The following is a 56304-nucleotide window of genomic DNA, read 5'->3' on the forward strand; positions in this document are numbered from 1 at the left end:
TCGTTGTAATTGCATTGTCGAATGTGGTTAGTCTTCTTCCAGATATAAAAGTGAGTTCGGTCTCTATTTTTTCGTATAAGGAGCTAGCTAAATCGGAAAACGATAAATCTTTGGTAAGGTCGAATAGCAGTGTGAGTACATTTAGAGTGCCGAACATGCCTGATAGAAAGTCAGAACCCCAAAAATATTTTTGCCACCACGGGTCTGTCAGTACGTCTTCAACATATTTTTTATACAGTTGTAGCAGTTGGTTTTGCCTTTCATCCTCAAAATAATTTAAGGCTATCAGGAGCGGAATCATTGCAGACGATAGACCGAAGTGAAAGCCCCCTAGGTGCGTACCCTTATGTGTCAGTTTTTTAACTACTCTACTGTGGCAATGATTGAGTAGTTCGGTTACCAGGGTTTTATCTATGGCGCTACTATGACTGGCCGCCACTACGCAGCCATAAAGAATACCGGACAACCCGTAATAGAAATCATCTCCTAGCTCCGAGAATTCCATATAGCCACCAGGTGATGAGTGAAAACCTAGCCAGAGTCCGTTACTCGAAATTTCGGTACGTAACATTTCATTGATCAAGCATGCGTTGATTTTCGATGACGCTCTGATTTTGTTAATAATTTCGTCAATATTCGAATAGCGGGCGTCTTTCACGTCGTCGTGTTGTTTGAAGGAGTGGTCCGTGAGTTTATTTCCGTGCTCATACATATTTTTCATTGCTAAGAGGGTATTTGAAGTTAGTTTTTCTTCAAATGCAATTCTGTTTTTGTCCAAGGTTTTTATGTATTGGATGCTGTTATCTATTCCGTTTATATAATCATTGCTATCGAGGTGCCCTGAACCGCTGTAACTGGGTTCGTAGAACTCAAGAATACCGGCTTGTCCTCGAGCAAAAGGTATGTCCAGATCCAAGCAGGCTGAGACCTCCGCGTCAAGAAAACCTATCGCGGGGGCTGTGTCGTTATTAAGGATGTTTTCCAGAAAGGCCGTTCGTTTGTCAGTGCAGCGCATTAAGGTTGCATGCAGGGAACATTGAATTGCGTAGTGATATGTCGCGGTCGGTCTGGGAATGTACCTGTTTTGTCGACCTCTAAAAGATTTAATCTTTTCAAAAATTAGTGTTTGTTCATTGGTCAATATAAGAAATAGTGCATTTAGGCCCTCAATAATTTCTTTTTCGTAATCCCACGGCTGTGCGGGTTTCCCATTAAGATACAAAACGTTCTGATTTGGATAGATTTTAACTCCGTCCATTCCAAACTGGCTGTGACCTGTTTCGTCTTCTAAGTGCTGATACAGGTTTAGGCTGACATATTGCTCTGATAATCCACCCAACGCGCTCAAGTCTACACCGATGCCATCGGTGCCTTTCCAAGTCCAATTCGGAAGAATACTTGTTTGTGTCACATTCCATCGGACTTCTCTCGGGATTGTCTCAATGTTTAATGTGCTATAAAAAATTGTCTCCAGATCAATTGGTATAGGGCTTGCTCCATGTGCAATCAGATTGTCAGATGTAATGTCAGCAGCCATAAAAGCAGTGCAATAACCTAATAAAAACCCTGCCCTTTTAAAGTATTGCCGTACATCTTCTTCAGTTTCTGCCTGCTTTTGAGGTGTATGCTCTGACCATCCATGTTCTTTTTTCACCAAGTAAACTGGTATTTTCCATCCGCAAAAAACAGTGTCGGCGGCTCTGCTCAAAGACAGTAGAAGACCGGATGCCTCCGCTTCAAGTTTAAGATTTCTTGGTTTATAAACTAGTTTTATGGAGTTAAAGGAAAGCGTGCAGACGGTCCTCGATCCATAATGCGTTTCGCCAGCCGAGACATCAATTGCGGAAAGATTGACGTCAGCTCCAATATTGAATACTTCGTTAATCTCCTGCCTGTCATCTATCAAGTCAGTAATAAGCTGTAACGTAAATTCGACAAAATTTTGTGATATTTTGGTGAGGACTCGATCTAGCTCCGGATAGGCTTTAATAATCTCGGTGAGATAGTTTTTATTTTCGCTAACTAACTTGAAGTAAAGGGAAGTTTCCATCTCTTGGCCGATGATGGATTTTTCAAATATTTGTTTTTCAGTGATTAGAACATTATTAGCTGCGTTGGTAATTCTCGCTGCTAGGTTGGTTGCGAAGCCACTGATAATAACTGACTGAGTTTTCAGGGTGTTTCCGGATGCTTTTGGAAGTTTCTTTTCGATATGATAAATATAGTAAGACAGGTATGGCCATACCGGGCAGTCAGTGGTAAGGCTTCGGTTGGAGTTCAAGGGTTCAGTTAAAAACTCAATCGGCGTTTTCAATGTAAAATTCCTAAAGAAAGTAAGAGGGGCGGCACGTATTGACCGCCCCTGACTCATAACTACATGTAAGTCGCGTAGCAGCATCCCTGCCAACATTGTGAACAGCAACTAGTGCATGGGCGCGAGCCACTGCTGGCTGCACTCAAGTTGCTGAATGCTTGAATTGCCAACGTTGAAATAGGTGCGCTTGAATTTAAAATGCGTGCCCGTGTACTACGGATTGCTAAGAAGTCGATTTCCATAACTTTTCCTCATAAATTTATGTTTAGCCTAAAGGCATTGGTTGCTAATGAAGTGTTACGTTTTAATGCTAGCTGTGACTCAAATAACTTCAATTCAGAAGTGTCTTGAAGTTCTGCATGATTAAATTCGAACCAATGTAGGAAATAAGCTGCAGGTTTGTACGATGATTCTCTTGGTGTTTTTAATTCATTGTTATTGTTGAAAGTTTTCTGGATGTGCTTGCACCAAACACCACTCTCGCCTATTTCATTTTTTTCGCAGTAATTGCCTTCCCTCTGAAGTAAATCCCCGGCAAGCTCGGTCTACCTCTATTCACGGAACGGGCGGGAGGCTTCAGATGGTGCAGTTGTGTTCGATCGACCAGGCAGTGGACGACGTGCTCGCACGGTTGCCGGTGCATATCCACATGGGCTTGCCGCTGGGGCTGGGCAAGCCCAATCATTTCGTCAACGCGCTGTACCGGCGCATCAAGGACCTGCCCGAACGGCAACTGACGATCTACACCGCGCTCTGCCTGGGGCGGCCGAGCCTGGGCGACGGTCTGCAGAAGCGCTTCATCGAGCCCTTCGTCGAGCGTGTCTTCGGTGATTACCCCGAATTCGATTTCCTCGCCGATCTGCAACGCGACAGCCTGCCCGCCAATATCCGCATCGAGCAGTTCTTCATGCAGCCGGGCAGCCTGCTCAACAGCGCGCCGGCCCAGCAGGATTACGTCAGCAGCAACTACAGCCACGCCGCCCGCGACATCAATGCCGCCGGGCTGAATCTGGTGGCGCAGTTGCTCGCCAGCAGTAGCGAACATCCTGATCGTCTAAGCCTGAGTTGCAACCCGGACATCACCCTCGACCTGTTGCCGATGATCGCCAAACGCCGTGAGGCTGGGGAGACGATTCTGCTGGTCGGGCAGGTGCACACCGATCTGCCGTACATGCCTGGCGATGCCGAGGTCGACATCGACACTTTCGACCTGCTGATCGACGCGAAGGACAGCAGCACGCTGTTTTCCACACCGAACATGCCGGTCGGTTTTCAGGATCATTTCATCGGTCTGCACGCCAGTACGCTGGTGCGCGACGGCGGTACGTTGCAGATCGGCATCGGCTCGATGGGCGATGCGCTGACTGCAGCATTGCTCGCGCGTCAGGCCGATAATGGCGGTTATCAAGCGTTGCTCAACGACATAAACCTCAGCCAGTGGGCGCAGTTGATCGAGCGCGAGGGTGGCACCGGACCGTTCGCCAAAGGCCTGTACGGTTGCAGCGAAATGTTCGTCAACGGCCTGCTGGTGCTGGCGGACGCCGGGATCATCCGGCGCAAGGTCTACCCCGACGTGCAGACGCAGGAACAGGCCAATGCCGGCACTCTCGATGAAGCGGCGCAAATCGATGGCATCTCGGTGCACGGCGGTTTCTTCCTCGGCCCGCGCAGTTTTTACGAGCGCCTGCGCGAGCTGCCGCAGAGCAAGCGCCTCGAATTCAACATGACCCGCATCAGCTACATCAACGAGCTGTACGGTCAGGAGGAACTCAAGCGCCTGCAAAGGCTTGATGCGCGGTTCATCAACACCGTGTTCACCATGACTCTGCTAGGCGCGGGCGTGGCCGATCAACTGGAAGACGGGCGGGTGCTCAGCGGCGTTGGCGGGCAGTACAACTTCGTCGCCCAGGGCCACGCGCTGCACGATGCGCGCTCGATTCTGATTCTGCGCAGCTGGCGTGAGTCCGGTGGCGATGTCAGTTCCAACATCGTCTGGGAATATGGCCATTGCACGATTCCACGGCATCTGCGCGATATCGTGGTCACCGAATACGGCATTGCTGATTTGCGCGGCAAGACCGACGCGGCGGTCATTGAGGCGTTGCTCAATATCAGCGACTCACGCTTCCAGCCGGGGCTGATCGAGCAGGCGCAGAAGGTTGGTAAATTGCCGAAGGGTTTCCGCATCGATCCGCGATTTGCCGAGAACACGCCGCAACGTTTGCAGGCAATTGCAGAGAAGCATCCGCATCTGTTTCCGGAGTATCCGCTGGGCTGTGATTTCACAGTGATAGAGAGGGATTTGCTGCGGGCGCTGAACTGGCTGAAGAGCAAGTTCAAGCTGACCGAGATTCTGGAGCTGGGCAAAGCAGCGCTGGATGCACCGGAGGCTTCGTTGTATCCAGAGCATCTGGAGCGGATGCAGCTCACGAACCCGGAAGGCCTGAAGGAAGACCTTTTCCAGCGCCTGCTCCTTACCGGCCTGAAGGCCACCGCGCAATAACTGCCTGGCCCAAAACAACTGTAGGAGTGAGCCTGCTCGCGATGGCGGTGTATCAGCTGACGAAAATATCAGCTGATACACCGCCATCGCGAGCAGGCTCACTCCTACAGGGGGGCTGCGGTGAGGCTGGATTATTCGATGAAGGTAACGACGCCATCCTTCAGCGATTTCACGCGAGCCAGCGATTCAACGCGATAACCCTGCGAGTCCAGCTCGGCACGGCCGCCCTGGAACGACTTCTCGATGACGATGCCCAGACCGGCCACGGTCGCGCCAGCCTGTTTGATGATCGAGATCAGCGCTTGCGACGCCTTACCGTTGGCCAGGAAGTCGTCGATGATCAGCACGCGGTCGCTGCTGGTCAGGTGACGCGGGGAGATGGCGACGGTGCTTTCGGTCTGCTTGGTGAAAGAGTAAACAGTCGCCGACAGCAGGTTTTCGGTCAGGGTCAGGGACTGGTGCTTGCGGGCGAAGATCACCGGCACGCCGAGGTTCAGACCGGTCATGATCGCCGGGGCAATGCCCGAAGCTTCGATGGTGACGATTTTGGTGATGCCCGAATCCTTGAACAGCGTGGCGAATTCGTCGCCGATCAGCTTCATCAGGGCCGGGTCGATCTGGTGGTTCAGGAAGGCGTCGACCTTCAGGACCTGGTCGGAAAGCACAATGCCTTGTTCGCGGATTTTCTGCTGCAATGCTTCCATGAAGCTGTCCTCATTTGGCGCTTTGAGCGCCGAAGGTCTAGTAAAAAGTGGTCAATTCTAGCGCTTTAACATCGCGCGTATATCGGCCAATGCGTTGTTGCCGCGCACGGCTTTGACTTCGGTCGGTGTGTCGTCGTTGCCTTCCCACGCCAGATCGTCCGGCGGCAGCTCATCGAGGAAGCGGCTGGGCGCGCAATCGATGATCTCGCCGTACTGTTTGCGCTTGGCAGCGAAGGTGAAGGCCAGGGTCTGACGGGCGCGGGTGATGCCCACGTAGGCCAGGCGGCGTTCTTCTTCGATGGTGTCGGCTTCGATGCTGGAACGGTGCGGGAGGATTTCCTCTTCCATGCCCATGATGAACACGTAGGGGAATTCCAGACCCTTGGACGCATGCAGCGTCATCATCTGCACGCCTTCGGCGCCGTCCTCTTCTTCCTGCTGACGCTCGAGCATGTCGCGCAGGACCAGTTTGCCAATGGCGTCTTCGACGGTCATCTCGCCTTCTTCGTCCTTCTCGAGCGTGTTTTTCAACGCCTCGATCAGGAACCAGACGTTGCTCATCCGGTAGTCGGCAGCCTTGTCGCTGGAGCTGTTGGTGCGCAGCCAGTTCTCGTAGTCGATGTCCATGACCATGCTGCGCAGCGCCGAGATCGGGTCTTCGCCGGCGCACTGCTCGCGGACCTTGTCCATGAAGCGCTTGAAGCGCGCCAGACGATCGGTGAAGCGGCTGTCGAGGTGTTCGCCAAGGCCGATTTCGTCGGTGGCGGCGTACATCGAGATCTTGCGTTCGGTGGCGTAGTTGCCGAGTTTTTCCAGGGTGGTCGAGCCGATTTCACGGCGCGGCACGTTGATCACCCGCAGGAAGGCGTTGTCGTCGTCCGGGTTCACGATCAGGCGGAAGTAGGCCATCAGGTCCTTCACTTCCTGACGGCCGAAGAAACTGTTGCCACCGCTCAGACGGTACGGCACCTGGTGGTGCTGTAGCTTCAGCTCGATCAGCTTGGCCTGGTAGTTGCCGCGATAAAGGATCGCGAAATCGCTGTATGGGCGGTCCGTGCGCAAGTGCAGGCTGAGAATTTCCATGGCCACGCGCTCGGCTTCGGCGTCTTCGTTGCGGCAGCGGATCACGCGGATCTCGTCACCGTGGCCCATCTCACTCCACAGCTGCTTTTCGAATTCGTGCGGGTTGTTCGAGATCAGCACGTTGGCGCAGCGCAGGATGCGGCTGGTGGAGCGGTAGTTCTGCTCCAGCATCACCACTTTCAGCGACGGATAGTCGTCCTTGAGCAACATCAGGTTTTCCGGCCGTGCGCCGCGCCAGGCGTAGATCGACTGGTCGTCGTCGCCCACCACGGTGAACTGGTTGCGCTTGCCGATCAGCATTTTCACCAGCAGGTACTGGCTGGCGTTGGTGTCCTGGTATTCGTCGACCAGCAGGTAGCGCACCTTGTTCTGCCACTTTTCGAGAATGTCGGCGTGCTCTTCGAAGAGCTTTACCGGCAGCAGGATCAGGTCGTCGAAGTCCACCGCGTTGAACGCCTTGAGCGTGCGCTGGTAGTGGGTGTAGACGATCGCGGCAGTCTGTTCTTTCGGATTGCGCGCGTTCTCCAGCGCTTGCGGCGGCAGGATCAGGTCGTTTTTCCAGGCGCCGATCATGTTCTTGATCTCGTCGACGCCGTCGTCGCCTGCGTATTCCTTCTGCATGATGTCGGTCATCAGGGCTTTGACGTCGGTCTCGTCGAAGATCGAGAAACCGGGTTTGTAGCCCAGCCGCGCGTGTTCCTTGCGGATGATGTTCAGGCCCAGGTTGTGGAAGGTGCAAACCGTCAGGCCGCGACCTTCGCCGGCACGCAGCAGGGTGCCGACCCGCTCCTTCATCTCGCGCGCGGCCTTGTTGGTAAAGGTCATGGCGACGATGTACTGGGCGCGGATGCCGCAGTTCTGGATCAGGTGCGCGATCTTGCGCGTGATCACGCTGGTCTTGCCGGAGCCAGCACCGGCGAGCACCAATAGAGGGCCGCCGACGTAGTTCACGGCTTCTTGCTGCCGGGGATTGAGTCGGGACATACGAAAATTCGGGAGTCGTTGACGAAATGGGCCGGCATTTTAACAGGCTCAGAGAATTGTGCTGCTCTGTCCGACTTGTGACGCACCACGCGATTCAAATTTGCCGGTTTTGTTACTTTCGCGGAGGATGCGCGGAGATTTTGCGACTAATGTTCTCATTCGTGACACAAAATAACGTTTTGATAACCGTTGTCATTTGGTCATTGAACTGCGCAACGGCATAATGCCCCGCCCACACCATTGCAGAGTCTAGGGAGCTAGCTTGTCTACGCCTGTCGAACCCTTGCGTTTGCTGCTACTGGCCGAAGAGCCAGCGTGGACAGCGTTATTGCGTGAGTGTCTGGCTCCGATGGGGAGCGCGGCGGTGCTGATCAGCGCGCCGAGCTGGGAGTCGGTCAGCAGTTTGTTCGAAGACAACCGCCATGCGGTGCTGTTGACCCTTCCGGCGTTGCAGCCGGCGCCCGGTCGTTGCAGCCTGCCGACGGTATTGCTGCTGGAACACGAACCCGAGACCGCGCCCGTTGGCGTCAGTGACTGGCTGGTGTTCGACGCGCTCGATGCCGGCATGCTGCGGCGTTGCCTGCGCCATGTGCGCGAACGCGGCGTTCTCGAAAACACCCTGCAACGTCTTGCCGAACAGGACCCGCTGACCGGTATCGCCAACCGTCAGGGCTTCCAGACCTTGCTCACCGCGCGCCTTGCCGAAGGCGATGGTCGTGGCCTGGCGCTCGGGCATCTCGACCTCGATAATTTCCGTCACGCCAACGACGCCCTCGGCCATCAGGCCGGCGACCGCTTGATTCTGCAAGTCGTCTCGCGGCTGAAAAGCCAGCTGGAGGCCGGCGATCAACTGGCGCGCCTCGGCAGCGATGAGTTTGCCCTGCTGATCGACACCCGCCGCGCACCGCAACGCGCCGAGTGGATGGCCGAACGCATCACCGAAGCCTTGGCCGAACCTTATTGGGTCGACGGCGAAAGCCTGTTGATCGGTTCGAGCCTTGGTATTGCCCATGCCCGCGCACAGGGTGGCGCCGACCCGCTGATGTGGCACGCGCACATCGCCATGCAGCAAGCGAAAAGCACCCAGGGCTGCACCTTCCATATCTTCAACGAACGCATCAATCGCAACGCACGGAGCATGGCCGACCTCGAAAGCGAGCTGCGCCGGGCCTTGCGTCGCGATGAGCTGGAGCTGCATTACCAGCCACGGCTGAATCTCGAAGACGGCCAGATCGTCGGCCTCGAAGCCTTGGTGCGCTGGCGTCACAGTGAGCGTGGCTTGCTGCCGCCAAGCGAATTCGTGCCGCTGGCAGAGCAGAGTGGCTTGATTGTGCCGCTGGGCTACTGGGTGATTTCCCGTGCGCTGCGCGACATGCAGGCCCTGCGCGAGCACGGTTTACCGGCGCTGCACATGGCGATCAACCTGTCCTTCCGTCAGTTTCAGGACAGCCAATTGCTGCCGACCCTCAGCCGTCTGATTGCCGAGCGCGGTGTCGAGGCGCAGTGGCTGGAATTCGAGCTGACCGAGACAGCGGTGATGCGCCGCAGCGATCTGGTCAAACAGACCATGGACGCCCTCGGCCGTCTTGGCGTGCGCTTTTCGCTGGATGACTTCGGCACCGGATTCTCATCGTTCGTGCACCTCAACAGCCTGCCGATCACTCTGCTGAAGATCGACAAGAGCTTCGTCGGCGGCATGGAACAGCGCGAAGAAAACCGCAAACTGGTGCACGCGATGATCAATCTTGCGCACAACCTGCATCTGGAGGTGGTGGCGGAGGGGGTGGAAACGCCGGAGCAGCTCGAATTGCTGCGCGGGTTTGGCTGCGATCAGGTGCAAGGCTATCTGATCAGCAAGCCGCTGCCGTTGGCGGAGCTAGTGGCGTACCTGACCTTCGGATCGAGTCAGCACCCAGCACTGGAAGTCGTGAGCTAACTCCATAACTCAATTTGGAACAACATTGTGGCGAGGGGATTTATCCCCGATCGGCTGCGAAGCAGTCGCAAAACCTTAGCACTGGGAACATCTTATAAACCCCAGCTGCCGGTTTTGGGGCGGCTTCGCCACCCATCGGGGATAAATCCCCTCGCCACAAAGGCTCACTCCTACAAGGGATCTCAGTCAGGCTGCGCGACCGTGTAGTGACTTGAGGATGCAGGTTCACGCCGAATCATCCGCTTCATCTTCCACTCAAACGCCAGCGTCAAACTCACCGCCGCGCACGCCAACCCCAACGCTAATCCCCACCACACCCCCGTCGGCCCCCAGTTCAGGTGGAACGCCATCCACCACGCCGCCGGCGCACCGATCAGCCAATAGCAACCGAGCCCGACCAAGAACGTGGTCTTGGCATCCTTGAGCCCACGGATGCAGCCCATGGCAATCGTCTGCGTGCCGTCGAACAACTCGAACCACGCCGCCACCGCCAGCAGGCTCACCGCCAGGCGAATCACTTCGGCAAACGCCGGATCATTGTGATCAAGGAACAACCCGACCAATTGATTCGGCAACAGCCAGAACACCATGGCAAAACCCAGCATGACCACCGCGCCGAAGGCGATCCCGACCCGGCCGGACATCCGCGCAACGTTCAATTGTCCGGCACCGTAATGCTGGCCGATGCGCATGGTGATCGCGTACGACATGCCCGCTGGCACCATGAACGCCACCGAAACGATCTGCAGGGCAATCTGGTGCGCACCCATTTGCGTACTGCCCATGGTGCCCATGCACAGCGCCGCGAAGGCGAACAAACCGACTTCCACCGCGTAGGTGCCACCAATCGGCAGGCCGAGGCGCCACAACTCTTTCAAGTATTGGGGATTTGGCCGCGACAGGCCGGTACGCAATGGATAAGCGTCGTAGGCCGGATGCCGACGGATATGCCAGGCCAGCGCGAGCGCCATGCAGTTGGCGACAATCGCCGTGACCAGACCGATGCCCATCAGGCCCAGTTTCGGCAGGCCGAACATACCGGTGATCAATGCGTAATTGAGCAGGAAATTGGCCACCGTGCCGCCAAGGCTGATGACCATCACCGGGGTCGCCCGGCCAATCGCACTGGTGAAGCCACGCAGGGCCATGAAGCTCAGATAGCCCGGCAGGGCGAAGGGCAGGGCGATCAGGAATTGTCCGGCTGCGGTAACGTTAGTTTCGGTCTGGCCGAACAGCAGCAACAGCGGTTTCAGATTCCACAGCAGCAACCCGGCACCCAGCGCCATCAGCCACGCCAGCCACAATCCGGCCTGAGTCAGGCGTGCCGCGCCAATGATGTCGCCGGCGCCCTGACGGATCGCCACCAACGTGCCGACCGCCGCAATCACGCCGATACAGAAAATCGACACGAACGAATAGCTCGCCGCGCCCAGCCCGCCGCCGGCCAGGGCTTCGGGGCTGATGCGCGCCATCATCAGGGTGTCGGTCAGCACCATCAACATGTGCGCCAACTGTGAAGCGATCAACGGCCCCGATAGCCGCAGGATGGCCCAGAGTTCGGTACGCACAGGATGCTGCATGGTCATCACCACTCATCAATAGAGGGAACAAGGGACCGTCGATTCTCGGCGCTTGGAGGGGATTGCACAAAGGGATAAAAAGGATGGGTTGCATGATTAAAACTCATCCTGAGAAGATGCCGACAGATTGGCCGTATCCCGTAACAGGAGCTTTGTTCATGTCCCGTCGACTTCCTCCGTTGTATGCCCTGCGCGCATTTGAAGCGGCGGCGCGGCATAGCTCGTTCACACGCGCCGCCGAAGAGTTGTCGATCACTCAAAGTGCGGTCAGTCGGCATATTCGTACGCTTGAGGAACATTTCGCCTGCCGGCTGTTTCACCGCAGCGGGCGCAATCTGCAACTGACCGAATCGGCGCGGATGCTGTTGCCGGGCATCCGTGACGGGTTCACCGCTTTGGAGCGCGCTTGCAATACCTTGCGTGCCGAGGACGACATCCTGCGCATGAAAGCGCCGTCGACCCTGACCATGCGCTGGTTGCTGGCGCGGCTCAGTCGCTTCCGTCATTTGCAGCCGGGCAACGAAGTGCAATTGACCAGCGCGTGGATGGACGTGGATTCGGTGGACTTCAACAATGAGCCGTTCGATTGTGCGGTGCTTCTGAGCGACGGACATTTCCCGCCAGACTGGGAGGCCAGCCAGCTGTTTCCCGAGGAGCTGATTCCGGTCGGTGCGCCGAACCTGCTGAACGATCAGCCCTGGGACGTGGCGCGACTGGCCAGCGCCGAGTTGCTGCACCCGACACCGGATCGCCGCGACTGGCGCAGTTGGCTGGAGCACATGGGGCTGTCTGATCAGGTCTCGCTCAAGGGCGGGCAGGTGTTCGATACCCTGGAGTTGGGCATGATCGCGGCGGCTCGTGGGTACGGCGTGTCGATGGGCGATTTGCTGATGGTCGCCGAGGATGTGGCGCAGGGACGCTTGAGTCTGCCGTGGCCGACCGCCGTCGCCAGCGGCCTGAATTATTACCTCGTGTGGCCAAAAACCCGTCCGGGAGGTGAACGTTTGCGCCGCCTCAGCGACTTCCTGCAAGGCGAAGTCCGCGCCATGGCGCTGCCGGCTGTAACACGCTTGAGCTGAAACGTTAGAGCCGCCACAATGCCGGCCTTGTGCCATAACCCTACTGATCGCTCAAGTATTCGGTTCTACCGCCGAATACGTGCATGTGGAACCGTCGTGCCGGTCTCCACGATTCACCCCCATTAGAAAATTATCCGAGCTGCGATCAAGGAGGATCGGCAAGTTCGGCCAGGAGCTGTCCATGTCTCAACCTCGCGCTCGGATCGCCTCGCAGCTGGGCCTCGCGCTCGCCGTGATACTGGCGATTGTCATCAGCGGCAGTACGGTGTTCGCCCTGCGTTCGCTGGATACCGCCAACCTCGCCACCCGTGAAGAGCACTTGGCCAGTGAGGCGCGGCTGCTGGCCGACCAACTGAGCACCTTTCACGGCACGCTGCGTGAAAGCACCCAGCGTCTGAGCGGGTTGTTCGAGAAGCGCTTCAGCGCAGGTCTGAGCATTCACCCGAGTGAGCCGGTGACCGTTGCCGGCACCCAGACCCCGGGCCTGCACCTGGGCGGCGAAGTGCTGAACAACAACTTCAAGGAAGTTGACGAGTTCAAGCAGATGACGGCCGGCGTCGCCACGCTGTTCGTGCGCAGCGGCGAAGACTTCGTGCGGGTCAGCACCTCGCTGACCAAACAGGATGGCACTCGCGCTATCGGCACCTTGCTCGATCACGCGCACCCGGCTTACGCGAAGTTGATGGCGGGGCAGGGTTATGTCGGCCGCGCCTTGTTGTTCGATCGCTCCTACATGACTCAATACACCCCGGTGCGCGATGGCAGCGGCAAGGTGATTGCGGTGCTGTTCGTCGGTTTCGACTACACCGACGCGCAGAACATTCAGTTCGACAATCTCAAGCGTTTCCGCATCGGCCAGAGCGGGTCGCTGGCGTTGCTCGACGAGCAGAATAAATGGCTGGTGGCGCCGGCGGGTGTGCAGGCCCCGGAACAAGCCGTACCGGTGATCAAGGGCTTGGCTGCGAAACCGGGCAAGGGTGAGTTCTGGAGCGATACCTCGGAAGACTTCTACAGCATCGCCGTACCATTTGACGGCGGCCCGTGGTCGGTAGTGGCGAGCATGCCGAAAGCCGAGATTCGTGCGGTGACCTGGAGCGTCGGTACGCAATTGGCGATCGGCAGCCTGTTGGCGATGTTGCTGGCGGTGGGTTCGGTGGTGTGGCTGCTGCGCAGCAAACTCGCGCCGTTGAGCGATCTGGTACGGCAGGCCGAAGCTTTGGGTGCCGGTGATCTGAGCGTGCGTCTGAACGTGTCGAGCAATGATGAGATCGGTCAGCTGTCCCGCGCGTTCAACCAGATGAGCCAGGCGCTGTCGACCATGGTCGAGCACATTCGTCGCTCTTCGGAAGAGGTCAACAGCCGTGCGCAGGCACTGTCCGGTTTGTCCGGCGGCGCCTACGAAGGCATGGAGCAACAGTCCGGTGAAATCACCAGCATGGCCGGCGCGGTGGAAGAGTTCAGTGCTACCTCGCTGAACATTGCCGACAACATGGGCGCCACCCAGCGCCTGGCGCAGGAAAACGCTCAGCAGACGCAGATCGGTCGTACCTCGATGGACGAGGCGTCTTCCTCTCTGGAGCAAATCGCCGGCGCGCTGAACACCACCGCCACCGTGATCAACACATTGGGTCAGCGTTCCCAGGAAATCGGCGGCATCGTCAGCGTGATCACCTCGATCGCCGAACAAACCAATCTGCTCGCGCTCAACGCCGCGATCGAAGCGGCCCGTGCCGGTGAACAAGGTCGCGGCTTTGCGGTAGTGGCGGATGAAGTGCGTAATCTGGCATCGCGCACCCGTCAGGCGACCGATGAAATCTCCGGCATGATTCACAGTATCCAGCAGGAAACCGGCAACGCGATCAGCACCATGGAGCAGGGCAATCTGCTGATGCAGGAAGGCCTGTCGCGTAACGCCAATGTCGCGTCGGCGCTGGCGCGCATTGATGAACAGAGCCGTTCGGCGGGGCAGCAGTTTGCCGCAATCACCACGGCGACTCAGGAGCAGAGCAGTACCGCGACGTTGCTGAGCAGCAATTTGCAGAGCATTGCGCTGGCCAACAGTGAGCAGCGAGAAGTGGTTTCCAACCTGGCGGTCACCGCCAGGGAACTGGAGAAGCTGGCCGCCGATCTGCGCTCCGAGGTTGATCGTTTCCGCTGATACGGCGTGCCGGTTATTGGTACGCGGAGAGGTCTTCGCTGGAGTCGACCTCTCCCCACTCCCCTGAATAGGCAACGGCCTGGATCGCTACCCGACCGGCGTCGATGACGCGCTGCAGGGTATTGGTCATGTGCATCTTGTCGCACTGGCTTGAGGTTAACTCATCCCGTAGCCGCACGACTTCTGCCCAACCTGCGGGCGTGAAGCGCAGCAACCCCATGTACTGGCCTTCGACTTCCCCCACTGATTGCGGTTTGTTGCCGATTTCGGCCAGCGTGTTGTCGCTATTGAGCCGGAATGTTTCAGCATCCAGCAGTGGATCGCCAAAACGCTGGGTCCACAGTTCCAGCCAGTTGGGGTCGTAGGTGACGGCCAGCAACGCTTCGCTGGTCATCAACGACCTGACGGCGTCCGGGCTGTAAAAAATATCCGAATAACTGACGATGCACGGCTGGCCTTCAAGCCAGGCTTCGGCGCAGGCCAGTGATGACACCATGTTGGTGTCTGCCCAGCGAGGGTTATGAAATTCGGTCAGGCCGCGGTCGGCCAGTAATTCGCGTTTGTAGCCGGTGACCACCGCGATTTCACTGATACCCGCTGCACGCAACGACTCCAGTTGCCATTCGAGCAGCGGCTTGCCACGCAACTCCACCAGGCATTTTGGGCAATCATCCGTGAGGCTTTTCATGCGGCTGCCACGTCCGGCAGCCAGGATAATGGCTTTCACGACACATCGGTCCCTTGAGTTGTTTGAGTGGAATCGGTTTCGCCGAACAGCTGGCGAATGCGCTGAATATCGTGGGATGCAAAGTCCGTCTCGCGCTCCGGGTGCCACATCCAGCCTTCCCAAAGGCGAGACAGGTGCCGGATCGCTTCGATTTCGCCGTCCTCACTGCGCGCCAGAACTTCAAAGTCCTGCGGACAACTGGCCAGAGACTGGCTGTGATAGCTGTTGACCTCGGCGACGATCTCCCCGGACAGGCGATGCCGGGTGCGCACGTGCCCGCTGACCGCTTTCAGTTCGCTACCTGCCCAATGCCCCAGCATCTGCATGCCGCGGCAGATGCCCAGCACTGGCAGATTGCGCGAGCGTGCGTGATCGAGCAGGCGTGTCTCCGTGAGATCGCGGGCCAGGCACTGGCCGATGTCATTGCCACCGGACAACAGCAATGCCTGAGGCGATACAGCGGCCAGCCAGTGTTCGAGGCCGGCATCGAACAATCCGTTGGGCACCGGCAGGGGGATGAACCCCGCTGCCAGCAGAAAGTCGATCAGGCGTTGATCCAGGGCATCGCGGCTTTCGCCGCGCTCCGGATGCAGGTCCACTCTCTGACTGACAGCGACCCGCTTCATGTCATCATCTCCACCCTGCGGCCCGGGCAGTCCAGATGCAGGATATCTGCTGTCGACCAGCGCCGGTAAAGCACTTCTCCAGCGCCAATGACGGCCGGCAGGCCGAGTTCACCGGCGCGAATCGCCATGTGCGAATTGGCTCCGCCCCACGCGGTAATCAGCCCGGCAATCGGATAAGCGAACAACCAGTCGAAACCGGGGTCCGCGTTGGGAATGCAGACAATCGCCCCGGCCAGCTTTTCCCGGTCATCGCATTGCACCACGGGTGCCGTCACACGTTTTTGCGTGATGAAGTTGGGCGCCGTTTCCGGCCACTCGAAGCTCCAGACATCTTCCGGACAGGTGATGACGGGTGGCAGGGACACCTTCAGTGTTTCTGCGTAGCGCGCCTTGCCTTGTTCGATGCTGCGCAGCAGCACGTCTTTTGGGTCGGCAGCGGCAACGTGCAGTTCCTGGAAGGCGCTGATATCGCAATAAGCCAGTTCTTCGCGGTCGATGCCGTACTCGGCGCCGACTTGCGCGATCAGCGCGAGGGCATCCGACAGGTTGCGGGTGAAATGAAACTTGGCCAGTTCGCGCAGCTCGATGCCGTTTTGCAGGAAGTCCAGCAGCCCTACCGGATCCGGTTGCAGGCCATGGGCCTCGAGCAGTTTCACGATCTCGCGCATCTGTGGCAGCGTCAGCGAAAACGGTTGCAGTGGCTCGGGGGCTGCTGGTCGCTGGTCCCAGTCGAAGTAGAGTTCCGGTGCTTCATCGTAACGTGGCGACAGAATGTCGTAGGTGCCGGGGCGCAGGTGCCCGTAGCGTGCGAGGAAAGTTGTCTTGTCGAGTGTCGCCCGATCACGCGCCAACTGACCGCTGACGGTTGAGACTCCGGCCATGAACGCATCGTAGTCGGCTTGCGAGAAAACACCCACGCTGACCAGTGACCTGAGCATCTGCACCGCAACGAAACCCGCACGGGCCAGGCCGGCGAAGGGCAGGGTGCCGTAGCGTTTTGCGTCTTCCAGCAGCCAGTAGATGCGCTCCAGCGGATCGGCGTTGGAGGCCAGCAGCTCTTCGCGGCGGGCATTGAGCACATCGAGTTTGTTGGCGTCGCTGCGCCACAAACCATCCTTGGGATGCACGATGCGGTTAGTCAGTTTGCGCAGACTGGAACTGATGGCCTCCAGTTCGTGCGCGGAAAAGCCTGCACTGGCCAGGCGCTCCAGTTGTTGCGACAGGTCCAGGGTGTAGCAGGAGAAAACGATCTCGAACTCCACCTTGTCGTGCAGGGTCGGCTCTGCCAGCAACCGATCAATGTAGTAGTCGACCAGTCGCCCGGCCAGTCCCTCGTCGAGGTCTGCCGGAATGAACGAGTTGAACGACAGGCGCACATCGATATATGGCAAACCGAAAAAGTGCGGCATCAGCGGGAAGCTGCGCAAGTTGCGGTAGCCATAGTTGTGACGCTGGTAAGCCCAGATGGAGTCGGTCACCAGATCGCGATACAGCGACAGCGCCAGCGGTTTGGGGCGGATACCGATGATCTCTGCCGGGTTCCAGTCGGGCATCACGCCGTAGACCGTGCGCTGGCCGATCAGGAATGGATGCGGGCGCATGCCGCGAGCGATTTTCTGCTCGATACTTTGCAGGCGGGCAGCCTGCGCGGCTTCGGACTCTGCCCGGGCAGGCAGAATCAACGGCCGGGCCTGCAACAGCCACAAGGTCTCGCCTTCGGCTTCGCACGTCACCGCGAACTCGCAGTCGACGGGGCCACCGCCGAACAGCTCCAGCAGCTCCTCAAGCAAAGCAATGATCGGCGAGAGGGCTGCGGGCGGTGAAACGGGGCTGTGCGCCGCCTGCTGCCACAACCGTCCACCCATGCCGCCGGTGACCGATGCGGTGTCGTCACCTTCCGACCAGTTCACCACACGGTACGGCGCGCAGGTATTCGGGTCGTGGGAAAACGCCACGCCGGAACGGATCACGTTGCCGAGCATGGGTTGAATCAGCACCTCGTCGCTCAGATGCGTCTCGCCATAACTGGCGATGACCTGCTCAACCGCCGACTCAAGCCCTGCTTCTTCGACATTCGGCACCGAGAGAAAGGCGCCGGCGAAAGAAGCCTCGGCGCTGTCCTCGCGGCCACAGCTGGAGCGCACGATCCAGGAGGGGGCAGGCAGCCGCCCGCGGAGATCCTGAATGCAGGCGCGCCGATCCGCGTGCCACTGCTCCACGGTAAACGCGAGCAGCGGCGCAATGCGTGCCGACGCGAGCCGCCCTTGCAGGCGCGACAAGGTGCCGGCCTTGGTAGAGAAATGCAGGGCCATCAGGCGTTATCTCAGCTGAGCGACCCAGATATTCGTCGAGTACGGGATCTCGATCGACGGCGTCTGCAGGCTTTGCAGGTAATCGTCGATGGCGCTGATGACTTCGTGAAATTTCGCGCCCGCCTGACGTTCCAGCGTGGCGTGGGAGCGCCAGGCTTCCAGGCACTCTGCGATGGATTGCTCGTGGATGACCCGCGCATCCAGATGCACGACCGGGCCGAACAGCTCGCTGGCGTCGATCACGGCAGTCTGGTCTTCACGACGGGTGCCGTAGCCATAGCCGGCGACGCGCTCTTTGATGATGGCTTCGATTCGCGCCTGAATCGGATCTTCCAGATTGCGGTGGTTCCACATGCAGGCAAACCAGCCGCGCGGTTTGAGAATGCGCGCGGTTTCCTTGAGTGCCTGCTGACGGTCGCAGACATTGAAGGAGCTGCCGAACGTGACCATGTCGAATGCCTGCGCCGCTTGCCCGGTCACTTCACCGGTGCCTTCGTGCCATTTGACATTGGCCAGCGCGGCGGTGCGCTTGATGCCGTTGGCGCGCATTGCATCGTTGGGTTCTACCGCGGTGACATCCAGGCCACGGGCGGCCAGCATCAGCGTCAAGTGTGCAACACCCGCGCCGACGTCGCAGAACTTGTCGCCTTGCTCGGCGCCAGCGATCGAGAGCATGGCGTCAATGGCGGCATCGGCGTAGTCAGGGCGCTTCAAATAGGCATCGGCCAGAGTGGTGTAGTCCCATTCGGTTTTCATACTCAGTTCCTTCCATAAATTTTATTGATCAAATCTTCTGCCAGGGTTTGCCTGGAGCGCTGCGGGTCGAACTCTACAAGCCAGTCTGCCGCTTGCGGTTCATCAATGGTCAGATCAAGCCCGGCAACGTTGTGCAGTTCCCCGGCATCGTATCGACGGTAGATCCCCTTCGGGTCGCGGCGACGCAATTCCTCGACCGGGACCTTCAAATAAACTTCGAAATAGCCGGGCAGGTGGGCGCGGTTCCATGCATGGACTTCGCGAAACAGCGAAATCGTTGCAATCACCACGGTCTGGCCTTGCGCGGCAATCATTCGGCACAGGTGGGCATATTGCATCGCCAGCGCCAGTCGTCCGTCACGGCCATGGTTCTGTGAGTTGGCGGCGGCTGCGCCGAATACTTCGCGCAACTCATCGCCATCGAGCATGACCACCAATCGTCCTTCAGTACGCAGTCTGGCAACGAGTTCACGGGCCAGCGTTGACTTGCCCGCACCTGAAAGGCCCGTAATCCAGATTACCTGTCCATCAGCATCACATTTCATAGTGTTCTGACTCGTGTTCGATTCGAGTGTATCGGCAGGCTGTTTCCTCGCATGAGGGCTGGCGTGCTTTATTTTAATGTTTGTCCCGCTCGTTAATGTCGCCGAAAGAGTCAATCGAGAGTGGGCAATACTTCGACTCGTGCCGGTATTCAATCAGGTCGTGGAACACTTCCTGAGGCAGGGGCAAGTCGCTGTATTGTGCCTGGTAGAACTTGTTGTATATGTAATAACTGTCTTCTCGTGCCAGCAGGCTGAACCCTAGCGCCATGTCTCTGAGCTCATTGCTGCTTCTGGCAATTGGCAACAGGTTATCCATTTGCTTTAGCCAGGCGTCGACCGTGAGATTGTTTTCTTCGGTAAAGGGCACGTAATAAATCGGCAGCTTGCAGGTATTGAGCATGAACGAAACACCACCGGTAGATGCATCGGTGATGACCGTGTCGCATTGTGCGTAGAAAGCCGTGCTGCTGGTGCCGGCCTTGTCGATGGTTATCCAGTCATAGGCAGACAGTTCTTCGCACAGGGCCTTTACGGTCGGATGGGAAAGTTCGGCCATGTACGGACGCAGGATGAATTTTGCGTGGGGAATTTGCGATTTGACTGCATTGATGACGGTCTGCAGGTTTTCATACAGTGTCGCCCCGTTCGGGCAGATACCCAGTTGGGTCGGCAGAAGTCCTACGACATAGTCGTCGGAAGTTTTTTTCGAAGACGGTGATGATTCAAAAATGCCCGGAATCTTCACGGGCAGCGTAGCCACCGGGCTGGTTTTGCGCATGTCCGAACGCAACGCCAGTCCATCGATCAGCATTGTTTTCAGAGCCTTTCTGTCGCGACGGTATGCCTGCATTCCGGCCGTAATCAAATCAAAGCCCGACCGGGAAGAAGCGATGATCGCATCCCAGTAAGAAGTCAGCTCTGCGTAGTAATACTTGTCTTTGGTCGGCATGCCGACATTGCCGTGGCTGATGAAGATGCCAAAATTTGAATCGTCCAGCAGGCGCCCGGCATAGGCATCATTTGAAATGACAACCTGCGATTTCAGGCTTGCAATGAAGTCATTGCCAACCTGCTTTACCGGGAAATCGAGGACGGCTTCGACTTCCTCTCGGCTTAAGCCGGTACGATCAGTATTGAGTACGACACAGTTATACTTTTCTCGAAGCGAATTGAGCGCGGGGATCAGATACTCGAGATATGTTTTGCCACCATCCACCACGTTGCTGAGCAAGTAAACGTTTTTCATTATGAAGTTGCGCTTTTAAAGTTTGTTTAAATAAGGTCGATGTCAAGCCGGGTAATAATGCTGGGCAAGGACTTTGTAGTTGTCTGGATTTAAATTGACGACCAGGTAAACGCATGCAAGCCAAGTTTGGCTTGAGTAATGACTACACTGGTTGATTGACGGCTTTGCCCGATAAGCAATAGATATCTTCTCCATGATGTCCAGCCTCCATTTTCACGCTGAAAAATGCTCTATGTCTTGACGATGGACGGATAACTAATAAAAAGAGCGTCGCCGTTATATCACATCTCGGTCTATGGCCATCGACACGGATGTTTATTTTTTGCCCCGCCCATTTGCGAGTAGCGCTGTCATTCTCACTGTGTTGCCGGCCGATATTGCAACGCCTCTGCCAAGTGCTCGCGCCGGACGTTTTCTTCCTGCCCCAGATCGGCCAACGTCCTGGCGACCTTGAGAAGTCGGTGCGCCGAGCGCAGCGACAAGGTCAGTCGTTCACAGGCTGATTCCAGCCAGGTCTCGTCGGTTGTGGATAACTTGCAGTGGCGACGCAGCCCCGGCAGATCAAGAAACGCATTGGCACATCCCTGACGTTTCTGTTGTCGCTCGCGGGCCTGGGCTACCAGCGCGGCGGCACTGGCGCTGTCTTCCCCTGGCTGGACCGCAGGGTTCAGCGCCGTTGCCTCCCGCGCCACCGTCAGGTGTAAGTCGATCCGGTCCAAGAGGGGGCCCGACAGCTTGTTGCGATAACGCTGAACCATGTCCGGCGTGCACGAACACTTGCCACTTGGTTCACCGAGATATCCACAGGGACACGGGTTCATCGCTGCCACCAATTGAAAGCGCGCTGGAAAGCGCACGCGGTCCTTGGCTCGTGCAATCACGATGTGGCCGGACTCCAGCGGTTCGCGCAGCACCTCCAGCACCTTGCGATCAAACTCCGGCAGCTCATCGAGAAACAGCACGCCGTGGTGGGCCAGGGTGATTTCGCCGGGTTGCGGTTTCGAACTGCCGCCGACCAGTGCCGGGCCTGATGCCGAGTGGTGTGGCTGGCGAAAAGGACGTTGCGGCCAATGGGTCAACGGCACGCCGCTGGCGACGGATTGAATGGCGGCCACCTCCAGTGCTTCGCATTCGGACAATGGCGGGAGCAGTCCCGGCAATCGACTGGCCAACAATGTCTTGCCCGTTCCCGGCGGCCCGCTGAACAACAGGTTGTGCGCGCCCGCCGCCGCGATCAGCAGCGCACGTTTGGCTGCCATTTGCCCCTGCACTTCGTTGAGATCGGGATAGGGTCTGGCGGCATGAATCAAGCCGTCCGATACATAAGGCTCGACGGGCGTGTGCCCGTTGAAATGTGCCACCGCTTCCAGCAGATGATCCACCGCGTACACCTTCAAACCCGAGGCCAGACACGCTTCCTCGGCATTCGCCCGCGGCACCACCAGCGCACGACCCGCCTTGCGCGCCGCTAATGCCGCGGGCAACACGCCACGCACCGCTCGTACGGCGCCGGACAGCGCCAACTCACCCAGACATTCCACATCATCCAGCGTCAGACACGGCACCTGCACACTCGCCGACAGAATCCCCAAGGCAATCGCCAGATCAAACCGTCCGCCATCCTTGGGCAGATCCGCCGGCGCCAGATTCAAGGTGATCCGCCGCGCCGGAAACTGCAGCCCGGAATTGATGATCGCGCTGCGCACCCGATCCTTGCTCTCCTTCACCGCCGCCTCGGGCAGGCCGACCATGGTCAGCGACGGCAGACCGTTGGCCAGGTGAACTTCGACGGTGACGGCGGGGGCTTCCACGCCAATCTGGGCGCGACTGTGGACGATGGAGAGGGACATGGTCGTTCCTTGAGCTGAATCGGGGAGCCGCTTCCTGCGGGTTTTTTAAGGGTAGTTGGGAGAGCGAATCCAGGCGACACGGATCCGAGGGCAAACCTTCACTGGATGTTGCCAAGGTGCCCTTCCACGTTCAGTAGAGGCGCCACATTAGTTTTCTTCTTCGGGATTTCTTACTTGGCTTCCTCCCCCGGCCAACCAACCATCCGGTTCGAGTTCTTTACCGTACTTGGCTGCTACCTCAATAAAACGACGCTGATTGGCTGAAATACCTCCGGCTAACCGAAGTGCTTCAGCGTGATATCCAACAATCTCTTCTAGCTTTTTCCTTCTCTTTTTGTCTTTCATTGAGGCCTCGTTTTTCGGGTGACAAATGCTTCGCTGGTCACCGTAGTACAAGGAGGAAAGGTCGCGTAATCAGGCGCAGACGCTGATTTTTGTAGGGCCATGCCCTAATAGTTGTAGGACGTCGGCGAAAGGGTTTCGACGGTCTTGTATCGCGGAGTCGGATGCTCCAGTTTGGTCGTTCAATGCAGCCTCTGGAGGCGAAAAATGGACCGCAATGGTATGCGCCCGATTCATCCGGGCGAGGTTCTGAATAAGGAATTCATGGAGCCGTTGGGCATGACTGTCATGGATCTGGCCATGCCCACGAAATGGCCCGAAAGTGAGATCGAAAAGCTTGTGAAATGCCAGCTGAGGATCTGCGCTGACTTGGCAATCAGACTTGCCATTCATCTCAACACCACGCCTGAGTTCTGGATGAATCTTCAGTCGACTTACGATTTGCGCAGGGCTCAGCTCCGGCATGCGGTCTTATAGCGATTGCAGCATCCGCGAAGCCCTTTTCCACCATGGCCCCGTCATTGGGCGCTTCGACTCTTCCCGTTCCACCATCATCAACGGCACATCCTGCAACCGAATCCACGGCTGGTTATTCCAGTGCAACAAACTCAACGTCATGTCCGGCCAACTGAGCAGGCTCAGGTGTGGACGTTCGTTTGTGGTGGGGTGTTGGGCGTCGCGCAGGGTGGGGATGACCTGGTGGGTGAGCCATTCGCGTAGCGCTCGGTATTCGGGGCAGTAGTGGTAGACGAGGAGGGCGTAGATGCCGGATTCGCTGATCAGCAGGGTGTTTTCGATTTGATTGTGGATCAGGGTTTTGCGGGTCTGGTATTGGTCGGGATCGAGTTTTCGCAGCATGCGTTCGTTGAGGTAGATATGCAGCAGGCGGCTCAGGTCTCGGGCGCAGAACCAGGGTTGGTTCTGGATGAGGAGGGCGTGGAGGGGGAGTTTGTGGCGGGTGAAGATGTAAGGTTTTAGATAAGTCTCTTCTTGATTCATTGAGCAGTTCCTCTTGCTTAAGGGGCTGCCCTCAATCGTCGCCAAACGATTGGGTGGCAGTTGTACGCGGGTTGGCGAACCGGAGCAAAAGGAACCCGGCAGACCCGAAGGTCTCCCACGCACAACCGCCATGAAACGATGTGGCGGTAAATGTAGCCGCCATCATGGTTGTCGTGCGCCTTAAGCTGTCCAGGTCGCCAAACCCGGTGCTGAACATTCAGCATCGGATGAGCTTAGAAACCTGGGCTTTTCGGCGCAATCGGACGGCGGTGGTGCAGGTTGTAGGACGTTGCCGGGATGGTTGAAGGGCTGGAGATCAAAAGATCGCAGCCTTCGGCAGCTCCTACAGGGGGCGCGGATTATTCAGCGGGCGGTGTCAGCTTGGCTTCCATCTCGGCAACCTTGGCTTCTAGGCTTTCGAGGCGGGCTCGTGTGCGGGCCAGTACAACCATCTGACTATCGAACTCTTCACGGCTGACCAGATCGAGTTTGCTGAAGGCACTCTGCAGCAGCATCTTGAACTGGCTTTCGATTTCGGCTTTCGGCAGCGGGGTGTCGCCGCTGAACAGGCGGGAGGCGGTGCCGCTCAGGGCGTCGAGGAAGTCTTTGGGCGCGAGCATGGTGGATGTCCTGGAAACAATGGCCGGCAGTGTATCACGCAGTGTCTATAGTCAATCTCGTGGTCAGGGATGCACGCTTTTCGCGCAGGCGGACGGACGGCGACGCACCGTTGTTGTGCGTATCCGCTGGGCCTTTTGCGCGGGATGGCTTGCGGCAGCGGCCAAGGGATTGAAATCAGGGGATTTTGGCGAGATGGCAAGGTTTCTGCTTAGTCACCTTCGACCCATGCACTGATGCAGTCGCTGTGACGAATGCAGTGCGGCAGGCGAAGCGGGGAGTTTCGTCTGATGCGGTTAGCTGGCGTCAGCGATGCGTTACAAAGCCAGGCACTGCGCTTAGACTTGAGTCGGGTTTGTTTTCCTGGGGCAAGTCCACCAATTCGGGAGAGAGTTTCATGAAGCTAGTCACTGCCATCATCAAGCCGTTCAAGTTGGACGACGTGCGCGAGTCGCTGTCCGAAATCGGCGTGCAGGGCATTACCGTTACTGAAGTCAAAGGCTTCGGCCGGCAGAAGGGTCACACCGAGCTGTATCGCGGCGCGGAATATGTGGTCGATTTTCTGCCCAAGGTGAAAATCGACGTGGCCATCGACGACAAGGATCTGGATCGGGTGATCGAGGCGATCACCAAGGCGGCTAACACCGGCAAGATCGGTGACGGCAAGATCTTCGTGGTCAATCTGGAACAGGCGATTCGCATCCGTACCGGCGAAACCGATACCGACGCGATTTAAACGCCGCCACAAACCCCAACGCCCCAGGAGAAAACAATATGACTCTGCGTAAATTCGCAGGGCTAGGAGCCCTGTTGTCCATCGTAATGCCCAGCCTTGCCATGGCGGCAGACGAAGTGGCGGCCCCGGTCCTCAATTCCGGCGACACTGCCTGGATGCTCACCTCGACGGCCCTCGTGCTGTTCATGACCATCCCGGGCCTGGCGCTGTTCTACGGCGGCATGGTTCGCTCGAAAAACATTCTTTCCGTGATGATGCAATGCTTCGCCATTACCGGTCTGATCAGCGTCCTGTGGGTCATTTACGGCTACAGCATCGCGTTCGACACCACCGGCATGGAGCAGGGCGTCGTCAACTTCAACTCCTTTGTCGGCGGCTTCGGCAAGGCGTTCCTCGCGGGCATCACGCCAGCCAGCCTGACCGGGCCTGCGGCGTTGTTTCCTGAGGCAGTGTTCGTCACCTTCCAGATGACTTTCGCGATCATCACCCCGGCGTTGATCGTCGGTGCGTTCGCCGAGCGGATGAAGTTCTCCGCGATGCTGATCTTCATGGGCATCTGGTTCACCCTGGTTTACGCACCGATCGCGCACATGGTCTGGTCCGGTAACGGCGGCCTGATGTGGGACTGGGGCGTGCTCGACTTCGCGGGCGGCACCGTGGTGCACATCAACGCCGGTGTTGCCGGTCTGATCTGCTGCCTGGTTCTGGGCAAGCGCAAAGGTTTCCCGACCACCCCGATGGCTCCGCACAATCTGGGTTACACCCTGATGGGCGCGGCGATGCTGTGGGTTGGCTGGTTCGGCTTCAACGCCGGTTCTGCTGCTGCGGCCAACGGCACTGCCGGCATGGCGATGCTGGTCACCCAGATTGCTACCGCTGCTGCTGCACTGGGCTGGATGTTTGCCGAGTGGATCACTCACGGTAAGCCAAGCGCACTGGGCATCGCCTCGGGTGTGGTTGCCGGCCTCGTAGCGATTACTCCGGCTGCCGGCACCGTGGGCCCGATGGGCGCACTGGTGATCGGTCTGGCGGCGGGCGTGGTGTGCTTCTTCTGCGCCACCACCCTCAAACGCAAACTCGGTTATGACGACTCCCTGGACGCGTTCGGCGTGCACGGTATCGGCGGTATCCTCGGCGCGATCCTCACCGGTGTGTTCGCCGCACCGTCGCTGGGTGGCTTCGGCACCGTCACCGACATCGCCGCACAAGTGTGGATTCAGTGCAAAGGCGTCGGCTTCACGGTGATCTACACCGCGATCGTCACCTTCATCATCCTCAAGGTTCTGGATGCTGTGATGGGTCTGCGTGTGACCGAGGAAGAAGAGTCGGTGGGCCTCGATCTGGCACAACACAACGAACGCGGCTACAACTTGTAAGTACGCGCATTGAAAAAATTTGCCCGGCTCGCCGGGCATTTTTTTGTCTGGAATTTGTCGATCACGATACAGCTGAAAGGATTTTTCGTACGCCTTTGGTCGTGTTTACGACGGGTGTTTTTCTGCGGGCAATGGCTTACATGATTGCAGGAATATTAGGGCCTTTGTTTTTTCCCAGAGCGCGCTAGAATGCGCCCCGAACGTGCGGAGAACTGTATGTGGCAACAGACTCTGATAACCCTGCGGGCACGGCCCCGGGGCTTTCATCTGGTAACGGACGAGTTGATCAAAGGCCTGCCTGAACTCAGGGAGTGCCGGGTCGGTCTGTTGCATTTGTGGCTGCAGCATACCTCGGCGTCGTTGACCATCAACGAGAACGCCGATCCGGCGGTCCGTCGCGACTTCGAACGATTTTTCAATCGTCTGATCCCACAAGGAACAGACGGCTATGAGCATAACGACGAAGGCCTGGACGACCTCCCGGCGCACTTCAAGGCCAGCGTGCTTGGCTGTCAGATCAGTCTGCCGGTTTCGGCAGGCCGTTTGGCACTGGGCACCTGGCAAGGCGTTTATCTGGGCGAGCACCGTGATCATGGCGGTGCTCGAAAAGTCCTCGCCACCTTGCACGGTGAAGGGGCATAAACCGTTGGTCACCAATGGTTACTGATTTTTTAACGGCGACTTTCGACAGTTGCCAAAGCTGGTCTATAACTAATCTGCTTTTCGCAAGTCATGAGGTAGAACATGAGCGACGATGATCTGGAAAACGACGACCTCGAAGTAGGCGACGAAGACGAGGCCGAGGAAGGCCTGGAAGCAGCAGCGGAAGACGTTGCTGACGACGATGGCGGTGACGATACGCCGGCGCCGGCTGCCAAAGGCAAAGCCAAGGCTGCGGTGTCGGTAGACGAGTTGCCGAGCATTGAAGCCAAGAACAAGGAACGCGACGCCCTGGCCAAGGCCATGGAAGAGTTCCTGTCGCGCGGCGGAAAAGTGCAGGAAGTGGAGGCCAACGTGGTCGCCGATCCTCCGAAGAAGCCGGACAACAAGTACGGTAGCCGCCCTATCTGAGGCCTGCCGCTTGCTTGCTGAAAAAGCCCGCCGTCGCTGCGGGCTTTTTCATGTCTGGAATAAACATTTGAAGGTGATGCAGACCCTGTGGGAGCTGGCTTGCCAGCGATGGCGGCCTGTCAGACAACATTGATGTTGAATGTGCTGGCCTCATCGCTGGCAAGCCAGCTCCCACAGGGGATGAGGTGAATTCAGGGTCAGTGCTGGGCATTCCAGCGTGCGAGCACCGCTGGCAAATCGGTCAGGCTGCGGATCTCGGCATCCGGCAGACGCTCGGCTTCCCAGACTTTGCCCGCCGGGTTGAACCAGATCGCGCGCATGCCCGCCTGCTGTGCGCCGGCAATGTCATCGCCCGGGTGATCACCGATATGCACGGCGGTTTCGGCGGTGGCGCCACCGCGTTGCAACGCCTCATGAAACAGCCGCGCATCCGGTTTGGCGATGCCGATGTCTTCCGCACACAACGCAAACTTGAAGTAATCCGCCAGCCCCAACCGGCGCACATCGGCGTTGCCATTGGTGACCACGCCAAGCGAGTAATGATTGGCGAGAATCTCCAGCACCGGCTCAACTTCAGGAAATACTTCGATCTGATGTCGCGCATGCAGAAATACTTCAAAACTCTTGTCCGCCAGCTCCGACGCTTCGCCGTGGGCATAACCTGCCTCTTCCAGCGCATGGAACAACACCCGCCGACGCAACGCACTGATGCGGTGTTTGAGCGTTGGCTCATTAGCCAGCACCCGCTCGCGAATCGCCCACAGATGCTCCACCGGTACCGCGCCCAGGTTCGGTGCATGTTCGCTCAACCATTCGCGCAATACCGCTTCGGCGCTGACGATCACCGGGGCGGTGTCCCACAGGGTGTCGTCGAGGTCGAAGGTGATCAACTGGATGCTCATGAATCATCGCCTTTCATGCGTTTGGCCCGTGGGTGGGCACTGTCGTAGACCGCCGCCAGGTGCTGGAAGTCCAGGTGGGTGTAGATCTGCGTGGTCTTGATGTCCGAGTGGCCGAGCAGTTCCTGCACCGCGCGCAGGTCCTGCGAGGATTCCAGCAAGTGGCTGGCGAAGGAATGACGCAGCATGTGCGGGTGCAGGTTCTGCCCCAGTTCACGCTCGCCGGCCAGTTTGACCCGCACCTGAATTGCCCGTGGGCCGAGGCGTCGGCCTTGTTGGCTGACGAACACGGCGTCGTCCGCCGGGTTGGTCATGGCCCGCAAAGGCAGCCATTGTTCGAGGGCTTCACGGGCTTTTTTACCGACCGGCAACAGACGGGTTTTACTGCCCTTGCCGAGTACCTGAACCATGCCGTCGGCGAGGTCGAGTTGATCAAGATTGAGTCCGGTCAGTTCGGAAAGGCGCAGGCCGGAGGAATAGAACAACTCCAGAATCGCCTGATCGCGTCGCGCCAGAAAATCATCCTCGACCGCGCCCTCAAGCAGTTGCAGTGCACGGTCGGTGTCGAGTGTTTTTGGCAGGCGACGTTCGCCTTTCGGTGGCGCCAGACCGGTCGCCGGATCGTGGTCGCAGAGGCCTTCGCGATTCAGATAGTGATAGAGCCCGCGCACCGCCGAGAGCAGTCGCGCGAGGCTGCGCGAGGACTGGCCCTGCGCGTGCAGGCGGGCGATCAGACTGCGCAGGCGCTGAATATCCAGCGCGGCCCAGCTGCCGATGTTCTGCTTGATGCACCAGCCGAGGACTTTATCGAGGTCGCGGCGGTAGGCCGACAGCGTGTGCGGCGACACCTGCCGCTCACTGCGCAGGTGTTCGCAGTAAGCGTCCAGTTGTCGTTCCATGCTCAGCGTACCGAGCGCAGGGAGCTGTTGACCCGTGGCAGCACGCGGCCCATGACTTCGGCGATGTAGCTCAGGAACAGTGTGCCGACCGAGCTCTTGTAGTGCTGCGGATCACGGCTGGCAATCGCCAGAATCCCGTGGATGCCTTGATGACTGACCGCGACCACGGCGGTCGAACCGATCTGCTTGCGCTGTTCTTCGCCGAACAGGAAATCCAGTTCATGTTCGCGCAGGTTGCCGCTGACGCTTTTGCCTTCGGTGAGCAAACCGCCGATGGCCGTTTGTGCGTCGGCGTGGGTCACCCAGCGACCGACCGGCGCCGGGTTGTCGCCGAGCAGAATCAGGCTGACGAAGGGCACCTGAAAGTCCTGACGCAGGCTGTCTTCAACGCTGATGACCACGTCTTCCAGGCTGGCGGCGTCCATCAGCGAGAGGATCAGGCGGCGGGTCTTGTCGAACAGCCGATCGTTGTCACGGGCGACATCCATCAAATGCGAGAGGCGGTGACGCATCTCGACATTGCGGTCGCGCAGGATGGTCATTTGCCGTTCGACCAGCGATACGGTGTCGCCGCGCTGATGCGGAATACGCAAGGCCGGGAGCAATTCTTCATGTTCGACGAAGAAGTCCGGATGAGCCTCCAGGTACGCGGCAACCGCTGCCGCCTCCAGGCTCTCGGACGCTGATTCGTCGGACTGTCGGGCGGGTACCTGAGGCTTATCGGTCATGGCTTCTGCTCACTCAAAGACGCACTTGTCCTTCGTATACACGCACTGCCGGACCGGTCATCAGCACCGGTTGGCCAGGGCCTGCCCATTCAATGGACAGACGCCCGCCGGGCAAGTCGATCAACAGCGGCGAATCCATCCACCCCTGACTGATTGCTGCGACAGCCGCCGCACAGGCGCCGGTACCGCAGGCCTGGGTTTCCCCGGCGCCGCGCTCCCACACGCGCAATTGCGCGCGGTTGCGGTCGATGACCTGGAGGAAACCGACATTGACCCGTGCCGGGAAGCGCGGGTGGTGTTCGATCTTCGGCCCCAGCTCATGCACCGGAGCACTGTTGATGTCCTGCACGCGCAACACCGCGTGTGGATTGCCCATCGACACCGCCGCCAGTTCGACCGTGGTGCCGTCGACTTCCAACTGATAGCTTGCGGCCTGCGCCGGTGCTTCGAACGGAATGTCCGCCGGCACCAGGCGCGGGGCGCCCATGTTCACGCCGATCTGGCCGTCGTTACGCACGTCCAGCTCGATGATGCCGCCCTTGGTCTCGACGCGGATCTGGCGCTTGGCGGTCAGACGCTTGTCGAGCACGAAACGTGCGAAGCAGCGCGCACCGTTGCCGCACTGTTCCACTTCGGAACCGTCGGAGTTGAAGATCCGATAACGGAAATCCACGTCCGGGTTGCTCGGCGCCTCGACGATCAGCAACTGGTCGAAGCCGATACCGGTGTGCCGGTCGCCCCATTGCTTGGCGTGCTTTGGCTGAATATGCGCGTGCTGGCTGACCAGGTCGAGAACCATGAAGTCATTGCCCAGGCCGTGCATTTTGGTAAAACGCAGCAGCATGGGTTACTCCGGCAGCAGGCTTTCGCCGGCAAACAGCTCGGCCACGGTTTCGCGGCGGCGCACTTCAAATACCTGATCACCGTCTACCAACACTTCAGCGGCACGGCCACGGGTGTTGTAGTTGGAACTCATCACGAAGCCGTAGGCACCGGCCGAATGAACCGCCAGCAGGTCGCCTTCTTCCAGCGCCAGCTCGCGGTCCTTGGCGAGGAAGTCGCCGGTCTCGCAGATCGGGCCGACCACGTCGTACTTGCGCGCAGCAGTGTCACGCGGTTTGACCGCAGTGACATCCATCCAGGCCTGATACAGCGCCGGGCGGATCAGGTCGTTCATCGCCGCGTCGACGATGGCGAAGTCTTTGTGCTCGGTATGCTTGAGGTACTCGACCTGCGTCAGCAGTACGCCGGCATTGGCAACGATGAAACGGCCCGGCTCGAACACCAGCGCCAGATCACGACCGTGCAGACGCTCACGCACGGCTTTGATGTAGTCGGCAGCCAATGGTGGCTCTTCATCGCGATAACGCACACCCAAGCCGCCACCGAGATCGATGTGGCGCAGATGAATGCCGCAATCGCCGAGACGGTCGACCAGATCGAGCAAGCGATCAAGGGCATCGAGGAACGGCGGCAGGGTGGTCAGTTGCGAACCGATGTGGCAGTCGACACCGACCACTTCCAGGTTCGGCAGATGCGCGGCGCGCACGTACACATCTTCGGCGTCGGCAATGGCGATGCCGAACTTGTTCTCTTTGAGACCGGTGGAAATGTACGGGTGGGTGCCAGCATCGACATCCGGGTTCACACGCAGCGAAACCGGTGCGCGAACGCCCAGCTCGGCGGCGACGACTTGCAGGCGTTCGAGCTCGTCGGTGGATTCGACGTTGAAGCAATGTACGCCGACTTCCAGCGCCCGACGCATGTCGTCTCGGGTCTTGCCGACACCGGAAAACACGATCTTGTCAGGGCTGCCGCCAGCGGCGAGTACGCGCTCCAGCTCGCCACGGGAAACGATGTCGAAACCGGCGCCGAGACGGGCCAGGACATTCAGTACACCGAGGTTGGAGTTGGCTTTGACCGCATAGCACACCAGATGCGGCATGCCGGCCAGCGCATCGGCGTAGGCCAGATACTGGGCTTCGATGTGCGCGCGCGAGTAAACATAGGTGGGCGTGCCGAAACGGTCGGCGATGGCGGACAGCGCCACACCTTCCGCGAACAGCTCCCCGCCACGGTAGTTAAAAGCGTCCATGGCGATCCCTTAGTAAACGTCGTGCTTGTGTGCCTTGGAGGCAGGCTGCTTTTGCGAAGACTGGGCTTGCTCGGCCGGGTCCTGATCGTCATCGGGCAGGTACAGCGGGCCTTTTTGACCGCAGGCCGAAACGAGGCAGGCAACCGCGACGAGCGCAGCAAGGGAAGAGATCAGGCGCTTCATGGCGAAATCCTTGAAAATGCGTTAATTGCGCCGGAGTATACCGGCCACCCGGCGGCTTGCCTATGTGATGGCCCACCCGTCCGGCGGGGCTCGTCCGCCAGTACGTAGAACCCTGTGGGAGCGGGCTTGCCCGCGATTGCGGTGGTTCAGTCGACATTGATGTTGAATTTGCCGGCCTCATCGCGGGCAAGCCCGCTCCCGCAGGTACGGTGTTTACAGTGCCATAGAGGTGCTTGGTCGTTAATCTTTGCAATCGGCCAGCGGCGTCCGTATCTTTCGGCGCTTGAGCCTGATCAGACATTTTTTGAGGTTGCCGCAATGAGTTTGTCCGAAGCCCGTTTCCACGATCTGGTCGATGAAACCCAGGAAAAACTGGAAGACATCTTTGACGAAAGCGACCTGGATATCGACATGGAGAACTCGGCCGGTGTGCTCACCGTCAAGTTCGAAAACGGCTCGCAGCTGATCTTCAGCCGTCAGGAGCCACTGCGTCAGCTGTGGCTGGCGGCGGTGTCCGGTGGTTTCCACTTCGACTACGACGAAGAGAGCGAACGCTGGATGTGCGACAAGAGCGAAGAGCAGCTAGGCGAAATGCTTGAGCGCATCGTCAAGCAGCAGGCCGGCGCTGATTTCGATTTCGAAGGTCTGTGATTCCGTGACTGACACCGCTCCTGTTCGTCCGCCCAAGCCGCTTTACAGCAACGTCAGCCCGGCGGTGCCTTCGCCGTGCAGCGGCGTGTGCCGACTGGATGAACAGAAGGTTTGCCTCGGTTGTTTCCGGCATGTTGAGGACATTCGCGAATGGCGCTCGGCAGACGACGAGCGGCGGCGGATCATCTGTCAGCAGGCTGCCGCACGAAAATCCCTGACTTGACTTGACCCTGTGGTGAGGGGATTTATCCCCGACAGACTGCGCAGCAGTCTCAAAAGCTTGGGGCCGCTGCGCGACCCATCGGGGATAAATCCCCTCGTCACAGGGGGTTCTTGCCAGATCAAAAGTGGGTGGCTTGTATATTTTTTGAGCTGTGATAGTGTCCGAACACGCCTCAACCCACCGAGGCTCGGTGAAAACCCCGTCTTTTTTGGCGGGGTTTTGCTTTTTTTGTGCAGAAGAAAGGAGTCTGCCCGGATCATGACCGCACCTTCCATCACCCTTACCCGTCTGGACGTACAACGTCTGGAGCGCCTGATCGACAGCCTGGATGACTCGCTGCCGGGCGTGATTGCGCTGCAAACCGAACTGGACCGCGCCGATACAGTGGTCGGTCACGATGAAGTCCCCGCCGATGTCGTGACGATGAATTCCCGCGTGCATTGCCGCGAAGAAGGCAGTGGCAAGGATTACCACCTGACGCTGGTCTATCCCAAGGATGCCAACGCCGATGAAGGCAAGATCTCCATTCTGGCGCCGGTCGGCAGCGCGCTGCTGGGCCTGAAGGTCGGTCAACACATCGACTGGCCGGCTCCCGGTGGCAAGACCCTGAAGCTGACCTTGCTGGAAGTCGAATCGCAACCGGCCAACGGTGGTGATTTTCGCGAGTGACCCGCCTCAGACCTGTTCGAGCGCCTCGTTCAGGGCGCGCTCCAGGTCGGCCTTGTAGCGCAGATACAGATTGCTTGAACTTTGCCCGTCACCGAGCAGGCCCGAAAGGTCTAGATCGGTGATGTAGCACCGATAGCGCTCGGTCTCGCGGCGCTGCTCGACGATCTCCCGGGCGACCACGCTGAACAGCTGGTCGCCATGTTCCAGCTCGCTGAATTCCCGTTGATTGCAATACAAAGTGACCTGCACTTCCCCCGGTGCGGCTTTGCCGACGATCGCCTGCACGTCGTAGAACGGTTTGTTCACTGGCGTCTGCGGTGCCGGCCGCGCTTCGACCCGTCGCGCCCGTCCCGGCCCCGAAGGTAATAACTGGTAATACAAAGTCTCAAGGCTTGCCGAAGGCGCGGCGTCCATCGGCAGCGACGCTTCGCGTCGATACTGGATCGATTGCAGGAAACGCTGCATGGGCACCAGCAGACTTTGCTCATCGTGATACGGCAAATGCTGCTGCCACAGCGCGTTGAATTCATCCAGCACGTACAGCTCGGCTTGCTGTTCGGTGATTCTGTAGAACACCTGAATGCTTTCCGGCTGGCCCATTGGCAGGATCAGCGCGAGGTCGTGATCCTCCAGCGCCATCGGGTCCAGGTGCAGTGGGCTGTAGCGCGGCTGTTCTTCGCCGAGGTAATCGAGCAATGCCGGCAGTGTCGCGAGGGCGACGTGGTTGACTTGCCCCGGCACCAGTTCCAGAACGTGGTAGTGCTGCTGCACCTGAATCAGGTAGCGATGATTCAATTCGCTGAGCAGCAGGTTCTGCGCGGTATCGACAATTTCTTCCACGCGACGGGCGATGAACTGCGCGCGGTTATGGCAGAAGCAGCGCACCTTCAACGACGGTTGCAACGGCCCGCGCGGCAGATTGTTGAGGTAGTCACGCAGGCAGTCGAGCAGGGCGTGGGGGCCGTCGAAGCGGTTAACCAGCACTTCGTTCCAGCTGTTGAGCGTGACCTGATCGAGGGTCAGCACGAGGTTTTCGCGCACCCCGGCGTAACTCAGCGAATCGGTGCGCTCGGTGGTCATCAGAATATTGAGGTCGCGGTGATGCTTGAGCGGATCGACGCCGACGTTGACCAGCATCAGCACTTCGCTCGGCACGGCTGCGCGCAACAGCGGTTCTTCAGCCACGGTGGGCAAGGGCAGGGCGATGCACTGTTGCAGGCTGCCGAGCAGATTGAACAGTTCGAACTCGCTCAGGTCGCTGGTGCCGGGGTGCAGGGCCAAGCGGGTGCTGCTGTCGATCACGCCGTTGCGATGGCACCAGGTCAGCAGTTCGAGCAACTCGCGGCTGCGCTTGATCGGCGCAAAGTGTTCCCATTCCAGCGCCGTGAGGCTGCCGTTGTACAAGCCCCACTGGGTTTGCCCGGGTTCCTTCTTGTTGCGCGACTGCACCAGGGTCAGGGTGTCTTCAGCCAGATCGGGGGCGATGCCTGGGTTGATGAACTCGACCTTGTCGGCCTTGCGCTCGAACGCGGCATAAAGCCTGCGACCGAGCACATTGAGATCGCGCTTGTTGATCAGGCTGACAGTTTGTTCGGTGCGGGCGAACTGGGTCAGGAAGCGATAGCTGTAATTGAGTTCGTTCACCAGCGCACGACGTTCGGCGCTGACCTGACGGACTTTCCACTGGCTGCGACTGTCGAGCAGCGCCAGTTGTCGCTGATCCCAATGCCATTCGTTGGCCAACCGTTCCAGCAGCGAACGTTGCCAACCCTGGCTGCGACTGCTGCCGGTGAGCTTGCGATTGACCTTCAGGTACAGCGCACGGCGCACCAGCTCCAGACGTTCCGGCTCGTTGCGCGCGATGAGGTATTCCTCGATGCGCCGGTACACGACCATGTACGGGTCGAGTTCATCTAGATCGAGCTGATTGGCAAACACGGCTTTTTTGAAGCGCAGGCTCAGGCAGTGCACCTTTGGGTGTTCGCTGGCGTAAACCTCGGTCAGCAGTAGCTTGAGCACCGATTTGTAGGGCGACTCGATGCCCTTGAACAGCTGCCACAGTCCGGCACCGATGAATTCTCCCGGCGGAATCGTCGCCAGATGGCCGAGATCCAGGGTTTCGTCGGCGCGGATGAAGCGCTTCGACAGCAGCGTGTGGGTGTAAAGGTCGTAGGCGTTTTCTTCGTAGACCGGCACCAGCCACCAGATCGGTGTGCGCCCGGCCAGCCAGATCGCGGTGCGGTAGAACTCGTCCAGCAGTAGATAGTGCTGAGTGGTGCCGCAGTTTTCCGAGCTGAGTTGGGTGTCGCGTTCGCCTTTGACGAAGCGCACCGGGTCGATCAGAAAGAAATGCGCCTCGGCGCCCTGACTCGCGGCCCAGGTTTCCAGTAGCTGGCATTTCTTGCTCAGCTCGGCCAGTTCGCTTTCAGTCAGGTCCGGCGCATGACAGACCCACACGTCCATGTCGCTCTGATCGGCCTGGGCCAGGGTGCCGAGGCTGCCCATCAGGAACAGCCCGTGAATCGGTCGCGGCGGATTGCTGCCGTGGCGCGGCTTGTAGGAAAAGGAACGGGTCAGGCGCTGGGCTTCAGCGAGGGTGCTGGCATCCGGCTCGTAATTCGACAGGCCGGCCGGCGTGCTGCCCGAGACATAGCCTGGCAGCAGCGGATGATTGACGTGGAAGAACAGCGGCAGCAGCGTCAAAACGCCTTGCTGGCGTGTCGACAGCCCCTCCATTGCACGGCCCAGGCGACCTTCGTTGAGTTTGAGAAAACGTGCGCGCAACTGGCTGAGGACCTTGCGGTCGATTCCCTCGTCCAGATCGGGGCGGATTTCATGGGTGCGCGTCATGTCAGCTCAAACCGGCTCGCAGGCTCGGACGTAGAGGGTCTCGGAATGTGGGAGAGTTTAGCCTTTGCGCAATGGGACTTTTAAGCTGAATTTGTTTTTTGACGTCAGATTTTTATCGCGGGGTGACTTGGTGGGCCCGCGGAAATCCCGTGGCAGGAGTTCCCGTGGGCAAAGTCAGGGGGATCAGGCGGTTTCTTGCTCTCTCAGAATGGTCAGCACGGTTTGCACATTTTGCGCGGCGTCACGGCCCAGGCTGGTCAGATAACCGCCATCGGGCTGGTCGGTGAGTTCTTTTTCAAAGAGGCGTTGGGCAGCAGCGATGTGCTTCGGGGCAGCGGTCTGATGAATTTTCAAACCTTCCTGGGAACTGTCCAGGTTGAAGAGTGCGAGGACTTCCAGTTCGGCAACCAGCTCAGGGGTAAGCGACATAAGGACTCCAGACTTTCTAGGAATTGGACGACAGCGTCCCTAAGGTGAACCCGCTTTTGCGGCGTGTCCAGTGCTCAGATCAGGGATTTTGTCTTGAGGCGGATTCCAGTGTAGTCGGGGTCAGTGAGATGGCTGGCCGGATACGTAACAAACCTTGTGGGAGCGAGCCTGCTCGCGAATACGGTGTGTCATTGAGCGTGTTTTTGCTAATGCACCGCATTCGCGAGCAGGCTCGCTCCCACAGGGGATTGTGTTGTTACTGCTTTTCGGGTGGCAGCTCTGGCAGTGCGCGCAGTGCCGCTTCGTACCATTCGGTGTTGAATGGGCGGTCTTCATCAAGCATCGCGTCAATCTCGTAGGCCAGTACGTGAGCCATCAGATTGAGGATCTCTTCGCGCTCGACACCGACCAGGGTCAGCTTGTTTAGCGTGGCTTTGGCTGCCGGCGGGTTGTCGCTTTCGATCTGGTTCTCGATCGCTTCGATCAGCGTGCTCTCGGTGAACTCTTCTTCGTCGTTGTCGATGTCTGTCGGCTCGCTCATGGCAGGCTCCTCAAGGAAAGGCGCCAGTTTACCCGCATTCAGCGCCATGATGCTGCTGGCAGGAATCGCCCGGGCGATCTATAAACAGACACCGCCCACCCCGCACGGCCTTGGAGGCAATGTGATGCTCAAACTCTACGGATTCTCTGTCAGCAACTACTACAACATGGTCAAACTGGCGCTGCTGGAAAAGGGCCTGCCGTTCGAAGAAGTCACGTTCTACCCGACGCCGACCCCGGAATCCCTGGCCATCAGCCCGCGTGGCAAGGTGCCGGTACTGGGCGTGGACGCGGGGTTCATCAACGAAACCGCGATCATCCTCGAATACCTCGAACAGACCCAGAAAGGCACACCGCTGCTGCCGAGCGATCCGTTTGCGCGTGCGCAGGTGCTGGCGATTGCCAAGGAAATCGAGCTGTACATCGAACTGCCGGGCCGTGCCTGTTATGGCGAAGCGTTTTTCGGCACAACGCTGCCGGAGGCGATCAAGGAAAAGACCAAGGCCGAGCTGCTGCTGGGTTTTGCCGCACTGGGCCGTCACGGAAAATTCGCCCCGTATGTGGCGGGCGACAGTCTGAGTATTGCTGACTTGTACTTCCTCTACAGCGTGCCGTTGGCGTGCGCGGTCGGGAAGAAGTTGTTCGATGTGGATTTGCTGGCAGAGATGCCGAAGGCGAAAGCGCTGCTGGAGCAGCTTGAGCAGAATCCGCATGTGCAGAAAATCGCTGCGGATAAAGAGGCGGCGATGCCGACGTTTTTGGCGATGATCGCTGCCAAGAAGTGAGTTTTCCAGCGTTCTGAAGTCAGTCATCGCTGGCAAGCCAGCTCCCACAGGTCTTTGGGTCGAACGCAAAATTGTGTTCCAGCAAAGAACCCTGTGGGAGCTGGCTTGCCAGCGATGCTTTTAGCGGCTGGCGATCAGTGCCTGACCGCGCACTACCGCAGCCTTGACCTGCGCCGGCGCAGTGCCGCCGATATGGTCACGGGCATTCACCGAGCCTTCCAGGGTCAGCACGGCAAACACGTCCTGTTCGATCTGGTCGCTGAACTGACGCAATTCTTCCAGGCTCATCTCGGCCAGATCCTTGCCAGTGTCGACGCCGTACTTCACCGCGTGGCCAACGATTTCGTGACAGTCACGGAACGGCAGGCCGCGACGTACCAGGTAGTCCGCCAGGTCGGTCGCAGTAGAGAAACCGCGCAGTGCTGCTTCGCGCATGATTGCGTGTTTCGGCTTGATCGCCGGGATCATGTCAGCGAACGCACGCAGCGAATCGCGCAGGGTGTCGGCGGCGTCGAACAGCGGTTCCTTGTCTTCCTGGTTGTCCTTGTTGTAGGCCAGTGGCTGGCCTTTCATCAGGGTCAGCAGGCCCATCAGTGCACCGAACACACGGCCAGTCTTGCCGCGTACCAGCTCTGGCACGTCAGGGTTTTTCTTTTGCGGCATGATCGAGCTGCCGGTGCAGAAACGATCAGGCAGATCGATGAACTGGAACTGCGCGCTGGTCCACAGCACCAGCTCTTCGGAGAAGCGCGACAGGTGCATCATCGCGATGCTCGCAGCCGAGCAGAATTCGATGGCGAAGTCGCGATCGGACACGTTGTCCAGCGAGTTGCCGCCGACGGCGTCGAAGCCCAGCAGCTGTGCGGTGTATTCACGGTCGATCGGGTAGGTGGTGCCGGCCAGCGCGGCGCTGCCCAGCGGCATGCGGTTGGTGCGCTTGCGGCAGTCGACCAGACGCTCGTAGTCGCGGCTGAGCATTTCGAACCAGGCCAGCATGTGGTGCCCGAAGGTCACGGGTTGTGCGGTCTGCAAGTGGGTGAAGCCCGGCATGATGCTCGCGGCTTCGCGCTCGGCCTGCTCCAGCAGGCCTTTTTGCAGACGGGTGATTTCGGCGAGGATCAGATCGATTTCGTCACGCAGCCACAGGCGGATGTCGGTAGCGACCTGGTCGTTGCGGCTACGCCCGGTGTGGAGTTTCTTGCCGGTGACGCCGATGCGGTCGGTCAGGCGTGCTTCGATGTTCATGTGCACGTCTTCGAGGTCGATGCGCCAGTCGAACTGGCCAGCCTCGATTTCACCCTGAATGGTGTTCAGGCCGTCGATGATGCTGTCGCGCTCGGCATCGGTCAGCACGCCGACCTTGGCCAGCATGGTGGCGTGGGCGATCGAGCCCATGATGTCGTGGCGATACAGGCGCTGGTCGAAAGTGACGGAGGCGGTGAAGCGGGCGACGAAGGCGTCGACGGGTTCACTGAAGCGGCCGCCCCAGGACTGATTGGTCTTGTCAGTGCTCATGAATTCGCTCGTATCGGCTTGAAGAAAGAAGGCGTGAAACGCTGGCGCGGATAATAACAGGGTTGCCAATCCTGTCGCTGACACCGGTCGATACGTTTTTTTCTCATCGTGTCCTTCATAGTCAGCGTGTTCCCCGGGGGAATTTGCGTAAGGATATTTTTCGATTGAGCAATATCGGCCCGACGAACGTCTACAGTTGGACATAAGGGTCGGTGCAAGTCGGATCGCGCAAAGGTCTGGCTGCCGACTATAAGAAGAGGGGGGTGGGTGTATTGTCCTTGGGCAAACCCCGCGCAAAGCGCAGGAAACAGCGGGCTTCGAGCAGTACGACCCGGACACTGGCAAATATTGCTGGCCGACGTACGGCACTTTTTGGCGCTCGGGCTAGTCTTAGCGTGGATCGCGGTGACGGACGTCACTTCACCTGTCTACGCTATCCTTGTGCGAGACTCACGCAGGAATCCAGCGCAATATGAATGTCCTGATCGTTGATGACGAACCACTGGCTCGCGAGCGCCTTAGCCGAATGGTGAGCGAGCTCGAGGGTTACACAGTCCTGGAGCCCAGCGCCACGAATGGCGAAGAGGCGTTGGCGCTGATCGACAGCCACAAGCCGGATATCGTGCTGCTCGATATCCGCATGCCGGGCCTGGATGGCCTGCAGGTCGCTGCCCGTCTGTGCGAGCGTGAAACGCCGCCTGCCGTGGTGTTTTGCACCAGTCCCGATGAATTTGCCGTGGAAGCCCTGCAGGCCAGCGCCGTGGGCTATGTGGTGAAACCCGTGCGAACCGAACATCTGCATGACGCCTTGAGAAAGGCTGAACGTCCCAATCGGGCGCAACTCTCGGCCCTGACCCGTCCCGCCGCCGAAAGCGGCAATGGCCCGCGCAGTCACATCAGTGCGCGCACCCGCAAAGGCATTGAACTGATCCCGCTGGATCAGGTGGTCTATTTCATTGCCGACCACAAGTACGTGACCTTGCGCCATGAAGCCGGCGAAGTGCTGCTGGACGAGCCGCTCAAGGCCCTCGAAGACGAATTCGGCGAGCGCTTTGTGCGCATCCACCGCAATGCGCTGGTCGCCCGTGACCGCATCGAACGTCTGCAACGTACGCCGCTGGGGCATTTCCAGTTGTTCCTCAAAGGCCTTAATGGTGATGCGCTGATCGTCAGCCGTCGGCATGTGGCGGGTGTGCGCAAGATGATGCAGGGCCTGTAACCCGGTCTTCCCGGGCGACTCTTCAGTCTATTCACCAGGCATCGCAGGCCAGGGAGGCCGCGCCGTTTCTGATTCAAGTCAAAGTGGATTTGGCTGAGCTGTTATTATCCGCCGTATCTATTCAGTACGGATTGATCCATGTCCTCTCGCGAAATCCGCATCGCCACCCGTAAAAGTGCGCTGGCCCTCTGGCAGGCCGAATACGTCAAAGCCCGTCTGGAAGCGGCCCATCCGGGCTTGCTGGTGACGCTGGTGCCCATGGTTAGTCGCGGCGACAAGTTGCTCGATTCGCCACTGTCGAAAATCGGCGGCAAGGGACTGTTCGTCAAGGAACTGGAAACCGCGCTGCTGGAAAATGAAGCGGACATTGCCGTTCACTCGATGAAAGACGTGCCCATGGACTTTCCTGAAGGCCTCGGTCTGTTCTGCATCTGCGAGCGCGAAGACCCTCGTGATGCCTTCGTTTCAAATACCTATGCAAGCCTTGAAGCGTTGCCGGCCGGCAGCATCGTTGGCACCTCCAGCCTGCGTCGTCAGGCACAGTTGCTGACCCGTCGGCCGGACCTCGAAATCCGTTTCCTGCGCGGCAACGTCAATACCCGTCTGGCCAAGCTGGATGCCGGTGAGTACGACGCGATCATCCTCGCGGCGGCCGGCCTGATCCGTCTCGGATTCGAAGACCGCATCACCTCGGCCATCAGCGTCGATGACAGTCTGCCGGCCGGTGGCCAGGGCGCAGTCGGCATCGAATGCCGCAGTGCCGACACTGAAATTCACGCCTTGCTGGCGCCGCTGCATCACGCTGATACCTCTTCGCGGGTGACCGCTGAACGCGCGCTCAACAAGCATTTGAATGGTGGCTGCCAAGTGCCGATCGCCTGCTACGCGGTGCTCGAAGGCGAGCAATTGTGGTTGCGCGGTCTGGTCGGCGAGCCGAGTGGCGGTCGTTTGATCAGCGCCGAAGCCCGCGCGCCACGCGCCGATGCCGAAGCGCTGGGTGTGAAGGTTGCCGAAGACTTGCTCGGCCAGGGCGCCGAAGAAATTCTCAAGGCAGTCTATGGCGAGGCAGGTCACGAGTGATCGGTTGGCGCCTGCTGCTGACGCGCCCTGCGGATGACTGTGCGGCGCTTGCCGCGACGTTGGCCGCCGAGGGGATTTTCAGCAGTTGCCTGCCGCTTTTGGAAATCGCGCCGCTGCCGGTCTCTGACAAAATATGTCAGGCGATCGCGCGCTTGCCGAGTTGTAGCGCGGTGATTGTGGTCAGCAAGCCGGCGGCACGCATTGCGGTGGAACTGCTCGACGCCCAAGGGTTGCAGTCGCTGGCGATGCCGTGGTTCAGCGTCGGCGCGGCGACGGCGCAGATTCTTCAGGATCGTGGCCTCGACGCACATTTCCCGGACGGCGGTGATGACAGCGAGGCTTTGCTGCAATTACCGCGTCTGCGCGAGGCTGTCACTCAGCCCGGTTCGCAGGTGTTGATCCTGCGCGGGGTGGGCGGCCGCGAGTTGCTCGCCGAGCGTCTGCGCGAGCTTGGTGCTAGTGTCGAGTATCTGGAATTGTATCGACGTGACTTGCCAGCCTACGCGCCGCAAGCACTGCCACGACGGATCGAAGCGGAACGCTTGAACGGGCTGGTGGTCAGCAGTGGACAGGGTTTCGAGCACCTGCGTCAGATGGCCGGCGATGCCTGGCCGACAATAGCGCAGTTGCCGTTGTTTGTTCCAAGCCCAAGGGTTGCCGAGCTGGCACGTGCCGCCGGGGCTCAAACAGTTGTGGATTGCCGCGGCGCGAGTGCCGCGGCTTTGCTGACGGCGTTACGGGAGCATCCCGTGCCCGTTCTCTAATGCAAAGGATGGATACGTGAGCGAAACAGCCTTGCCAAAAGATGACGTCCAACCGGTGATTGATGCACAGGTTGAAACTCCACTGCCGGCCAAAGAGCCGCGCCGAGGCAATGGCCTGGCCATCGTCGCCCTGTTGCTCGGTGCTGCCGGTGTTGCGATCGGTGGCTGGGGAGTCTGGCAGGTGCGTCACCTGCAAACCAACACCCAACAGCAGTCGGGTCAGGTGCAGGCGTTGAACGATCAGGCGCAAAGCCTGAAGCTCAACGAGCAGCGTCTGACCGAGCGCCTCGCGCAGTTGCCGGGGGCTGACGAACTCGCCGAACGCCAGCGTCTGGTGACGCAGCTTCAAGGCGATCAACAGCGCCTCAATCAGCGTCTGGAAACTGTCCTCGGCGCCAGCCGCAAGGACTGGCGTCTGGCCGAAGCCGAACACTTGCTGCGTCTGGCCAGCCTGCGTCTTTCGGCGTTGCAGGACATCAGCAGCGCCCAGGCCTTGGTGCAGGGCGCCGACGAAATCCTGCGTGAACAGAACGATCCCGGTTCCTTCGCTGCCCGTGAGCAAGTGGCGAAAACCCTGGTCGCGCTGCGCAGCACCGAGCAGCCGGATCGCACCGGATTGTTCCTGCGTCTGGGCGCGCTGCGTGATCAGGTCATCGACCTGACCGAACTGGCGCCGGAATACAAGGATCGCGGCGAGTCGCTGCTCGGCCTTACCGCCGATGGTGATGGCGCGAGTCGCTGGGCGCAGTGGTGGGACAAGGTTTCTCGCTACATTCGCATCGATTTCAACGCCGACAAGAATGTGAAGCCGCTGTTGGCCGGGCAGAGCCTGAGCCAGGTGCGTCTGGCCCTGAGCCTGGCGCTGGAGCAGGCACAGTGGGCGGCGCTCAACGGTCAGGCGGCGGTCTACACCCAGGCGCTGACCGAGGCGCGTGACGTGCTCAAAGGCAACTTCAATCCGGACAATCCGCAAAGCAAAGTGATGCTTGAACAGGTGGGTGAGCTGAGCAAGGAACCGGTCACGGTCAAGACTCCGGATCTGACCGGCACTTTGAGTGCGGTGCAGGCCTACCTCGAGCGGCGTAACGTCAACGCCGAAGAGTCGGTGAAACCCTTCGCCAAACCTGCTGCCAACACTGCGCAGGAGGCCACGCCATGAAACGCCTCTATGTGATCGTGTTTCTGGTGATCGCGGCGACGGCGGCGCTGGGCCTGGCGATTGCCGAGCATTCCGGTTACGTGCTGGTCGCCTACAAGTCCTTCCGTTATGAGTCGAGCCTGTGGGCGACGTTGGCGCTGATCGCGGTGTTGTGGTTGCTGATCTGGGGCATCAAGGCCCTGGTCGAGCTGGTCATGGCGTCCACCGGGGTGGTCAATCCATGGTCGCGGCGCAACCGCAGCCGGCGCGTGCAAGTGGCGATCGAACACGGTCAACTGGATCTGGCCGAAGGTCGCTGGGCCAGTGCCCAGCGTCATTTGTACCGGGCCGCCGAAGCCGAACGCCAACCGTTGCTGTATTACCTCGGCGCCGCCCGCGCGGCGAACGAGCAAGGCAATTACGAAGAATCCGATCACCTGCTGGAGCGTGCGCTGGAGCGTCAGCCACAGGCGGAGCTGGCGATTGCCTTGAGCCACGCACAGTTGCAGACCGACCGGGGCGATACCGACGGCGCGCTGGTGACATTGCAGGCCATGCATGAACGCCATCCGCACAATGTGCAGACGCTGCGCCAGTTGCACCGTCTGTATCAGCAGCGCGGTGATTGGTCGGCGGTGATTCGTCTATTGCCGGAACTGCGCAAGGACAAGGTCCTGCCGGCCACTGAACTGGCTGAGCTTGAGCGCCGCGCCTGGGGTGAAAACCTGTCGCTGGCGGCGCAGCGTGAGGAGGATGGCTCGGTTGGCGTGCAGTCGCTTGATCGGGCTTGGCAACAACTCAATTCGGCGCAACGTCAGGAACCGCCGCTGGTGCTGGCCTATGCCGAACAGCTGCGTCAGTTGGGCGCGCAAGTGCAGGCGGAAGAAGTGCTGCGCACGGCACTCAAGCGCAGATACGACAGCCATCTGGCGCGTCTGTATGGCCTGGTGCGAGGCAGTGATCCGGCGCGTCAATTGCAGACCGCCGAAGGCTGGCTCAAGGATCATCCGAATGATCCGAGCCTGCTGCTGACCCTGGGGCGTCTGTGTCTGCAAACCAGTCTGTGGGGCAAGGCACGGGATTATCTGGAAAGCAGTCTGCGCGTGCAGCGTAATCCGGAAGCCTGTGCAGAGCTGGCACGTTTGCTCGCTCAATTGGGTGATACCGAGCGCAGCAATCAGTTGTTCCAGGAAGGTCTCGGCTTGCTGGATGAGCGCTTGCTGGCCGCACCGTTGCCAGTCCCGGCTCGCGTCTGAAGTCACGAGGGAGATTGCTCCCTCGTTCATCCTTGATGCACGAAAATTCACCTTCCTTGGGTGTCTGGGGCGAAGTCCTACAGCGTGCTACACCTTTTCCTCCTGAACCTGTCGGGTTTTCCCTACACCTCTGGTGAACTGTCGGCAGGGCCTTGCCTTGAAAGGCTGACACGCTTTCCTCTACCGTAACCGCCTGTCTCTAAAGTTACGGAAAAGCCATGTCGTTGGCCTGCTCACGCTCCTTGTTCTTCATGGTTTTCACTGCGGGTGCCTTTGCTCTGGGAGCTTCCTATTATCTTGAATACGTGGTCGGCCTGACGCCGTGCAGTTTGTGCCTGGTGCAGCGGCTGTTCCTGACGTTGCTGTGCGCATCCTGCGGTCTGGCGGCGGTGCACGGCCCCGGTCGTGGCGGCTTGTGGCTTTACTGGCTACTCGCGCTGGGCGCGAGTCTGGGTGGCACCACCGCAGCCTGGCGGCAAGTGTTGATCCAGAGTGATCCGGTGCTGCAATTGATCAGATGTACCCCGGATCCGCAGACGCTGTTTAGCGGGCTGCCCTGGATCTGTGCGTTGCAAAAGATGTTTGACGGTGGTGCCGATTGCGCCGAAATCTCCTGGACGCTGTTCGATCTGAGCATCCCGGAGTGGAGCCTGTTGTTCTTTGTCGCGGTGTCGATTCTTGCCGTGTATCAATTGTTGCGCCTGCTCTGGAACGCCTTGCAGCGACCGCTCAGCGGCGAAGCGTCGCACCGGGCGCCGCTGCGGGATTAAACACTTGTATGAACTTTATCTCCTGCGTACCTTGAAGCCATAAGCGTGCGGGCATAATCTGGCCCGCACGTGTCATTGGATTTATGTTGCTCGATGACGCTCTGCCCGATCGCCCCCAAGCCAAAAAGAGAGGGCGCGGGTGTAGAGCAGCATGACCCACAAGGGAAGAGAGATCGCCATGCTCGAAAGTTGTCAGAATGCTCAGGAACGTTGGGGTGGGGTTCATCTGCTGATCGACCGCTGGTTGCAAGAGCGTGAAGAGCTGATCGGCGCCTACGACAACCTCGGTGCACAACCTCAGGCGTTGTCCGAGAACCGCAAACCCTTGCAGGAGTTCTGCGGCGTGCTGGTCGATTACGTTTCGGCCGGGCACTTCGAAATTTACGAACAGCTGACTGGCGAAGCCAAGGCGTTCAACGACAAGCGTGGCCTGGAGCTCGCCGAGACGATCTATCCGCGTATCGACGTCATCACCGAGAAGCTGCTCGCCTTCAATGACCTTTGCGATGAAGGCAAATGCGTTGCCGAGAAATTCAAGGAGCTCGGTGGCCTGCTTCACGAACGCTTCGAACTGGAAGATTGCCTGATTGAAGTGCTGCACACAGCACACAAGGAAGAAGATCCGGTGCAGGCCTGATCCTTTTTTCTGATCAAAAAAACGGTGCGCCCAAAGCGCACCGTTTTTTATTGCCTGCTCAACTCGTCGCGCCACGCAACTCCACTTCAAATACCAGTGGTGTAAACGGTGCAATCAAGTCCCCGGCACCGTCGGCGCCATAGGCCTGATCCGATGGAATCACCAGCCGCCATTTCGCACCCACCGGCATGTTTTGCAGGGCTGTACGCCAGCCGGCAATCACGCTGTCGAGATTGAACCATTGCGGCTGAGTGTTCTGATCGAACACCGTGCCGTCGGGCAACCGACCGATGTACAACACCTGCACTTTTCCATCCGGCCCGGCTTTGGCGCCAGTGCCCGGTACCAGTTCGGTCAGAAGGATGCCGTCGGCCAGTTCCTTGACGCCCGGTTTGGCTTTTTCAGCGGTCAGAAAACGCTGTTCGTTTTCCATCGCGGCGTCGCTCGAAGGCTGTGCGGAGTGCTCGGCATTTTGCGCTTCATGATCGGCCAGAATCTGCTCGATACGTGCCTCGCTCAGCGCCAGTGGCTTGCCTTGATAGGCCTGTTGCAAACCATCAATCAGTGCCTGGATCTGTAACTGCGGAACCTCTTGGCGCAGCCGTTCACCCAGACTTGCTCCAAGGCTGTAAGCCAGATCATGTGCATCGTTCGCGGTGGTTTTTTCGTCAGCGTGGGCGGCCGAAAAGATCATGCAGAGGGATAAAAAAAGGTAGCGCGACATGGGCACTCTCCGTCCTGAGATGCGGGGGATTATGCCAGCGCGAACGTCTGCAACGGTGAACTGCTTTTGACTTCGTGCAGAACATTTTCACTTCGTTGCAACGCAACCGTTTCGATACTGTCAAGATGACCTAGCGGCGGTAACTGCAGAGGTCTAGTATGAGCCGCACTCACGTCAGCCAGGAGGTAAACCATGTCGGCCACCAAGAAGCCTGTAAATACTCCGTTGCACTTACTCCAACAACTCTCGGGCAGCTTGCTCGAGCATCTGGAAAACGCTTGCTCCCAAGCCTTGGCTGATGCTGAAAAACTGCTCGCCAAACTGGAAAAGCAACGCGGCAAGGCGCAAGAAAAACTGCACAAATCCCGCACCAAATTGCAGGACGCAGCGGCCGCCGGTAAAGCCAAGGCGCAGACCAAGGCCAAAGGCGCAGTGAAAGAACTGGAAGACCTGCTTGATGCGTTGAAGGATCGTCAGTCCGACACTCGCAGCTACATTCTGCAACTCAAGCGCGACGCCCAGGAAAGCCTGAAACTGGCCCAGGGTGTTGGTCGCGTTCAAGAAGCCGTGGGTAAGGTATTGTCCACTCGCGCAGCCAAACCGGCAGCGGCACCAGCGAAGAAAGCAGCTGCAAAACCTGCTGCGGCCAAAGCCCCGGCGAAAACCGCAGCGGCCAAACCGGCTGCTAAAACTGCAGCCAAACCTGCGGCCAAACCTGCGGCCAAAGCACCGGTGAAAGCGGCGGCCAAACCTGCTGCCAAAACCGCTGCAAAACCTGCAGCGAAAAAACCGGCTGCCGCGAGTGCTGCAAAACCGGCGGCTAAAACCACCGCTGCAAAACCAGCTCCAGCGAAAACCGCAGCCGCCAAACCTGCCGCTAAACCCGCTGCCAAAGCATCGGCAAAACCAGCAGCAAAACCTGCTGCTAAAACCGCCGCTGCCAAACCAGCCGCCAAGACTGCCGCCAAACCGGTTGCAGCCAAACCAGCTGCAAAAGCGCCTGCCAAGCCGGCTGCCAAACCAGCCGTGAAAGCCGCCGCCAAACCGGCAACCAAGCCTGCCGCGAAACCGGCCGCCGCTGCCAAGCCAGCGACTGCTGCCGCCAAGCCTGCTGCTGCAAAACCAGCTGCCAAGCCAGCCGCAAAACCAGCCGTGAAAAAGCCAGCCGCTGCCAAACCAGCCGCCGTCAAACCGGCAACCGCGCCAACGGCCAAGCCTGCCACGCCAGCAACTCCGGCTGCACCGGCACCTGCCGCTTCTACCTCGACCCCTTCGACTGCGCCAACGCCAGCCGCCGTGTCGAGCGTCACCAGCAACCCGACCAGCGCTTCCTAAGTGCCGGTTGCCGCGACGCGCAGCACTTGCAGCGCGTCGCGGTTCGGACTGGCCGTCGCACCGGCCAAGCCTTCCAGCCAGGTGTTTGAACCTGCGCCGTTTCGCGTCCACTCCTGCGCCAGACCCTCAAGCCGTGACAGCAACGCTCGCTCAGCCTCAAGCTCGAGTGATTTGATCTGCTCGCGCATGCCTTTCAGCACCGCATCATCAATTGCCCGCGCTTTCCATTGCATGCGCATTGCTCGCAGCGGCTGCACCACCTCGACATCCCAAGGCTCGGTCAACGCCTGAAGCAGCCGTACGCGTTGTTCATCGCACGTCACCCCGCGTTGCTCCAGCCATAAACCGCACAACAGCAGACACACATTGGCCCCCGCCGTTTGCAGTTGCAGGCAGGCGTCTTCCACGCCCGGGCGGGCGTAAGTGGCAAGGGAAAAGCTCCACAGGTCAGAGGACATCGTGCTACTCGCGCCAGTTGTGAGCGAAGCTGGTAGACTCCGCCGCCATTATGATCCGACTTCAGAACCTGACTTTACAGCGTGGCCCGCAACGTCTGCTAGAAGACGCCGAGCTGACCCTGCACGCCGGCCACAAAGCCGGCCTCATCGGTGCCAACGGCGCCGGCAAATCCAGCCTGTTCGCCTTGATTCGGGGTGAGCTGCACCCTGATTCGGGTGACTGCTATTTGCCGGCCGACTGGCGCATCGCTCACATGCGCCAGGAGATCGAGACGCTTGAGCGTCTTGCCGTCGACTATGTGCTCGACGGCGACCTGCGTCTACGCGAGGTGCAACGTGACCTCGCGGCCGCCGAAGCAGCGCATGACGGTGCCGCTCAGGCCCGTCTGCACGCCGAGCTCGACAGCGCCGACGGTTACACCGCCGATGCGCGAGCGCGCAAGTTGCTCGCCGGTCTGGGTTTCACCAACGAGCAGATGGATCGTCAGGTCGGCGATTTCTCCGGTGGCTGGCGGATGCGCCTGAATCTGGCGCAGGCCTTGATGTGCCCATCGGACCTGTTGTTGCTCGACGAACCGACCAACCACCTGGACCTCGACGCGATCATCTGGCTCGAAGAGTGGCTGAAAAGCTACCCGGGCACCTTGCTGCTGATTTCCCACGACCGTGATTTCCTCGACGAAGTCGTCGATCACGTCGCCCATGTCGATCAGCGCAAAATCACTTTGTATCGCGGCGGCTACACCGCGTTCGAACGCGCCCGTGCCGAGCGTCTGGCCCAGCAACAACAGGCCTACGAGAAGCAGCAGGCGCAACGTGCGCACATGGAAAGCTACATCGCCCGCTTCAAGGCCCAGGCCACCAAGGCCCGTCAGGCGCAGAGCCGGATCAAGGCGCTGGAGCGTATGGAAGAGCTGTCGGCGGCCCACGTCGATTCGCCGTTCGACTTTGTGTTCCGTGAGTCGACCAAGATCTCCAGCCCGCTGATCGACTTGTCCGATGCACGTCTCGGCTACGGCGATAAAACCATCCTGGAGAAGGTCAAGCTGCAACTGACCCCAGGTGCGCGGATCGGCCTGCTTGGTCCGAATGGCGCGGGTAAGTCGACGCTGATCAAGAACCTCGCCGGCGAGCTGTCACCGATCGCCGGGCGCCTGACCCGTGGCGAGAACACCGTGGTCGGCTACTTCGCCCAGCATCAGTTGGACTCGCTGGACGCCAAGGCTAGTCCGCTGCTGCACTTGCAGCGCTTGGCGCCAACCGAACGTGAGCAGACCCTGCGCGACTTCCTCGGCGGTTTCGACTTCCGTGGCGCGCGCATTGATGAGCCGGTGCTGAATTTCTCCGGTGGTGAAAAGGCGCGTCTGGCCCTGGCATTGATCGCCTGGGAACGGCCGAACCTGTTGCTGCTCGACGAACCGACCAACCACCTCGACCTGGAAATGCGCCTGGCGCTGACCATGGCGCTGCAGGAATTCAGCGGTGCGGTACTGGTGGTGTCTCACGATCGGCACTTGCTCAAGAGCACCACCGATAACTTCTACCTGGTCGCTGACGGCAAGGTGGAAGAGTTCGATGGCGACCTCGAAGACTACGCGCGCTGGCTGGTCGAATACCGTCAGCGCAACGCGCCGGTCAGCAACACCCCGGTCAACCCGGACAAGACCGACAAGAAGGCGCAGCGTCAGGCTGCCGCTGCGTTGCGTCAGCAATTGGCGCCGCACAAGCGCGAAGCCGACAAGCTGGAAGCCGAACTGGGCAAGCTCCACGAAAAACTCGCCAAGGTTGATGCCAGCCTTGGCGACAGCGATATCTACGAGCCGGCGCGCAAGAACGAATTGCGTGATCTGCTGGCCGAGCAGGCCAAGCTGAAGGTTCGCGAAGGCGAACTGGAAGAGGCGTGGATGCAAGCCCTGGAAACGCTGGAAAGCATGCAGGCGGAGCTGGAGGCGCTGTCCTGATGGAAGCGTTCAAGCTGCCGCTGCCGGCCATGTGGGTCGAGCCGCTCTGGCTCGGCGTACAGATTCTGCTGATTCTGTTGGCCGGTTACATTGCCCAGCGCTTTGTCGCCAAATGCCTGACCCGTCTGGGTGAGCGTTATCCGTTCCCGCCGCAGTTGCTGATGCCACTGCGAGGCGTGCTGCGCTGGCTGATCATGGGCAGTGCGGTGATTTTTGTGCTTGAGCGCCTCGGTGTTTCGGCCACGGTGTTGTGGACGGCGTTGTCCGGTTTTGTTGCCGTGGCGGCGGTGGCGTTCTTCGCGATGTGGAGTGTGCTGTCGAACCTGCTCTGCGCGATTCTGATCTTCACTGTCGGGCCGTTTCGCCTGGGGGATATCGTCGAGTTGGTCGACACCACGGACAAGCCCGGTGTGAAGGGGCGAGTGGTGGCGATCAATCTGCTCTACACCACGCTGATCGAGGCTGAGGAACTGGGCACCGGTAGCGCGATGGTGCAGGTGCCGAACAGTTTGTTCTTCCAGCGCTCGGTGCGGCGTTGGCGCGGGACGGATGTGTTTCCGTCGAGCGGCTTCGAGAAGTAGATTTCGGGGCGTCTGTTCTGACGCTTTCGCGAGCAGGCTCGCTCCCACATTTGAAATGCGTTTCCCTGTGGGAGCGAGCCTGCTCGCGAAAAGGTCCTCCAGCCGTGATTGCTGCACCATCCTGCAAAAAATTAATGGTCAACCATTCCAAACCGCATTAGCTTGGACGTCTGTGACGATTCAGAGTCGAGGTGTGCGATGGAGCTTCAAACATGGCTGGCGTTTTTCGCCGCCTGCTGGGTGATCAGTCTTTCTCCGGGCGCCGGCGCTATTGCGTCGATGTCCAGCGGTCTGCAATACGGCTTCTGGCGTGGCTACTGGAATGCCCTGGGCCTGCAAATCGGCCTCGCGGTGCAGATTGCGATTGTTGGTGCCGGTGTCGGCGCGATTCTCACTGCTTCGGCCACCGCGTTCCATGCGATCAAATGGTTCGGCGTGGCCTATCTGGTGTATCTGGCGATCAAGCAATGGCGCGCACTGCCCATGGACATGAGCGATGACGCGGCAGTACGGCCAATCGGCAAGCCGCTGGCGCTGGTGTTCCGTGGCTTTTTGGTGAACATCAGCAACCCCAAGGCACTGGTGTTCATGCTGGCGGTGCTGCCGCAGTTCATTAATCCGCATGCACCGCTGTTGATCCAGTACGTGGTGATCGGCGTGACCATGATCGCCGTTGACCTGGTCGTCATGGCCGGCTACACCGGACTGGCGTCGAAAGTGCTGCGCCTGCTGCGCACGCCAACGCAGCAGAAACGCATGAACCGCACCTTTGCCGGTTTGTTCATTGGCGCGGCGGCGTTTATGGCGACGTTGCGTAAAGCGGCGGTCTAAAAGCCCCGGCCAGAAAAAAGGCGACCTCGTGAGGTCGCCTTTTTTATTGCCCTTTCTGGAGTGAGCATTTGTGGCGAGGGGATTTATCCCCGTTGGCTCGCGCAGCGGGCCCTTTTGATCTTAAAAGAAAGGGCCGCTTCGCAGCCCAACGGGGATAAATCCCCTCGCCACAGGAAAGCATTTCTCCAAATCAATCAGCGCAAGATCACCGGCGCAGTATCACGCGGCAGATTGTTGCGCTGCGGCGCTTCACGCGGCTGCTCGTAGCCGCCACCACCGAGCTGTTGGCTCAGTTGCCTGGCGACGTCTTCGCCCAGCGCCTTCGACACCTCACGCACCACCCGTGGGCGGTTCAGCGAGATCTTGATGTCGCGGCCGTTCACCAGTTTGGTGTCCTGCGCTTCACCCATCGCCGTGAAGGCCGAAGTGATTTCGAAGGTCTTGGTGTTGATCAGGCTGAAATCCGCCACCAGCGTCAGGCCCAGTACCGCCGAATAGCTGTCGGTGTGCGCCAGCTCGTTCATGTCCTGGGTGAAGTCGATGTCCGACACCGTGCCAAACAGTACGTAGTCGGCGCCTTTGAAGTTGCCGGCCTTGATGCGTTTGATCACGTCATAGACATCGCCCTTGGACGACGCGGTGTACGGCGTGCCCTGCACCAGCTGGAACATGCCGGTACGCAGAATTTCACCCTTGATGTCGCCGGTGAATTTGCGCAGCTCGCCCTGCTCGATGTAGCTGGTGGTCGCTTCGATCTCGTTGTAGCTCGAAGAACCGCTGGCGCTGTAGTAACTCTCGCGATGATTGCTCTGGGCCGAAACGATGTGGATGTATTGCTCCACACGCTCCTGATACGCCAGATCCGTCACCGCGACTTTCGGGGCCGCTTGCGCGCCAAACGCGCAAGCCAGGGCCATCATGCCAATCCATGCGCGCATCGATTAACGCTCCGTGGTTTTGCGGATCTCTTTTTCGTCCATCCACTCGGCCAGACCGCTTTCCACGTCAATCAATTGCAGGCTGAATTTGTAGAAGACGTCTTTGTAATCGCTGCTGCGCTTGACGATCGAGCTGATCGAGCCTTCGATGCGGTACTTGGCAGCCACCATGTTGCCGGTCTTGGCCACGGTGCTCTTCTTGTACAGACCGCTCTGGTTTTGCAGCTTCAGCTGGTCAACCTGGCTCTGCATCGCATTGTTGTCGCTGGCAAAACGCGCAACGCCGGTTTTCATCAGCTGGGTCTTGATGCTGGTGGTGATTTCGCGGGTATCGATGTACTCGCTGGTCTTGTTTTTCACGTCGTAGACCTGAACCACAGGACGGTTCTGCAGAATGCCGGACTGAGCCAGCGAGCGGGTCATCGACTCGGCGATCATTTGCAGATCGGTCGAACCGAATTCGTTGGTCACGGTTTCAACCGCTTTGGTGTCGCCGTAGCTGATGTTCTTGCTGCCCAGGGTCGGCGAGGTGTTGGCGCAGCCGGAGGCCAGCAGGGCGATAACGGCGATGCAGGAAAAGCGTACAAACATGGCAGTGTTCTCTAAATCAGAAATAGGGTGGCGGGCTTACGGCGTCTTGAGTTCCAGACGGAAGTCCACGGCTTTCGGGGTCGGGGCGATGCCCTGGATGAAGCTGGTCTGGGCGCCATACATCATCTGGCTCTTCCAGACTTCTTCCTCGGCAATCGGGAAACCTTCCGGGCCGAGCCAGGCGAAGCGGTAGTAGAACGTCTTGTTGCTGTTGAGGGTGTTGCTCAACTGCACGTTGACGGTCATGAAACCGTTTTCGCGGGCGACGCGCATGGCGCCGACGACGATGTGTTTCTGCGGCCCCATGGCCACGACTTTGCTCGCGGCGCTGCCCGGCTCAGGTGGCGGCGGGGTGGCGCAGCCGCTCGCCAGCAAGGCGAGGGCGGCGACGGCGATGAGTTTGAAGCGCATGCAAAGACTCCGTTCTTAAGGTTGTTTGAGGCTGGCAACGTTGGTCGCGCCGGCGCTCGGGATGACATGGGCGGCGAGACCGCCAGCGAACACCTGATTGCCGACGGCGCGCAGGCTGATCACTTGATAGCGCTGGTCAACGGTGACCTTGACCACCGAACCGCCCACGGCGCTCGGCAGGGTAACCTGATGCTCACCCTTTTTCAGGCGCAGACGCACTACCTGGGTGTTGTCCGGCAGGGTGCGCCACGTACGGGTATCGGCACCTTCGAGCACGGCTGAAGAAATACCGACCGCGAGACCTGCCAGCGGGTTGGTTTCGTTGATTTTCTTCTGCGCTACGCCTTTGGTGATCGCGCGCACGGTGGTGCGCACGATGATCCCCGGCATGTCATCGCGCAAGGCGCGGCGGGACATGGCGGTGGTGCTGTTGAGGGCGGTCAGATTGACCTGCTGGCCGTCGACACCGATCTGCGCGAATGGCGCGGTGGAGGTGTCAGCCTTGATGATCGGGAACGACAGCGGGGTGATCACCACGTTGTTGGAGATCGGCAACGGCAGCGGCACCCGAATCGAATCGCGAGACGGCGCCAGGCCGCTTTGCACGACGATCAGGATGTCGCTGTCGTCGCTTTTGCTCGGCTTGTCGAGGTTGACCAGCGCCTGTTCCAGCAGCGGCGTGTTCGGGCGCAGTTCGGCTGCCTTGCGGTAGCCCGGCGCAGCCAGATCTTTTTCACCGAGGGCTTCATAGACGAAGCCGGCCAGGTAATGGCTGAACGCACTCTGGTAGCTGTTTTTCAGGCTGACCACTTCCGGCGCGTCGAGGCTGGCGACCGGATAGCCTTGCAGGTCCTTGTATTGAGTCTTGATGCCTTCTTTCTCGGCCTCTTCCTCGCTCTTGAGGTATTCCTTGTCACGCAGGTCGGCGATCACCGCTTCGCGTTCGTGAGTCTTCTTGATCGCGGTGCGTGCGCCGTCGAAGTCATTCACCGCCAGCAGGTTCAGGGCCATCTGCGTGGTCAGCATGACTTTTTCGTAGTCGTAACCTTCGTAGCGGCGAACCTTGTCGTTGACGACGAAGCTGCCGAACTGAGCGAGGTATTTGCCGGTGTCGAGCTTGACCGAATCTTCCCACTGACCGACCACTACATCGGCGCTGGTCCAGGCGTTCTGGCTGCCGGACAGGTCGCCCTTGGCGCGCAGCAGTTCACCTTTCTCGAAGTAATAGAGCAGGTCTTTGTCAGGGCCGGTGTTGTTCTTTTCCAGCAAGGTCAGCGCGGCGTCGACGTTGCCGGAGGCCAGTTGCTGGTTGGTCTGTGCCAGTTCGGAGTCGTAGTTGCGAAACGCCGAACAGCCGGACAGCAGAGTGACGGCGCTGAGCGCGATCAGAGTGGGAGCGCGGAATGCCATGGGGGTACTTCTTCCCTGGAGTAACTACAGCCGCGGATGCTGGTCGGGCTGGTGTGACCCATCGACAGTGGCGTTGGCCTCCTGCCAATTCCTCATAACCAGAGGAGCTTTAATGCCGTTTCGCAATAGCGAGGGCGCGGCATTATAGGCGGGCGGTGCTGGCTATGTAATAGCTTTTTAATTGCATTT

Annotated in this window: 54 protein-coding genes and 1 pseudogene (1 of these 55 only partly in view); 25 read left to right on the plus strand and 30 right to left on the minus strand. The window is 59.2% G+C overall.

The window, feature by feature from the left end; translation table 11 throughout:
• A protein-coding gene (gene lanM, locus AC3WMT_RS04635; protein WP_158249163.1) for a type 2 lanthipeptide synthetase LanM crosses the window boundary here: on the minus strand, positions 1-2314 show its 5' portion. The gene continues 620 nt to the left of window position 1, outside the view; only the first 2314 of its 2934 coding nucleotides appear in the window; the start codon lies at positions 2312-2314; the stop codon falls past the left edge of the window.
• A gap of 580 nt (positions 2315-2894) precedes the next feature.
• On the opposite strand from lanM, the gene AC3WMT_RS04640 reads away from it, so the two are divergent.
• On the plus strand, positions 2895-4817 hold the full coding sequence (locus AC3WMT_RS04640; protein WP_103302575.1) for an acetyl-CoA hydrolase/transferase C-terminal domain-containing protein: 1923 nt from the start codon (positions 2895-2897) through the stop codon (positions 4815-4817).
• Between the two features lie 131 nt (positions 4818-4948).
• Here the strand turns inward: AC3WMT_RS04640 and AC3WMT_RS04645 are convergent, their stop codons facing one another.
• Together AC3WMT_RS04645 and rep are read right to left on the minus strand one after the other, a co-directional pair.
• Positions 4949-5521, minus strand: a complete 573-nt coding sequence (locus AC3WMT_RS04645) for a xanthine phosphoribosyltransferase (protein WP_047596759.1) — start codon at positions 5519-5521, stop codon at positions 4949-4951.
• Positions 5522-5578: 57 nt separating this feature from the next.
• Positions 5579-7588, minus strand: a complete 2010-nt coding sequence (gene rep, locus AC3WMT_RS04650) for a DNA helicase Rep (protein ID WP_103302574.1) — start codon at positions 7586-7588, stop codon at positions 5579-5581.
• Between the two features lie 262 nt (positions 7589-7850).
• Here rep and AC3WMT_RS04655 point away from each other — a divergent pair, with 262 nt between their 5' ends.
• Positions 7851-9524: a putative bifunctional diguanylate cyclase/phosphodiesterase gene (locus AC3WMT_RS04655; RefSeq protein WP_103302573.1), complete on the plus strand. Its 1674-nt coding sequence runs from the start codon at positions 7851-7853 to the stop codon at positions 9522-9524.
• A 182-nt stretch (positions 9525-9706) separates the two neighbouring features.
• Here AC3WMT_RS04655 and AC3WMT_RS04660 read toward each other — a convergent pair whose 3' ends face one another.
• Complete coding sequence (locus AC3WMT_RS04660) at positions 9707-11104, minus strand: NorM family multidrug efflux MATE transporter (protein ID WP_103302948.1); 1398 nt, start codon at positions 11102-11104, stop codon at positions 9707-9709.
• Between the two features lie 158 nt (positions 11105-11262).
• Between AC3WMT_RS04660 and AC3WMT_RS04665 the strand changes: the two genes are divergently transcribed.
• Together AC3WMT_RS04665 and AC3WMT_RS04670 are read left to right on the plus strand one after the other, a co-directional pair.
• A complete protein-coding gene (locus AC3WMT_RS04665) occupies positions 11263-12183 on the plus strand; it encodes a LysR substrate-binding domain-containing protein (protein WP_103302572.1) in 921 nt (306 codons plus the stop codon).
• A 181-nt stretch (positions 12184-12364) separates the two neighbouring features.
• Entirely contained in the window at positions 12365-14341 is a 1977-nt protein-coding gene (locus tag AC3WMT_RS04670; RefSeq protein ID WP_103302571.1) for a methyl-accepting chemotaxis protein, read from the plus strand.
• 13 nt (positions 14342-14354) lie between these two features.
• On the opposite strand, the gene AC3WMT_RS04675 is transcribed toward AC3WMT_RS04670, so the two are convergent.
• From AC3WMT_RS04675 to AC3WMT_RS04710, 8 genes are all read right to left on the minus strand, one after another.
• Complete coding sequence (locus AC3WMT_RS04675; RefSeq protein ID WP_103302570.1) at positions 14355-15068, minus strand: phosphocholine cytidylyltransferase family protein; 714 nt, start codon at positions 15066-15068, stop codon at positions 14355-14357.
• Positions 15065-15694 carry a gamma-glutamyl-gamma-aminobutyrate hydrolase family protein gene (locus AC3WMT_RS04680; protein WP_103302569.1) on the minus strand — a complete coding sequence of 210 codons (630 nt, stop codon included), beginning with the start codon at positions 15692-15694 and terminating at the stop codon, positions 15065-15067. The genes AC3WMT_RS04675 and AC3WMT_RS04680 overlap by 4 nt, the downstream gene beginning before the upstream one ends.
• Complete coding sequence (locus AC3WMT_RS04685; protein WP_103302568.1) at positions 15691-18006, minus strand: PEP-utilizing enzyme; 2316 nt, start codon at positions 18004-18006, stop codon at positions 15691-15693. Before AC3WMT_RS04685 ends, AC3WMT_RS04680 begins: the two co-directional genes overlap by 4 nt.
• A 6-nt stretch (positions 18007-18012) precedes the next feature.
• Positions 18013-18762: a class I SAM-dependent methyltransferase gene (locus tag AC3WMT_RS04690; RefSeq protein ID WP_103302567.1), complete on the minus strand. Its 750-nt coding sequence runs from the start codon at positions 18760-18762 to the stop codon at positions 18013-18015.
• Between the two features lie 2 nt (positions 18763-18764).
• Positions 18765-19307, minus strand: coding sequence for an adenylyl-sulfate kinase (locus tag AC3WMT_RS04695; protein ID WP_103302566.1), 543 nt, complete (start codon positions 19305-19307; stop codon positions 18765-18767).
• A gap of 73 nt (positions 19308-19380) precedes the next feature.
• A complete protein-coding gene (locus tag AC3WMT_RS04700) occupies positions 19381-20553 on the minus strand; it encodes a hypothetical protein (protein ID WP_103302565.1) in 1173 nt (390 codons plus the stop codon).
• Between the two features lie 356 nt (positions 20554-20909).
• Positions 20910-22403, minus strand: coding sequence for a YifB family Mg chelatase-like AAA ATPase (locus tag AC3WMT_RS04705; RefSeq protein ID WP_103302564.1), 1494 nt, complete (start codon positions 22401-22403; stop codon positions 20910-20912).
• Between the two features lie 147 nt (positions 22404-22550).
• Positions 22551-22748, minus strand: a complete 198-nt coding sequence (locus AC3WMT_RS04710; RefSeq protein ID WP_103302563.1) for a hypothetical protein — start codon at positions 22746-22748, stop codon at positions 22551-22553.
• Positions 22749-22952: 204 nt separating this feature from the next.
• Between AC3WMT_RS04710 and AC3WMT_RS04715 the strand changes: the two genes are divergently transcribed.
• Positions 22953-23222, plus strand: coding sequence for a HigA family addiction module antitoxin (locus tag AC3WMT_RS04715; protein WP_103302562.1), 270 nt, complete (start codon positions 22953-22955; stop codon positions 23220-23222).
• Here AC3WMT_RS04715 and AC3WMT_RS04720 read toward each other — a convergent pair.
• Together AC3WMT_RS04720 and AC3WMT_RS04725 are read right to left on the minus strand one after the other, a co-directional pair.
• Positions 23217-23744: a BRO-N domain-containing protein gene (locus AC3WMT_RS04720; RefSeq protein ID WP_103302561.1), complete on the minus strand. Its 528-nt coding sequence runs from the start codon at positions 23742-23744 to the stop codon at positions 23217-23219. The two genes, AC3WMT_RS04715 and AC3WMT_RS04720, sit on opposite strands and share 6 nt — an antisense overlap.
• Positions 23745-24103: 359 nt before the next feature.
• Entirely contained in the window at positions 24104-24364 is a 261-nt protein-coding gene (locus AC3WMT_RS04725) for an accessory factor UbiK family protein (RefSeq protein WP_007920416.1), read from the minus strand.
• Positions 24365-24759: 395 nt separating this feature from the next.
• Between AC3WMT_RS04725 and glnK the strand changes: the two genes are divergently transcribed.
• The 4 genes from glnK to sutA all read left to right on the plus strand — a co-directional run bounded on the left by glnK (position 24760) and on the right by sutA (position 27545).
• A complete protein-coding gene (gene glnK, locus AC3WMT_RS04730; protein ID WP_002555808.1) occupies positions 24760-25098 on the plus strand; it encodes a P-II family nitrogen regulator in 339 nt (112 codons plus the stop codon).
• A 38-nt stretch (positions 25099-25136) separates the two neighbouring features.
• Positions 25137-26474: an ammonium transporter gene (locus AC3WMT_RS04735; protein WP_103302560.1), complete on the plus strand. Its 1338-nt coding sequence runs from the start codon at positions 25137-25139 to the stop codon at positions 26472-26474.
• A 216-nt stretch (positions 26475-26690) separates the two neighbouring features.
• Positions 26691-27116, plus strand: a complete 426-nt coding sequence (locus AC3WMT_RS04740; protein WP_102901435.1) for a secondary thiamine-phosphate synthase enzyme YjbQ — start codon at positions 26691-26693, stop codon at positions 27114-27116.
• Between the two features lie 102 nt (positions 27117-27218).
• Complete coding sequence (gene sutA / locus AC3WMT_RS04745) at positions 27219-27545, plus strand: dormancy-specific transcriptional regulator SutA (protein ID WP_007920420.1); 327 nt, start codon at positions 27219-27221, stop codon at positions 27543-27545.
• A gap of 197 nt (positions 27546-27742) precedes the next feature.
• On the opposite strand, the gene AC3WMT_RS04750 is transcribed toward sutA, so the two are convergent.
• The 6 genes from AC3WMT_RS04750 to lptM are packed head-to-tail and all read right to left on the minus strand — an operon-like array spanning position 27743 to position 32349.
• A complete protein-coding gene (locus AC3WMT_RS04750) occupies positions 27743-28447 on the minus strand; it encodes an HAD family hydrolase (protein ID WP_103302559.1) in 705 nt (234 codons plus the stop codon).
• A complete protein-coding gene (xerC, locus tag AC3WMT_RS04755; protein ID WP_039757393.1) occupies positions 28444-29343 on the minus strand; it encodes a tyrosine recombinase XerC in 900 nt (299 codons plus the stop codon). Before xerC ends, AC3WMT_RS04750 begins: the two co-directional genes overlap by 4 nt.
• 2 nt (positions 29344-29345) lie before the next feature.
• A complete protein-coding gene (locus AC3WMT_RS04760) occupies positions 29346-30071 on the minus strand; it encodes a DUF484 family protein (protein WP_103302558.1) in 726 nt (241 codons plus the stop codon).
• 13 nt (positions 30072-30084) lie between these two features.
• The gene (gene dapF, locus AC3WMT_RS04765; RefSeq protein WP_103302557.1) at positions 30085-30915 is read right to left on the minus strand and encodes a diaminopimelate epimerase; all 831 of its coding nucleotides are present in this window, start codon (positions 30913-30915) and stop codon (positions 30085-30087) included.
• Positions 30916-30918: 3 nt separating this feature from the next.
• A complete protein-coding gene (lysA, locus tag AC3WMT_RS04770) occupies positions 30919-32166 on the minus strand; it encodes a diaminopimelate decarboxylase (protein WP_103302556.1) in 1248 nt (415 codons plus the stop codon).
• 9 nt (positions 32167-32175) lie between these two features.
• Positions 32176-32349, minus strand: coding sequence for an LPS translocon maturation chaperone LptM (gene lptM / locus AC3WMT_RS04775; RefSeq protein ID WP_042561715.1), 174 nt, complete (start codon positions 32347-32349; stop codon positions 32176-32178).
• A 318-nt stretch (positions 32350-32667) separates the two neighbouring features.
• Between lptM and cyaY the strand changes: the two genes are divergently transcribed.
• The 3 genes from cyaY (at position 32668) to rnk (ending at position 33892) form a co-directional block, all read left to right on the plus strand.
• Positions 32668-33000: an iron donor protein CyaY gene (gene cyaY / locus AC3WMT_RS04780; RefSeq protein ID WP_008084571.1), complete on the plus strand. Its 333-nt coding sequence runs from the start codon at positions 32668-32670 to the stop codon at positions 32998-33000.
• A 4-nt stretch (positions 33001-33004) separates the two neighbouring features.
• The gene (locus tag AC3WMT_RS04785) at positions 33005-33223 is read left to right on the plus strand and encodes a DUF1289 domain-containing protein (RefSeq protein WP_103302555.1); all 219 of its coding nucleotides are present in this window, start codon (positions 33005-33007) and stop codon (positions 33221-33223) included.
• Between the two features lie 258 nt (positions 33224-33481).
• Positions 33482-33892, plus strand: a complete 411-nt coding sequence (rnk, locus tag AC3WMT_RS04790) for a nucleoside diphosphate kinase regulator (protein WP_103302553.1) — start codon at positions 33482-33484, stop codon at positions 33890-33892.
• 6 nt (positions 33893-33898) lie between these two features.
• Here the strand turns inward: rnk and AC3WMT_RS04795 are convergent, their stop codons facing one another.
• The 3 genes from AC3WMT_RS04795 to AC3WMT_RS04805 all read right to left on the minus strand — a co-directional run bounded on the left by AC3WMT_RS04795 (position 33899) and on the right by AC3WMT_RS04805 (position 37712).
• On the minus strand, positions 33899-36742 hold the full coding sequence (locus AC3WMT_RS04795) for a class I adenylate cyclase (protein WP_103302552.1): 2844 nt from the start codon (positions 36740-36742) through the stop codon (positions 33899-33901).
• Between the two features lie 183 nt (positions 36743-36925).
• Positions 36926-37171 carry a TIGR02647 family protein gene (locus tag AC3WMT_RS04800; protein WP_039757399.1) on the minus strand — a complete coding sequence of 82 codons (246 nt, stop codon included), beginning with the start codon at positions 37169-37171 and terminating at the stop codon, positions 36926-36928.
• A 256-nt stretch (positions 37172-37427) separates the two neighbouring features.
• Positions 37428-37712, minus strand: a complete 285-nt coding sequence (locus tag AC3WMT_RS04805) for a hypothetical protein (RefSeq protein ID WP_103302551.1) — start codon at positions 37710-37712, stop codon at positions 37428-37430.
• A gap of 124 nt (positions 37713-37836) precedes the next feature.
• Between AC3WMT_RS04805 and AC3WMT_RS04810 the strand changes: the two genes are divergently transcribed.
• Complete coding sequence (locus AC3WMT_RS04810) at positions 37837-38496, plus strand: glutathione S-transferase family protein (RefSeq protein ID WP_103302947.1); 660 nt, start codon at positions 37837-37839, stop codon at positions 38494-38496.
• A gap of 120 nt (positions 38497-38616) precedes the next feature.
• Here AC3WMT_RS04810 and argH read toward each other — a convergent pair whose 3' ends face one another.
• Positions 38617-40011: an argininosuccinate lyase gene (gene argH / locus AC3WMT_RS04815; protein ID WP_008084559.1), complete on the minus strand. Its 1395-nt coding sequence runs from the start codon at positions 40009-40011 to the stop codon at positions 38617-38619.
• 335 nt (positions 40012-40346) lie between these two features.
• Here argH and AC3WMT_RS04820 point away from each other — a divergent pair.
• The 8 genes and pseudogenes from AC3WMT_RS04820 to rsd form a co-directional block, all read left to right on the plus strand.
• Positions 40347-40487: pseudogene (locus AC3WMT_RS04820) on the plus strand (sensor histidine kinase); the annotation flags it as partial.
• Positions 40484-41230 carry a LytR/AlgR family response regulator transcription factor gene (locus AC3WMT_RS04825; protein WP_103302550.1) on the plus strand — a complete coding sequence of 249 codons (747 nt, stop codon included), beginning with the start codon at positions 40484-40486 and terminating at the stop codon, positions 41228-41230. The pseudogene AC3WMT_RS04820 and the gene AC3WMT_RS04825, both read left to right, overlap by 4 nt.
• A gap of 138 nt (positions 41231-41368) precedes the next feature.
• On the plus strand, positions 41369-42310 hold the full coding sequence (gene hemC / locus AC3WMT_RS04830; protein ID WP_103302549.1) for a hydroxymethylbilane synthase: 942 nt from the start codon (positions 41369-41371) through the stop codon (positions 42308-42310).
• Positions 42307-43074, plus strand: coding sequence for a uroporphyrinogen-III synthase (locus tag AC3WMT_RS04835; protein WP_103302548.1), 768 nt, complete (start codon positions 42307-42309; stop codon positions 43072-43074). Before hemC ends, AC3WMT_RS04835 begins: the two co-directional genes overlap by 4 nt.
• Before the next feature lie 16 nt (positions 43075-43090).
• Positions 43091-44233, plus strand: a complete 1143-nt coding sequence (locus tag AC3WMT_RS04840; protein WP_103302547.1) for a uroporphyrinogen-III C-methyltransferase — start codon at positions 43091-43093, stop codon at positions 44231-44233.
• On the plus strand, positions 44230-45468 hold the full coding sequence (locus tag AC3WMT_RS04845) for a heme biosynthesis protein HemY (protein WP_103302546.1): 1239 nt from the start codon (positions 44230-44232) through the stop codon (positions 45466-45468). The genes AC3WMT_RS04840 and AC3WMT_RS04845 overlap by 4 nt, the downstream gene beginning before the upstream one ends.
• Positions 45469-45686: 218 nt before the next feature.
• Positions 45687-46238 (plus strand): disulfide bond formation protein B, encoded by a 552-nt coding sequence (locus AC3WMT_RS04850; RefSeq protein ID WP_103302545.1) that lies wholly within the window; start codon positions 45687-45689, stop codon positions 46236-46238.
• A 178-nt stretch (positions 46239-46416) separates the two neighbouring features.
• Positions 46417-46875 (plus strand): sigma D regulator, encoded by a 459-nt coding sequence (rsd, locus tag AC3WMT_RS04855; protein ID WP_103302544.1) that lies wholly within the window; start codon positions 46417-46419, stop codon positions 46873-46875.
• A gap of 58 nt (positions 46876-46933) precedes the next feature.
• Here the strand turns inward: rsd and AC3WMT_RS04860 are convergent, their stop codons facing one another.
• A complete protein-coding gene (locus AC3WMT_RS04860; RefSeq protein WP_103302543.1) occupies positions 46934-47599 on the minus strand; it encodes an FKBP-type peptidyl-prolyl cis-trans isomerase in 666 nt (221 codons plus the stop codon).
• A gap of 192 nt (positions 47600-47791) precedes the next feature.
• On the opposite strand from AC3WMT_RS04860, the gene AC3WMT_RS04865 reads away from it, so the two are divergent.
• Complete coding sequence (locus AC3WMT_RS04865) at positions 47792-48934, plus strand: AlgP family protein (protein WP_103302542.1); 1143 nt, start codon at positions 47792-47794, stop codon at positions 48932-48934.
• On the opposite strand, the gene AC3WMT_RS04870 is transcribed toward AC3WMT_RS04865, so the two are convergent.
• The gene (locus AC3WMT_RS04870; protein WP_103302541.1) at positions 48931-49392 is read right to left on the minus strand and encodes a TIGR02444 family protein; all 462 of its coding nucleotides are present in this window, start codon (positions 49390-49392) and stop codon (positions 48931-48933) included. The two genes, AC3WMT_RS04865 and AC3WMT_RS04870, sit on opposite strands and share 4 nt — an antisense overlap.
• Positions 49393-49442: 50 nt before the next feature.
• On the opposite strand from AC3WMT_RS04870, the gene AC3WMT_RS04875 reads away from it, so the two are divergent.
• From AC3WMT_RS04875 to AC3WMT_RS04885, 3 genes are all read left to right on the plus strand, one after another.
• Complete coding sequence (locus AC3WMT_RS04875) at positions 49443-51353, plus strand: ATP-binding cassette domain-containing protein (RefSeq protein WP_103302540.1); 1911 nt, start codon at positions 49443-49445, stop codon at positions 51351-51353.
• A complete protein-coding gene (locus AC3WMT_RS04880) occupies positions 51353-51934 on the plus strand; it encodes a mechanosensitive ion channel family protein (protein WP_103302539.1) in 582 nt (193 codons plus the stop codon). The genes AC3WMT_RS04875 and AC3WMT_RS04880 overlap by 1 nt, the downstream gene beginning before the upstream one ends.
• 198 nt (positions 51935-52132) lie before the next feature.
• Positions 52133-52765, plus strand: coding sequence for a LysE family transporter (locus AC3WMT_RS04885; protein WP_103302538.1), 633 nt, complete (start codon positions 52133-52135; stop codon positions 52763-52765).
• Positions 52766-52959: 194 nt separating this feature from the next.
• Here AC3WMT_RS04885 and AC3WMT_RS04890 read toward each other — a convergent pair whose 3' ends face one another.
• From AC3WMT_RS04890 to AC3WMT_RS04905, 4 genes are read right to left on the minus strand one after another with little or no spacing between them, the layout of a single operon-like run.
• Positions 52960-53703 carry a penicillin-binding protein activator LpoB gene (locus AC3WMT_RS04890; protein WP_103302537.1) on the minus strand — a complete coding sequence of 248 codons (744 nt, stop codon included), beginning with the start codon at positions 53701-53703 and terminating at the stop codon, positions 52960-52962.
• Positions 53704-53706: 3 nt separating this feature from the next.
• On the minus strand, positions 53707-54294 hold the full coding sequence (gene lpoB / locus AC3WMT_RS04895) for a penicillin-binding protein activator LpoB (protein ID WP_103302536.1): 588 nt from the start codon (positions 54292-54294) through the stop codon (positions 53707-53709).
• 36 nt (positions 54295-54330) lie between these two features.
• Positions 54331-54705: a YcfL family putative periplasmic lipoprotein gene (locus tag AC3WMT_RS04900; RefSeq protein ID WP_011336502.1), complete on the minus strand. Its 375-nt coding sequence runs from the start codon at positions 54703-54705 to the stop codon at positions 54331-54333.
• Positions 54706-54720: 15 nt separating this feature from the next.
• Positions 54721-56115 carry a COG3014 family protein gene (locus tag AC3WMT_RS04905; RefSeq protein ID WP_103302535.1) on the minus strand — a complete coding sequence of 465 codons (1395 nt, stop codon included), beginning with the start codon at positions 56113-56115 and terminating at the stop codon, positions 54721-54723.
• Positions 56116-56304: the final 189 nt, after the last annotated feature.

This window comes from Pseudomonas sp. FW305-7 (assembly GCF_058786735.1).

Bases quoted from the DNA above. Each gene is read 5' to 3' on its own strand.
- AC3WMT_RS04900 (WP_011336502.1), bottom strand. From the start codon at position 54,705: ATGCGCTTCAAACTCATCGCCGTCGCCGCCCTCGCCTTGCTGGCGAGC.
- AC3WMT_RS04735 (WP_103302560.1), top strand. From the start codon at position 25,137: ATGACTCTGCGTAAATTCGCAGGGCTAGGAGCCCTGTTGTCCATCGTA.
- AC3WMT_RS04865 (WP_103302542.1), top strand. From the start codon at position 47,792: ATGTCGGCCACCAAGAAGCCTGTAAATACTCCGTTGCACTTACTCCAA.
- AC3WMT_RS04905 (WP_103302535.1), bottom strand. From the start codon at position 56,115: ATGGCATTCCGCGCTCCCACTCTGATCGCGCTCAGCGCCGTCACTCTG.
- AC3WMT_RS04825 (WP_103302550.1), top strand. From the start codon at position 40,484: ATGAATGTCCTGATCGTTGATGACGAACCACTGGCTCGCGAGCGCCTT.
- AC3WMT_RS04860 (WP_103302543.1), bottom strand. From the start codon at position 47,599: ATGTCGCGCTACCTTTTTTTATCCCTCTGCATGATCTTTTCGGCCGCC.
- lpoB (WP_103302536.1), bottom strand. From the start codon at position 54,294: ATGTTTGTACGCTTTTCCTGCATCGCCGTTATCGCCCTGCTGGCCTCC.
- glnK (WP_002555808.1), top strand. From the start codon at position 24,760: ATGAAGCTAGTCACTGCCATCATCAAGCCGTTCAAGTTGGACGACGTG.
- AC3WMT_RS04850 (WP_103302545.1), top strand. From the start codon at position 45,687: ATGTCGTTGGCCTGCTCACGCTCCTTGTTCTTCATGGTTTTCACTGCG.
- AC3WMT_RS04805 (WP_103302551.1), bottom strand. From the start codon at position 37,712: ATGAGCGAGCCGACAGACATCGACAACGACGAAGAAGAGTTCACCGAG.
- lptM (WP_042561715.1), bottom strand. From the start codon at position 32,349: ATGAAGCGCCTGATCTCTTCCCTTGCTGCGCTCGTCGCGGTTGCCTGC.
- AC3WMT_RS04690 (WP_103302567.1), bottom strand. From the start codon at position 18,762: ATGAAAACCGAATGGGACTACACCACTCTGGCCGATGCCTATTTGAAG.
- AC3WMT_RS04875 (WP_103302540.1), top strand. From the start codon at position 49,443: ATGATCCGACTTCAGAACCTGACTTTACAGCGTGGCCCGCAACGTCTG.
- sutA (WP_007920420.1), top strand. From the start codon at position 27,219: ATGAGCGACGATGATCTGGAAAACGACGACCTCGAAGTAGGCGACGAA.
- AC3WMT_RS04810 (WP_103302947.1), top strand. From the start codon at position 37,837: ATGCTCAAACTCTACGGATTCTCTGTCAGCAACTACTACAACATGGTC.
- AC3WMT_RS04750 (WP_103302559.1), bottom strand. From the start codon at position 28,447: ATGAGCATCCAGTTGATCACCTTCGACCTCGACGACACCCTGTGGGAC.
- AC3WMT_RS04660 (WP_103302948.1), bottom strand. From the start codon at position 11,104: ATGCAGCATCCTGTGCGTACCGAACTCTGGGCCATCCTGCGGCTATCG.
- argH (WP_008084559.1), bottom strand. From the start codon at position 40,011: ATGAGCACTGACAAGACCAATCAGTCCTGGGGCGGCCGCTTCAGTGAA.
- AC3WMT_RS04740 (WP_102901435.1), top strand. From the start codon at position 26,691: ATGTGGCAACAGACTCTGATAACCCTGCGGGCACGGCCCCGGGGCTTT.
- AC3WMT_RS04680 (WP_103302569.1), bottom strand. From the start codon at position 15,694: ATGAAGCGGGTCGCTGTCAGTCAGAGAGTGGACCTGCATCCGGAGCGC.
- AC3WMT_RS04845 (WP_103302546.1), top strand. From the start codon at position 44,230: ATGAAACGCCTCTATGTGATCGTGTTTCTGGTGATCGCGGCGACGGCG.
- AC3WMT_RS04885 (WP_103302538.1), top strand. From the start codon at position 52,133: ATGGAGCTTCAAACATGGCTGGCGTTTTTCGCCGCCTGCTGGGTGATC.
- AC3WMT_RS04725 (WP_007920416.1), bottom strand. From the start codon at position 24,364: ATGCTCGCGCCCAAAGACTTCCTCGACGCCCTGAGCGGCACCGCCTCC.
- AC3WMT_RS04665 (WP_103302572.1), top strand. From the start codon at position 11,263: ATGTCCCGTCGACTTCCTCCGTTGTATGCCCTGCGCGCATTTGAAGCG.
- cyaY (WP_008084571.1), top strand. From the start codon at position 32,668: ATGAGTTTGTCCGAAGCCCGTTTCCACGATCTGGTCGATGAAACCCAG.
- rep (WP_103302574.1), bottom strand. From the start codon at position 7,588: ATGTCCCGACTCAATCCCCGGCAGCAAGAAGCCGTGAACTACGTCGGC.
- lysA (WP_103302556.1), bottom strand. From the start codon at position 32,166: ATGGACGCTTTTAACTACCGTGGCGGGGAGCTGTTCGCGGAAGGTGTG.
- AC3WMT_RS04710 (WP_103302563.1), bottom strand. From the start codon at position 22,748: ATGAAAGACAAAAAGAGAAGGAAAAAGCTAGAAGAGATTGTTGGATAT.
- AC3WMT_RS04795 (WP_103302552.1), bottom strand. From the start codon at position 36,742: ATGACGCGCACCCATGAAATCCGCCCCGATCTGGACGAGGGAATCGAC.
- rnk (WP_103302553.1), top strand. From the start codon at position 33,482: ATGACCGCACCTTCCATCACCCTTACCCGTCTGGACGTACAACGTCTG.
- AC3WMT_RS04880 (WP_103302539.1), top strand. From the start codon at position 51,353: ATGGAAGCGTTCAAGCTGCCGCTGCCGGCCATGTGGGTCGAGCCGCTC.
- AC3WMT_RS04695 (WP_103302566.1), bottom strand. From the start codon at position 19,307: ATGAAATGTGATGCTGATGGACAGGTAATCTGGATTACGGGCCTTTCA.
- AC3WMT_RS04720 (WP_103302561.1), bottom strand. From the start codon at position 23,744: ATGAATCAAGAAGAGACTTATCTAAAACCTTACATCTTCACCCGCCAC.
- AC3WMT_RS04705 (WP_103302564.1), bottom strand. From the start codon at position 22,403: ATGTCCCTCTCCATCGTCCACAGTCGCGCCCAGATTGGCGTGGAAGCC.
- xerC (WP_039757393.1), bottom strand. From the start codon at position 29,343: ATGGAACGACAACTGGACGCTTACTGCGAACACCTGCGCAGTGAGCGG.
- dapF (WP_103302557.1), bottom strand. From the start codon at position 30,915: ATGCTGCTGCGTTTTACCAAAATGCACGGCCTGGGCAATGACTTCATG.
- AC3WMT_RS04645 (WP_047596759.1), bottom strand. From the start codon at position 5,521: ATGGAAGCATTGCAGCAGAAAATCCGCGAACAAGGCATTGTGCTTTCC.
- hemC (WP_103302549.1), top strand. From the start codon at position 41,369: ATGTCCTCTCGCGAAATCCGCATCGCCACCCGTAAAAGTGCGCTGGCC.
- AC3WMT_RS04760 (WP_103302558.1), bottom strand. From the start codon at position 30,071: ATGACCGATAAGCCTCAGGTACCCGCCCGACAGTCCGACGAATCAGCG.
- AC3WMT_RS04670 (WP_103302571.1), top strand. From the start codon at position 12,365: ATGTCTCAACCTCGCGCTCGGATCGCCTCGCAGCTGGGCCTCGCGCTC.
- rsd (WP_103302544.1), top strand. From the start codon at position 46,417: ATGCTCGAAAGTTGTCAGAATGCTCAGGAACGTTGGGGTGGGGTTCAT.
- AC3WMT_RS04870 (WP_103302541.1), bottom strand. From the start codon at position 49,392: ATGTCCTCTGACCTGTGGAGCTTTTCCCTTGCCACTTACGCCCGCCCG.
- AC3WMT_RS04890 (WP_103302537.1), bottom strand. From the start codon at position 53,703: ATGCGCGCATGGATTGGCATGATGGCCCTGGCTTGCGCGTTTGGCGCG.
- AC3WMT_RS04700 (WP_103302565.1), bottom strand. From the start codon at position 20,553: ATGAAAAACGTTTACTTGCTCAGCAACGTGGTGGATGGTGGCAAAACA.
- AC3WMT_RS04800 (WP_039757399.1), bottom strand. From the start codon at position 37,171: ATGTCGCTTACCCCTGAGCTGGTTGCCGAACTGGAAGTCCTCGCACTC.
- AC3WMT_RS04715 (WP_103302562.1), top strand. From the start codon at position 22,953: ATGGACCGCAATGGTATGCGCCCGATTCATCCGGGCGAGGTTCTGAAT.
- AC3WMT_RS04640 (WP_103302575.1), top strand. From the start codon at position 2,895: ATGGTGCAGTTGTGTTCGATCGACCAGGCAGTGGACGACGTGCTCGCA.
- AC3WMT_RS04685 (WP_103302568.1), bottom strand. From the start codon at position 18,006: ATGGCCCTGCATTTCTCTACCAAGGCCGGCACCTTGTCGCGCCTGCAA.